The sequence below is a fragment of the Methylobacterium sp. J-092 genome (genome assembly GCF_022829325.1).
Lineage (GTDB): Bacteria > Pseudomonadota > Alphaproteobacteria > Rhizobiales > Beijerinckiaceae > Methylobacterium.
On the sequence record NZ_JAKSXU010000200.1, the window covers coordinates 1 to 57,295 of the forward strand.

The window sequence follows — 57,295 nt, forward strand, 5'->3', positions numbered from 1 at the left end:
TTCTTTCCCTACATCGCGCTATGCCGATCCGTGGTCTTGGTCGGGGTTGTGTGGCGAATCAGGCTTCCTACACACGCCACGCCCAGCCGCCGCTAAGCCATACCGTACACTCCTCCCCTCCAGGACGCTTGGCCGACGACCGGGCTGGGGCGGGGTTCGGGGACTATCCAGCCGTCGCGCACAAGACATCCACCGATGGCGGCGGCGCGTACCTCCCTCCCCCGCAGAGGGGGGAGGGAGAAGCGCGCGTGCCTTGCCGCGCGTTATCGTATGGTCGAGGCCGGACGAGCGGGGCGGATCTGCGCGCAATGAGGAGCCTTCGGGAATGAGCGGCGCGGAGGATCCACCGGCGCGGGCGGCCCCGCAAGCCGGAAGCGCCGTCGCGATCGCAAGCTTCGGCATGCGGCTGCCGACCCTGCAAGATCGCGGCGCCCGCTACGGCGTGTTCTTCGCCACCTATCTCTACCAGGGGCTGGTCGCCGGATTCTCGCTGACCGCGCTCGCCAACCATCTCGCGGCGCAGGGCGTGTCGAGCGCCGAGGTCGGCGTCCACTTCGCCATCGCCGGCCTGCCCTGGACGGTGCAGCCGATCCTGTGGGGGCCGCTGGTCGACCGGGCGAGCGGGTTCGCGATGGGGCGGCGCCGGGCCTGGAGCGTGCTCGCGATCCTCGGCTGCCACGCGGCGCTCGCCGGGCTGCTGCTGGTGCCGGACGCCCGCGCGCTCGGCGCTCTGGGGGGCGTCTTCCTCGTGCACAGCACCTTCGCTGCCCTGCTCGACACCGCCTGCGACCGGATGGTGATGGACCATGTCCCGCCGGGCGAGCTCGGGCGGATGAGCGCCTGCACGCGGGCCGGCTTCGTCGCCGGCACCAGCCTCGGCGCCGGCCTGTTCGGCTGGCTGCTCGCCGCCTACGGGTTCGGGTTCAGCACCGCCTGCCTGCTCGCGACCGCCATCCTCGCCGGCCTGCCGATCCTGCTGGTGCGCGAGGCGCCGGGCGACGCCCTGCTCTCGCCGGCGCGGCGGCCGAGCGCGGGGGGCGGGCGGAAGGTCCCGTTCGCGCGGTTCCTGCGCCGGCTGGCCCTGGGCCTGCGCCGGCCGAACGCCCTCCGGCTCGTCGCCCTGTGCTTCTCGGTCGACGGGGGGCTCGCCCTGTTCGAGCTGCCGTTCTCGGTCGATCTCGTCCAGGCGCAGGGCTGGGATGCCGCCGAGCTGTCGCGGCTCCAGGCCGGCCTCGCCTTCGCCGGCGGAACCCTGGGAGCGCTCGGCATCGGCCTGTGGTGCGACCGCGCCGGGCCGTTGCCGGCCCTGCGCACCCTGTTCGCGGCGAGTGCCGCCGCGTTCTTCGCCACCGCGTGCCTGATCGCGGGCGGCTTCGCCGCATCGGCCGGCCCGCTGATCCTCGGCTTCACCAACGTCCTGCCCGGCCTGCTGATCGTCGCCCTGGTGCCGGCGCTGATGCAGGCGAGCCGAGGCCGGGCCGGCGCGGCGACGCAGTTCGAGGTGTTCATGGCGGTGATGAACCTCGGCTCCGTCGCGGGCGGGGCGGCCTCGGGCGTGCTGGCGCCGGTGCTGCCGCTGTCGGGGGTCGCCCTCCTTGCCGGGCTGGTCCTCGTCGGGGCGGCGGCGCTGGTCCGGCGCCCGGACCTGATCCTGCCGCGGCAACGGCCCGGCGATGCACGATCGCTGTGAATCGCGACGCTTCGGCTCGGTCTCCAAGTGATCCCGGCCGGGGGGAAATCGGTTAGAAGCCCGATCGCCCCCTGCGGAAGTCTCGAGCCCGATGCCGAAGCCCCAGCCTGCCGCCTCGAAGTCTGCCGCCCCGAAATCGGCCGGCGTCGAATCCGTCCCGCCGGAGGCCGTCACGCTCACCGCCGAGGCGGCGCGGGCGCGCCACGCCGCGCTCTCCGCCGAGATCGCCGAGGCCGACCGGCTCTACCACCAGGAGGACGCGCCCGAGATCTCGGACGCCGCCTACGACGCCCTGCGCCGGGAACTGGAGACGCTGGAAGCGCAGGTCCCCGACCTTGCCGGCACCGGCATCGCCAGCGCGTCGGTGGGCGCGAAGCCCTCCGAGAAGTTCGCTAAGGTGCGCCATGCGGTGCCGATGCTTTCCCTCGGCAACGCCTTCGCCGACGCGGAGGTCGAGGAGTTCGTCGCCCGCGTGCGCCGCTTCCTCAACCGCCCGGAGGAACCGCTCGCTTTCACGGCCGAGCCGAAGATCGACGGTCTTTCGCTGTCGCTGCGCTACGAGGACGGGCGCCTCGTCACCGCCGCCACCCGCGGCGACGGGGAGACCGGCGAGAACGTCACGGCCAATGCCCGCACGGTCGAGGACATCCCCCAGGCGCTCGCCGGCAGCGGCTGGCCGGCGGTCTGCGAGGTGCGCGGCGAGGTCTACCTCTCGCACGCGGATTTCGCCGCGATCAACGCCCGCCAGGAGGCGGCGGGCAAGCCGCTTTTCGCCAACCCGCGCAACGCCGCCGCCGGCTCGCTGCGCCAGCTCGATCCGTCGATCACCGCCGCGCGGCCGCTGAAGTTCTTCGCCTACGCCTGGGGCGAGGTGGTGCCGCCGTTCGAGGGAACGCAATCGGGGGTGATGGACCGGTTCCGCGCGTGGGGCCTGCCGGTGAACCCGCTGACCGTCACCTGCACGGATGCGGCCGGCATGATCGCGCATTACCGGCGGATCGAGGCCGACCGGCCGACGCTGGGCTACGACATCGACGGCGTCGTCTACAAGGTCGACGACCTCGCCCTGCAGAAGCGGCTCGGCTTCGTGTCGCGGAGCCCGCGCTGGGCCCTGGCCCACAAGTTCGCGGCGCAGGAGGCGTTCACGGTGGTCGAGGGCATCGACATCAACGTCGGCCGCACCGGCTCGCTCAACCCGCTCGCGCGCCTGCGCCCGGTGACGGTCGGCGGCGTCGTGGTCTCGAACGCGACGCTGCACAACGAGGGCTACGTCAAGGGCGTCGGCGGCGACGGCGAGCCGATCCGCGACGGCCGCGACATCCGCGTCGGCGACACCGTGGTGGTGCTGCGGGCCGGCGACGTGATCCCGAAGGTGATGGACGTGGTGCTGGAGAAGCGCCCGGCCGACGCGAAGCCCTTCGACTTTCCCGAGACCTGCCCGGCCTGCGGCAGCAAGGCGGTCCGCGAGATCAACCCGCGCACCGGCAAGCCCGACGCGGTGCGACGCTGCACCGGCGGGCTGATCTGCCCGGCCCAAGGGGTCGAGCGGCTGAAGCACTTCGTCTCGCGCAACGGCTTCGACCTCGAAGGCTTCGGGCAGACCTACATCGAGGTGCTGTTCGAGGCCGGGCTCGTGACACAACCGGCCGACCTGTTCACCCTCGAATTCGAGCCGCTGAAGGCGGCGATCGTCGCGCGGCGCGAGGCCCTGTCGGCGGAGCGCCGGGCGGAGGGGGCGCCGGCGCCGAAGAAGCCGACCAAGAAGAAGGGCGAGGAGGAGGACAAGGCGATCCACAACCTGCTCGCGGCGGTCGCCGAGCGCCGCAGCTTGCCGATGAACCGCTTCCTGTTCGCCCTCGGCATTCCGGACATCGGCGAATCGACCGCCAAGGCCCTGGCCAAGCGGTTCTCGGACTTTTCGGAGCTGAAGACGGCGCTGCGGGCGGCGGCCGACGCGCAGGCCGGGCCGGACTGGATCGAGCTCTCAGCGGTGCCGCGGATCGGGCCGACCACCCGCGACCGGCTGCTCGAGGCCGGCCTGCCGGGCGAAGCGGCACATTCGGCTGACGCGGAACCTCCGGCGGAAGCGGGCGATGCCGAGGAGGGCGAAGCCGCGCCGGCGGACGCCGGCAGGATCCGGTTCAGCACCAGCCAGCGCGCCAGCCTGATCGCCCATTACGGCAGCCTGGACGCCGCCCGGGCGGCGATCGCGCGCGCGGCCGAGCAGCGACCCGGGGACGCCTACCGGGTCTTCGCCGACGACGGCGAGATCGGCCCGGTGGCGACCGACTCGCTGATCGCGTTCTTCTCCGAGCCGCACAACGACGCCGCCGTCTCGGCGCTGCTCGCCGAGGTGACGGTGGCGCCGATGGAGGCGGCCGCGCGCACGGCGGCGTTCTCGGGCAAGACCGTGGTCTTCACCGGAACGCTGGAGAAGATGACCCGCAACGAGGCCAAGGCCACCGCGGAACGTCTCGGGGCGAAGGTCTCGGGCTCGGTCTCGGCGAAGACCGACCTCGTCGTCGCCGGCCCCGGCGCCGGCTCGAAGCTGAAGGATGCCGAGAAGCACGGGGTGCGCGTCGTCTCGGAAGACGAATGGCTCGCGATGGTCGCAGGCGCTTGAAGCGCGAGTCCGCGGGTCATAGACCTGGGTCATGACACCCCCGCGGCCGTCCCGTTCAGGCACATGACCGTCGTCGCCCTCGATTTCGAGACCGCCAACGAGCAGCGCGACAGCGCCTGCGCGATCGGGCTCGCCTGGATCGAGGGGGGCCGCGTGGTCCGGCGCGCGTCCCGGCTGATCCGGCCGCCGGAGCTGCGGTTCTCGCCCGGCAACATCCGCGTCCACGGGATCGTCCCGGCCGACGTGCGCGACAAGCCGAATTTCGGCGAGGCGGTCGCCGAGTTCCTGCCCGACCTCGCCGGCGGGCTGATCCTCGCCCACAACGCGAGCTTCGACATCGGCGTGCTGCGGGCCTCGCTCCAGGCCTGCGGGCTGCCGGCGCCCCCCTTGCGCTACCTCTGCACGGTGCAGGTCGCCCGCCGCGTGTTCCCGGACCCGGAGGGCTGCGGCCTCGGCAAGGTCGCCCGCCGCCTCGGCATCCGGTTCGAGCACCACGACGCCGGCGAGGACGCCTATGCCTGCGCCGAGATCGCGCTCGCGGCCGTCCGGCAGACGGAGGCCGCGGACGTGCCCGACCTGTCGCGGGTGCTGTCGCTGCCGGCGACGCGGATCGACGGGAGCGCCGCGATCCCGCGGGCGGGCGCCGGCGCGATCAGCGGCCGCATCCTGCGGGCGCTCAAGCCGGCCGAGCCGGACGCGCTGCGCTTCGCCATGCGCGGCAGCACCGGCAACCGCTACGAGGTCTCGCTGGAGGACCGCAGGAGCGGCTTGATGCTGCGCTGCACCTGCATGGCCGGCCGCCACGGAGTGCGCTGCCGCCACGTGAAGGCGCTCGTCGTCGGCGACATCACCGACCTACTGTCGAACAACCACGCCGACGTCGAGGTGCTGCGGCGCCGGCTGGCCGCGGTGGGGTGAGACGGGACGCCGTCTTGGATCCAAACGCCCACGATGCCGTGAGCTCCCTCCCCCTGAAGTGGGGGAGGGAAAGGGCGATCACGCCGCCTTCTTCGCCGCCTCGCCGTAGAACGTGCCGCCGCTCTCGGCCATGGCGCGCAGGTTGTCGGGCACCGCGAAGCGCGGGCCGTGCTTGGCCTCAAGCCCCTCGGCCAGGGCGACGAAGTCCTTCGCGCCCATGAAGTCGATGTAGGACAGGGCGCCGCCGGTGAACGGGGCGAAGCCGAAGCCGAGGATCGAGCCGACGTCGGCCTCGCGCGGATCGGTGATGACGCCCTCGCCCACCGTGCGCGCGGCCTCCAGCGCCTGGACCACGAGGAGCCGGTGCTTCAGCTCGGCGATGTCGAGGGTGTCCGGGTCGAGGTGGGTCGGCTGCAGGTCCTTCAGCCCGGGCCACAGACGCTTCGGGGCGCCCTCCGGGTAGTCGTAGAAGCCCTTCCGGTTCTTGCGCCCGAGCCGCCCCTGGTTCTCGACGAGCTCGACGAGCAGCGCCTTCTGCGCCGGGTCGACCGCGTCCGGGCCGAGCTGCGCCTCCGTCGCCTTGGCGATCGTCAGGCCGAGGTCGAGGGCGACCTCGTCGTTGAGCGAGAGCGGGCCGACCGGCATGCCGGCCATCTTGCCGGCGTTCTCGATCATCGCGGGCGGCACGCCCTCGTTGAGCATCTTGTGCCCTTCCAGGATGTAGGCGCCGACGCAGCGGTTGGCGAAGAAGCCACGGGCGTCGTTCACGACGATCGGCGTCTTCTTCACCGTGCGGACGTAGTCCAGCGCGGTGGCGAGCGCCCGGTCGCCGGTGGCCTCGCCCTTGATGATCTCGACGAGCATCATCTTCTCGACCGGCGAGAAGAAGTGGATGCCGACGAAGGCTTCCGGGCGCGAGGACGCCTTGGCGAGGCCGGAGATCGGCAGCGTCGAGGTGTTGGAGGCGAAGATCGTGTCGGGGCCGATCACCGCCTCGACCTTGGCGATCACCTCGGCCTTCACCTTCGGGTCCTCGAACACCGCCTCGATGACGAGGTCGCAATCGGCGAGATCCGCGTAGTCGGCCGACGCCTGGATGCGGGCGAGCAGCGCGTCGCGGTCGGCGGTCTTGGCGCGGCCCTTGTTGATCTGCCCGGTGATCAGCGCGTGGGCGTAGGCCTTGCCCTTCTCGGCCGCCTCGGTCGACTGGTCGACGAGCACCACCTCGAGGCCGGCATTGGCGGTGACGTAGGCGACGCCGGCGCCCATGAAGCCGGCGCCGACCACGCCGACCTTGCGCAGGCTGGTGGCGGGCACGTCCTTCGGGCGGCGCGCGCCCTTGTTCAGCTCGCCCATCGAGATGAACAGCGTGCGGATCATCGCCGCCGCCTCCTTGGTGCGCAGGATCATCGCGAAGTAGCGGCTCTCGACCTTGAGGCCGAGGTCCATCGGCAGCTGCAGGCCCTCGTAGACCGAGGCCAGGATCGCCTTCGCCGCCGGGTAGTTGTCGTGCGTCTCGCGCCGGTAGATCGCGTTGGCCGGGGGCCAGATCATCATGCCGGCCGGCGAATACACCTTGCCCGACGGGGCCTTGAACTTCGGCACGTCCCAGGGCGCCACCGCCGAGCCGCCGGCGAGGATCCAGGCCTTGGCCTTGGCCACGATCTCGTCCTTGCCCGCGACCTCGTGGACGAGGCCCATGCTCCTGGCCATCGCCGGGCGGATCTGCTCGCCCTTGAACAGCATCTGCAGGGCGTCGCCGGTCTGCATCAGCCGCGCCACGCGCTGGGTGCCGCCGCCGCCGGGAAACAGCCCGACCTTGATCTCGGGCAGGCCGACCCGGGTCTTCGGGTCGTCCGAGACCACGCGGTGATGGCAGGACAGCGCCAGCTCGAACGCGCCGCCGAGGCAGAGCCCGCTCACCGCCGCCGCGAAGGGCTTGCCGCAGGTCTCGAGCTTGCGGAACACCAGCGAGAGCCGACGCGACGCCTCGAAGAAGTGGCGCATGGCGGGCTCCTCGCCCTGCTCGCGCTTGAGCTTCTCGTATTCGAGCCCGAGGCCCTGCAGCATCGTGAGGTCGGCGCCGCCCGAGAAGTTGTCCTTGCCCGAGGTGATGACGCAGCCCTTCACGGCCGGATCGGCGACGACCGCGTCGACGATCGCCTCGATCTCGTCGATCACGGCCTGCGTGATGACGTTCATCGAGCGGCCGGGGCAATCCCAGACGGCCAGGGCGACGCCGTCGGCATCGGTCTCGAAGCGAAAGTTCTGGAGATTCATCGCTGATCCTCGGATGACCGAACGCATGTAGTCCGGCGCGTTAACAGTGTGGAGATACTTGCTCTTCAGAAGGCTTGAGGGGGTCGAGCAACGGAAACTAGCCCATGATCGTCGATGCCGAGCGTGCCGATGCCAGACCAGCCGACGCCGCGCCGGCCGACGGGAAGGCGACCGCCGGGAAGTGCCGGGCCTGCCGCAACGGCGAGGAACTCGGCTTCACCTTCACCATGGCGTTCCAGCCGATCCTGGACACGGTCGACGGCCGCGTCTGGGGCTACGAGGCCCTGGTCCGCGGGCCGGAAGGACAGTCGGCGGCCTCGATCCTCGACCGCGTGACCGACGAGACGCGCTACCGCTTCGACCAGGCCGCCCGGGTCAAGGCGATCGAGCTCGCCGGGCGCCTGTTCCCGAAGGACGACCGGACGCGCCTGTCGATCAACTTCATGCCCAACGCCGTGTACGAGCCGGCAGCCTGCATCCGCGCCTCGCTCGAGGCCGCGCGCCGGGTCGGCTTCGAGCACCGCCGGATCATGTTCGAGTTCACCGAGAACGAGCGCTTCCGCGACATCGCCCACGTGAAGCGCATCATCGCCGAGTACCGGCGCCAGGGCTTCCTCACCGCGCTGGACGATTTCGGCGCCGGCTATGCCGGGCTGAGCCTGCTGGCGAACTTCCGCACCGACCTGATCAAGATCGACATGGACCTGCTGCGCGGCATCGACGCCGATGCCGGGCGCGGCGCGATCGTGGCGGGCCTCGTCGCCATCGCGCGCGGCCTCGACGTCTCGGTGCTGGCCGAGGGCGTCGAGACGCAAGCCGAGTTCGACGCCCTGCGCGACCTCGGGATCACGCTGTTCCAGGGCTATCACTTCGCCAAGCCCCGGTTCGAAGGCCTGCCGGAGGTGGCGGGCTTTCCCGGGTCGGAGCGATCCGCGCAGGCCGCCTGAGCTGGGCTGGGGGGCCATGCCCGGATCGCTCCGCCGCCGACGTCAGCGCGCCGGGGCCGGCGCGGGCGCCGGGGCGGGTGCCGGAGTCGGCGCAGGCATCGGAGCCCCGGCCTTCGGCGTGTTGTCGCCGGCCGCCGCGATCGCCAGCATGTTGAGCAGCTTCGTCACCGAAGCCTGCGAGATCGCCGTCACCGACGAGGACGGGTCGGCGTTGATGGCCTGGAACTTGAGGTAGGTCTTGTCCTCGTAGATCTCGTTGAGGTGCTTGAGCTCGGTCAGCGTGAACTTGGTCGCGTATTCCTTCGACAGGCCCTCGACCATGATGCCGCTCTGCTTGTCGAACTCGGCCATCAGCTCCTTGCGGACGGCGTCCGACTTGTCGTCCGGCATCGCGGCGACGGTCTTCTCGAGCGCGGCGTCGAAGCCGGTCTTCAGGTTCTTGATCAGCGTCTTGCTGACGAGCGTCTTGGCCTCGGCGACCTTGTCGGCCGCCTCGTCCGCGCGGGCGGCGATGGGCAGGGCGAGCGCGGTCGTCAGGCACAGGGTGGCGAGAAGGCGGGTCATCGTTTCTCCCAAAGGTTCGTGTCGTCCCCGCCGTTTCCCGGCACGGGTCGGGGCCGGCTCTAGCAGCGTTCGCGCCGAATAGGGAACGCGCCGGCCGGTTCGAGACCGCGTCAGACCCGCTCGATGATCGTCGCCGTGCCCATGCCGGCGCCGATGCACAGGGTCACCAGGGCGCGCTCCTTGCCGGTGCGCTCCAGCTCGTCGAGCACGGTGCCCAGGATCATCGCGCCGGTGGCGCCGAGCGGATGGCCCATGGCGATGGCGCCGCCGTTGACGTTGACCTTGGCCGGATCGAGGTCGAACGCCTGCTGGAAGCGCAGGACCACGGCGGCGAAGGCCTCGTTGACCTCGAACAGGTCGATGTCGGAGAGCTGCATCCCGGCCCGCGCCAGCACCTTCCTCGTCACGTCGACCGGGCCTGTCAGCATCAGCGCCGGATCGGAGCCGATGTTGGCGAAGGCGCGGATACGTGCACGCGGCTTCAGGCCCGCGGCGACGCCCGCCTCTCGCGAGCCGATCAGCACCGCGGCGGCGCCGTCGACGATGCCCGACGAGTTGCCGGCATGGTGGACGTGGTCGACCGCCTCGACGTCCGGATGCGCGTCGACCGCCACCGCGTCGAAGCCGCCCATCTGGCCCATCTGCACGAACGAGGCCTTCAGCTGCCCGAGCGACTGCATGTCGGTCGCGGGCCGCATGTGCTCGTCGCGGTCGAGCAGGGTGATGCCGTTCACGTCGCGCACCGGCACGACCGAATCCTTGAACAGGCCGTCGGCCCAGGACCTGCCCGAGCGGGTCTGGGACTGCACGGCGTAGGCGTCGCAATCGTCGCGCGAGAACCCGTACTTGGTGGCGATCAGGTCGGCGGAGACGCCCTGGGGCATGAAGTAGGACTTGATCGCGATCGCCGGGTCGACCGGCCAGGCGCCGCCCGAGGCGCCGAGGCCGACGCGGCTCATCGACTCGACGCCCCCGCCCACCGTCATGTCGTGCTGGCCGGCCATGACCTGGGCGGCGGCGAAGTTGATCGCATCGAGGCCCGAGGCGCAGAAGCGGTTGATCTGCACGCCCGGCACGTGGTTGCCGTAGTCGGCGACCAGCGCCGCGGCGCGGGCGATGTCGCCGCCGGCCTCGCCGACCGGGTCGACGCAGCCGAGCACCACGTCGTCGACCTTTCGGGTGTCGAGGCCGTTGCGGTCCTTGAGCGCGCGCAACGCCGTCTCGGCCAGGCGGAGCGCCGTGACCTCGTGCAGCGACCCGTCCGGCTTGCCGCGGCCGCGGGGGGTGCGGACGTGGTCGTAGATGAAGGCCTCGGTCATGGCGTTTCCCTTGATTTTTCCTGCTTGCGCAGCCGCACCGCGAACCCTCTCCCCTCTGCGGGAGAGGGTGGCCCGCGAAGCGGGTCGGGAGAGGGGAGCGCGTTGTCCGGAGAGGTCGCTCCCCTCTCCCGACCCTCGCTGACGCGAGGCCCACCCTCCCCCGTTCCAGGGGGGGAGGGAAGAACTCCCTCAGAACGCCTCGGCCGGCAAGGCCATGGTCGTGTCCGCGCCGGCCTTGACCCGCCCGAAGCGCATCGCGGTCTCGGGCAGCACCCGCTCCATGTAGAACCGGCCGATGGCGAGCTTGGCCTCCATGCGCTCCGGCCGCTCGGCCTTCTTGGCGTTCGCCGCCTTGGCGATCTTGCCCCACATGTAGCCCATCGCGACGAGGCCGAGGAGGTGCATGTAGTCGGTGGCGCCGGCGCCGGCGTTGTCCGGCTTCGAGAACGCGTTCTGCATGAACCACATGGTGGCGCCCTGCAGGTCGTTGAGCCCGGCCTGGAGCGGCCCGGTGAAGGGTTTCAGCGCCTCGTCCTCGCCGTTGTCCTTGATGAAGGCCTGGACCTCGCCGAGGAAGGTCATCATCGCGCGACCGCCGTCCTTGGGCAGCTTGCGCCCGATCAGGTCCATCGCCTGGATGCCGTTGGCGCCCTCGTAGATCATCGCGATGCGGGCATCGCGCACGAACTGCGACATGCCCCATTCCTCGATGTAGCCGTGGCCGCCGAACATCTGCTGCGCCTCGACCGCGTTGGCGAAGCCCCGGTCGGTGAGCACGCCCTTGACCACGGGGGTGAGCAGGCCGAGCAGGTCGTCAGCGGTCTGGCGCTCCTTCGCGTCCTCGGAGCGATGCGAGATGTCGGATTGCAGCGCGGTCCAGAGCATCAGCGCGCGCGCCGAATCGTTGAAGGCGCGGATGCCCATCAGCGTGCGGCGCACGTCGGGGTGGACGATGATCGGGTCGGCGGCCCTGTCCGGTGCCTTCGCGCCGGTGAGCGAGCGGCCCTGCAGCCGGTCCTTCGCGTAGGCCACGGCGTTCTGGTAGGCGACCTCGGATTGGCCGAGGCCCTGCACGCCGACGGCGAGCCGCGCCTCGTTCATCATCACGAACATCGCGTTGAGGCCGCGGTTCTCCTGGCCGACGAGCCAGCCGGTGGCGCCGTCGTAGTTCATCACGCAGGTCGAGTTGCCGTGGATGCCCATCTTGTGCTCGATCGAGCCGCAGGACACGCCGTTGCGCGCGCCGACCGAGCCGTCCGCGTTCACCAGGAACTTCGGCACCACGAAGAGCGAGATCCCCTTGGTGCCGGCCGGCGCGCCCTCGATCCGGGCGATGACGAGATGGACGATGTTCTCCGACAGGTCGTGCTCGCCCGCCGAGATGAAGATCTTGGTGCCGGTCAGCGCGTAGGAGCCGTCGCCGTTCGGCACGGCCTTGGTCTTCAGGAGGCCGAGATCGGTGCCGCAATGGGGCTCGGTGAGGTTCATGGTGCCGGTCCAGGCGCCTTCGACCATCTTCGGCAGGTAGGTGCTCTTCTGCTCGTCCGAGCCGTGAACCAGCAAAGCCGCCATCGCCCCCTGCGTCAGGCCCGGATACATCCCGAGCGCGAGGTTGGCGCCGGAGGCGAATTCCTGGATCGCGGTGTTCAGCGTGTGCGGCAGCCCCTGGCCGCCGTATTCCTCCGGCACCGACAGGCCCATCCAGCCGCCCTGGGCGTAGGCGTCGTAGGCCGCCTTGAAGCCCTTGGGCGTCGTCACCGAGCCGTCGGCCCGGCGGAGGCAGCCTTCGAGGTCGCCGACGCGGTTGAGCGGGGCCAGCACCTCGTCGGCGAGCTTGGCGCCCTCGTTCAGCACCGCCTCGACCATGTCCGGCGTAGCCTCGGAGAAGCCCGCAAGGTTGGCGTGGTTGTGGAAGCCGAGCACGTCGTTCAGGAGGAACAGGGTGTCCTCGACCGGGGCGCGATAGCTCGGCATGTGTCGATCCTCCAAGGGGGCGGAGGCCCTGCCCGGTCCGTCGCGGAGCGGTGGGTCTCTCGATAGTTCATATATAAACTATCCCGCCGTCCGGGGGCAAGAGGGGTGCGGCCGGGTTCCGCGGTTTAGACTGATGCAACCCATGTTCGACCTCTTAACCCGGTGTTTACCAAGAAAGTTAATGGTCCTGGACAACCGATCCGAGGACCGCGTTCCGGACACGTCGCAAGCGTGCGCGAACGTGGCCGGGGCCCGGTGCCGAACGCCGCCGAACGCAGGCCCGATGATGACCCGAACCGCGACGCCGAGCTTCGACAACTTCGATCCCGACGTGCTCGATGCTGCCCGCGACGTGGCCCGCCGCGCCGGCGTTCCGCTGGAAACGTGGATCGCCTCCGTCGTGCCGGACAAGGCGAAGGCGGGCTCGGTCAAGGCGGCGTCGAAATCCAGCACGAAGGTGCCGCGCCGCCCCGCCTCGGATCTCGGGACGTCCCGGCCGGCCGCACCGGCCGCGCCGGCTCCCGCCGCCGCGACGATGCCCGACGCCGCCCCGGACGGCGCTCTCGGCGCGACCATCCAGGCCCTGCTCGCGCGCATCGACGGGCTCGACCGCACCCTCGCCGAGGAGCGGCTGTCGGTGGAGGACGCCGCCCAGCGCCGGATCGCCGACATCGAATCCCGCATCGGCGCGGCGATCGGCGCCAGCGCCGCCCCGGTCCAGCAGGTCGCCGAGCGCCTCGGCGACATCGAGCGCCGGATGTCGGCGTTGGGCGAGCAGCTCGCGGCGACCCGGCCCCCGGGCCGGCGCGGCCGCCCGGCGGCCGCCGAGATCCAGGATGCGGTGCAGGACATCCGCCAGCGCCAGCGCGAGCTCGGCGAGAACGCCGGCGCCAGCGTGGTCGCGACCATGCGCGAGGACATCGCCCGCCGCCTCGACGCGACGGTCGAGGACACCGCGCTGCCGGACACCGCGGTGTCCGAGCTGCGCCGCGAGACGAACCGGCTTCGCGAATCGATCGGCCATCTCGCCACGCGGCGCGACCTCGGCGCCCTCGAGCAGGCGGTGATCTCGCTGGCCAGCGGCGTCGAGCGCGCCGGAGCGCCGGCGGACCTCGCCGCCATCGCCGAGCCGATCGAGCTGATCCGCGCGCAGGTCGAGCGGCTGGCCGACGACGTGGCCGAGAACGTCCACACCCGCGTGGCCGGCGAGGTCGAGCGCCTCGCCTCCCGGCTCGATGCCGTCGTCGCCACCGGGCACGGCAGCGCCGTCGATCACGACGCGCTCAAGCACCTGTTCGACGAGATCGAGGAGATCCGCCGCCTGATCGCGGCGCTCGCCGGGCCGGAGCGGATCCAGAGCCTCGCCGCCGGCGTCCAGGCGATCAGCGCGCAGATCGCCCAGCTCCAGAAGGCCGCGACCGCGGGCAGCGACACCGCCCTGCGCCCTCTGCTGGAGGAGATCCGCAGCGGCCTCAACGCCAGCGTTCCCGCCCCGGCGGCGCTGGTCGACCAGATCGACGCGATCGCCTCGAAGCTCGACGCGATGCAGGCAGGCGCACACGGCGCCGACGCGGCCAGCTCTCAGGCGATCCTCGGGCGGATCGACGCGCTGTCGGACAAGGTCGACCGCGTCAGCACCCAGCCGGTGGGCGACCTGATCGGGCGCCTGGAAGGCCTCGGCGAGAGCCTGCGCATGCCGGCGATGCCGGGCGGCGACGTCGCCTCGATCCACGCCATGCTGCGCAACCTCGCGGAGAAGGTCGACCGCGTCGGCGCGCGCTCCGGCGACGACGGCCTCGACGCCCTGGAAAAGCAGGTGGTGTCGATCGCCGACCGGCTCGACGCCCGCAGCGGCGACCCGACGCTCGCAAGCCTGGAGCGGTCCATGGGCGACCTGCTCAAGCAGGTCTCCGCGCTCCGCGACGAGGCGCCGATCGAGGCCGCCGTGGCCCGTGCCACCCGCAGCGCCGTAGCCGATTCGATCGGCGGCCGCGGGAACGCCGAGACGAGCGAGTTCGGGCTGCTGCGCGCCGGCCTCGCGGACATGCAGGCCCGGCAGGCGGCGTCCGACCAGCGCCTCGCCACGACGCTCGAAGGGGTGCAGACCGCCCTTGAGCGCCTGACCGGGCGCCTCGATGCGCCCCCGGCCGCCGCGCCGGCCCGCGCCCCGATCGGCAACCGCGCGGTGCCGCTGGAGGAGCGCCTGCTCGCCTCGACCACCGTCGAGGCGCCGCGCCCCCGCACCGCCCGGCGCCCGGAGCTTCCGAGCGCCGCCGCGACGGGCCCCGAGACGGCCCGGGCCGGCGACGAGCTGCTGGAGCCCGGCGCGGCGCGTCCGTCCAAGGACGCCGCCCCCCGGGAGCGCCAGACCCGCGACCGGGCCGAGCCCGCCGAGGCGGACGGCGCGACCGACATCAAGACCAACTTCATCGCCGCCGCCCGCCGGGCCGCCCAGGCCGCCCAGGCCGAGGTCGCCTCCGAGGCCGACCTCTCGGCCGGCCGCCGCGAGCCGCGCCCCGCCGCCCGCCGGCCGATGCCGGTCGCGGACGCGGCCGGCGACGGACCGGTCGCGCGCCTGCGCGCCGAGATCAACCGCCGGCGCCGGCCGCTGCTGCTCGGCCTCGCGGCGATCGTGCTCGCGCTCGGCGCCCTGCAGGCGATCAGCATGCGCCCGACCGCGAACGGCGACACGGCGCGCGCGCCCCAGCCGCCGACCGTGCTGGCCGACACCAACGCGTCCGCCGCGCCCAAGGGCGACCCGAAGGCCGAGCCTCGCGCGGACAAGGCCGAGCCGGCGATGCCGGCCGAGGCTCGCCCTGCCCCGGCCGACCCGCAGACCACGCAGGCGCTTGCCACCGCCGCCCCCGCGGAGGCGAAGGCGGCGCAGGCCCGGAGCGCGGTGCCGCAGGTGTCGAGCATGGCCTCGCTCGCGGGCGACCTCGCCACCCTGCCCGCCGGCCTGTCGAAGCTCCGCCAGGCGGCGCAGGACGGCGACGGCACCGCGGTCTGGGAACTGGCCGGGCGCGCCGCGGACGGGCGCGGCCTGCCGCGCGACCTGTCGCTGGCGGCCAAGCTCTACGAGAAGCTCGCCGGCGCCGGCTACGCGCCGGCCCAGTACAAGTACGCCGGTCATTACGAGAAGGGCGCCGGCCTCGTGCGCGACCTCGACAAGGCCAAGATGTGGTACGGCCGCGCCGCCGAGCAGGGCCATGCCCGCTCGATGCACAACCTCGCGGTGATCTACGCCGAGAACCCGAGCGCGACCGGCAAGCCGGACTACGCCTCGGCCGCCTCGTGGTTCAGGCAGGGGGCCGAGTACGGGGTGCGCGACAGCCAGTACAACCTCGCGGTGCTCTACGCCCGCGGCCTCGGCCTGACCCAGGACCTCGCGCAATCCTACGCCTGGTTCGCCGCCGCCGCCGCGCAGGGCGACGAGGATGCCGGCAAGAAGCGCGACGACGTGGCGACCAAGCTGAGCCCGGCCGACCTCGCCGCGGCGCGCAGCATCGCCGCGAACTTCAAGCCGCACCGGCTCGACCGCGCGGTCAACGAACCCCCGGTCGCCAAGGACGCCGCCGGGCCGATGACCCTGCTCGGCGCCCCCGCCCCGATCGCTCCCGCCCTCGGCCAGACCGCCCGCAAGGGGGTCTGAGCGCGAGCGCACGGGTGGCCCGGACCGGCGTTCCGGGCGGCGGAAGCTTGACCATGATGCCGCAGTGCGGGAACCCTCCGCGGCGGCGTTCGTAGGATACGTGATTCGATATGCGACCGCCGATCCGCAGCGGGCAGCCCGGAGGTCGGATGGCGCGCGTCTCCCCCGTACCGACCGGCGCCGTCCTCCTTGGCGTCGCGGGACTGATTCCGTTCGTCGGCTTCGCCGCGCTCGCCGTCAGCGGCAGCGACGGCGGCCTCGGCACGATCGGCCTGTCGCCGCGCACCATCCTCTCGGCCTACGGCGCGGTGATCGCGTCCTTCCTCGGCGGCATCCGCTGGGGCGCGGCGGCGGCGCGCAACGCCGGCAACGCCGACTACCTCATCGCCATCGTCCCGTCGCTTCTAGCCTGGGCCGCGCTCGCGGCCCCCGCCCCGTGGGACCTGCGGACCCTCGGCATCCTGGTGCTCGCCTGGGGCGTGGTCGACCAGGACCTCGCCCGGCGCGGCCTCGTCCCGGTCTGGCTCGGTCGCCTGCGCCTGGTGCTTTCGGGTGTCGCCGGCGCCGCCCTCCTGGTCGCGGCCTGATCGTCGCGCGGGTCGCCGACCGTCGACGACCCATTCCCCCGGCGATCGGCCTGCGCGGGACCCGGCCCGGGCCTCAGAACGGCAGCTTCATGCCGGGCGGCAGCGGCAGGCCCTTGGTGAGCTCGGCCATGCGCTCCTGCGCCGCCTGCTCGGCCTTGCCGCGCGCGTCGTTGACCGCAGCGAGGATCAGGTCCTCGAGGATCTCGCGCTCGTCGGCGACCATCAGGCTCGGGTCGATGGCGACGGCCTTGACGAGGCCCTTGGCGGTCATCGTCACGCGCACGGAGCCGCCGCCGGAGGCCCCCGAGACCTCGACCGTGTCGAGCTCGGCCTGGAGGCCGGCCATCTTCTCCTGCATGGCCTGAGCCTGCTTCATGATGCCCATGATGTCGCGCATGCGGATCGGTCTCTCGTTCGTGGGGTGAAGCGTGATCTGGGAAGCCGGGCGGGCGGATGCCAGCGTCAGGCGTCGTCGGCCTCGCCGTCCTCGGTCGCGGCCTCGTCGAGGCCTGCCGGGGCTTCGAGGTCTGCGGAGGCCGCCTCGGGGGCGTTGTCGCGCACGTCGACGATCTGCGCGCCGGGGAAACGCGCCAGCACCTCGCGCACCAAGGGGTGCGAGGCGGCGTTCTCGCGGCGGCTCTCGATCGCGGCACGGGCCTGCGCGTCGAGCGTCGGCGCGCCCGCCGCCCGCGAGGGCGTGACGATCCAGCGGCGGCCGGTCCACTGCTCGAGCGCCTTGGCGAGGTCGGCATGCAGGGAGGGGCGCCCGCCGTCCGCCTGACGGAACTCGATGCGGCCGTCCTCGAAGCGCACGAGATGCGCCTCGCGCTCCAGCGCCGACTTCAAAAGGATGTCGCGGCGGGCGTCGGCGAGCGCCACCACGTCCTCGAACCGGGACAGGCGCGGGCCGGCCGGCTCGGCGGGCCGGCCCTGCACCACGGGCGCGGGCGCGGCCGGTGCCGGGACCAGGACCGGACGCGGCGGCGGAAGCGGCCGGGCCTCCGGCAGGGGCCGCGCTTCGGCAGGCGGCGGTGCGGCGGCCGGCTCGGGCGCCGGAGGCGGCACCGAGACGGGGGCCGGCGGAGGCGGCGCGATCGCGCGGGGCGCCGGGGCGGTGAGGGCTGGTCGAGCCGGTGCGTCGCCCTCCTGCGCACCGGCGGCGAGCGATTCGGCCCTGAGTTGTCGCAACGCCTCGTCCGGCGTCGGCAGGTCGGCGGCGTAGGCGAGCCGCACCAGGGCCATCTCGGCCGCGGCGAGCGGGCGGGCCGCACTCTGCACCTCGGGTATCGCCTTCAGCAGGATCTGCCAGGCCCGCGACAGCGCCCGCACGGGCAGGCGGCCGGCGAAATCGCCGCCGCGCCGCCGCTCGATCTCGCTCAGCGTCGGGTCGGCGGCCGCCGCCTCCGGCGCGAGCTTCAGCCGGGTGACGAGGTGGGTGAAGGCGGCGAGATCCGATAGCACGACCGACGGGTCGGCACCGGACTCGTACTGGCTGCGCAGCTCGGCGAAGGCGGCGGGCACGTCGCCGCGCATCACCGCCTCGAACAGGTCGAGGATGCGGGCCCGGTCGGCGAGCCCGAGCATGTCGCGCACGCCCGCGGCGGTGACGGCGCCGGCGCCGTGGGCGATGGCCTGGTCGAGCAGCGAGAGCGCGTCGCGCACCGAGCCCTCCGCCGCGCGCACGATCGCGGCCACCGCCTCGTCCTCGGCGCCGACGCCTTCGGCCGCGCAGATCTTCTGGAGATGGGCGGAGAGCACGTCGGCCTCGACCCGGCGCAGGTCGAACCGCTGGCAGCGCGACAGGATGGTGATCGGGACCTTGCGGATCTCGGTCGTCGCGAACACGAACTTCGCGTGCGGCGGCGGTTCCTCCAGCGTCTTCAGGAACGCGTTGAACGCGTTGCCCGAGAGCATGTGGACCTCGTCGATGATGTAGACCTTGTAGCGCGCCGAGACCGGCGAATAGCGCACGCCGTCGATGATCGCGCGCACGTCCTCGATGCCGGTATGCGAGGCGGCGTCCATCTCCAGCACGTCCATGTGCCGCGATTCCATGATCGCCTGGCAATGGACCCCGAGCCCCGGCATCGCGATGGTCGGGCCGGTGTCGGGCGCGCCGACCGGCGCGTAGTTCAGGCCGCGGGCGAGGATGCGGGCGGTGGTCGTCTTGCCGACGCCGCGCACGCCGGTCAGCATCCAGGCTTGCGGGATGCGCCCGGCCGCGAACGCGTTGCCGAGCGTTCGCACCATCGCGCCCTGGCCGATCAGGTCGTCGAAATCCTTGGGACGGTATTTGCGCGCCAGCACGCGGTACGGCGTCTGCGCGAGGGCAGGCGCCGGAAACCCGGGCAGGCCCGGCTCGTCGTCAGGCGTGCCGGTGCTCGCGTCCATGCGCTCTTCGGGGGTGCGTCTTCGCTCTTCGCGGTCGTGCCTTGGCCGCCGCTGCGGGCCGATCGACCCGCGGTTCCTGCGGTGGAACGAGGTGGGAGGCTGGACGAAGACCCGCTCGGTCTCGTTAGGGCTGCTTCCTTCCGGACCTGACCCGGTTGGCGAGTGAAACGTCCCTCGCCAACCTCCCGCGGCCTATATGGCGGGAGCTTCCGGCGATGGCAAGCGGGCGGGGCGCCGGGTCCCCGGCTGCAACCCCCGGCGTCGACGGCCGGGCCGGACGCGGCGCAATCAGGCCTGCGCGCCCGCCGGATCGCCGCTCCGCGTCATCGCGGAGGCCGCGAGCACGAGGGCGAAGCCGAACAGGAACACCTGGTTGATCGACAGCTCCTCGAACATCAGCGAGGGCACCATGAACAGCACCGTGTAGAACGGGAGCGGGCCGAACCGCTGGGGGGCGAGGACGATCCGGACCGTTCCGGCCAGGAAGGCGAGCACGACGAGGACGCCGCTCTGGAGCGCGAGGGTGACGACGGCGTTGTGCGGCGTGCCGACGCCGGCCATCATCAGCAGCTGGTTCTCCTTGGAGACGTTGCCGAGGCCGAACGGATGGGCGGCGGCAAGCTGCAGCCCGGCCGCGGTCGAATCGAGACGCTCGAGGATGTTGCTGTCGGCGTGGCTGTCCGCGACGAACCGCTTCTCGATCGCCGACTGGAGCTGCTCGGGGACGGGGGCATAGCCGGTGGCGCTGAACAGCATGACGAGCCCGCAGATGGCGGCGGCCCCCAGCAGCACGGCGTAGACGCTGACGCTCTTCCGGAGGATCAGCCCGAGTACGATCGCCGGCAGGAAGAGCCCGGCGCGGTTGTTGGTCAGCGGGAAGCTGACAAGCAGCGCGGCGAAATACGCGATGTAGATCGCGCTGCGGCCGGTGCGGTGCCAGAGGTAGGCCGCAGCGGCGCCGGCGAACGCGAAGACGTGCCCGGTCTCGTTGCCGGCGGCCCACAGGCCGCCGAGCTTGTCCTTCATGAACAGGACGAGTTCCGGCTCAAGGCCGTCGGTCGGCACCGCGAGCCCGACGCCGATGAGGTCGATGCCGGCCGAGGCTGCGACCAGGACCAGGAGCGACCCGGCGAAACCTCCGAGCGTGCCGGCCGCGAAGCTGTCGGCGCCCGCCGGATCGCGGAGCAGGATCACGAGCTGCGTCGCCTGGACGAAGTACAGAAGCAGCACCAGGGTCAGGTACAGGTCGCCCTGCTGGACGTCGGCCTTCGCCAGCAGCGAGGCGACGAGCAGCATGACGACCACCCCGATCGGCAGGGCCCGCGCCAGGAGCGTGGACAGGATGCGCGGGCGGAGCAGGAAGTACGGGATCGTCAGGAAGGGCAGCGCGTCGGACAGGCGCATGAACGGCAGCCCGAAGGTCGAGATCAGCACGTTGAACTGCAGCGCGAAGCCGACGCCGAGGATCACGAGCCGGTCGAGACGGCTCAGGGACGCGCCTCCGGACACTGCAACCGCACGCTGCGGCTCGGCCGGGACGATTCCTCCCTTGGCGATCCGCATGCACGCCTCCTCGAAGACCGGCACCCTCGGCGACCGGAGAGGGCCGACCTTGCACGGGATACGTTTGGAAAGGCTTGCGACGGCGGACGAAGAGAAGGGCTGATCCCGGCTGGCCGGCGGGCGCTGCGGATTGCACGTCGCCGCTCCGTTGCCCCCCGCCCCTTCTACCCCATGTCCCGTCGCAGCATCCCCGAGTGCGTTCGGAAACCGGAGGACGGATGGACAGTTCGAAGGGCCACGGCCGCTACGGCTACAGCGCGCTGCCGGACCGGCCGCTCTACGACTGGCCTGATGGCCGGCGCCTGGCGGTCTACGTCGCGCTTAACCTCGAGACCTTCGATTTCGGATCGGGGCTCGGCGCCGAGCTCGCCCCCGGCGGGCCGCAGCCCGACGTGCTGAACTACGCCTGGCGCGACTGGGGCAACCGGGTCGGGGCGTGGCGGATCAAGGCGATGCTCGACGCGCTCGCGCTGCCGGCGAGCGTCCTGGTCAACAGCCGCCTCTATGCGGATTGCCCCGGCCTGATCGAGGCCTTCCGCGCCCGCGGCGACGAGATCGTCGGGCACGGCCGCACCAACGCCGAGCGCCAGGGCAGCCTCGACGAGGCGGGCGAGCGCGCGCTGATCGCCGAGGCGACGGCGCTGCTGACCGAGCACGAGGGCCGCCCGCCCGCCGGCTGGCTCGGCCCGTGGATCTCGCAGTCGACGGCGACGCCCGACCTCCTGGCCGAGGCGGGCTACCGCTACCTGCTGGACTGGGCACACGACGACCAGCCGACGTGGTTCGGGACCCGCGACGGCGGCCGCATCCTCTCGCTGCCCTATCCGCAGGAGCTGAACGACATCCCGGCGATCGTCGCCCGCAAGGAGACCGGGCGGCAATTCGCCGACGCGATCTCCGACGCCTTCGACGAGATGCTGGAGCAGTCGCGCCACGCGCCGCTGGTGATGGGGATCGCGCTCCACCCCTACATCGTCGGCCAGCCGCAGCGCCTGCGCCCCCTGCGCGCGGTGCTGGCTCGCATCGCCGCTCACCGCGACACGGTCTGGCTCACCACCGCGGGCGCGATCGCCGAGCACGCGGTGCAGGTGATGGGCTGAGGCGGTCCCGTCGCGACGGGACCAGCACGGAGGACGGCGCCGCCTGACGTGAGGGCCTGGAGGCTCGCCGCGAGTGGTGAACCGGGGTCGGCGTCTCAACCGAACGCGGATGGTCCGCGCATAACCCGACGCACCGGTCATCGCGGCGGGGTCGGGTCCGGAACGGCCAGCAACCCGATCAGCACCAGGGCCGGCACGAGCACGCACCAGAAGGACAGGGCGGCGACCCCGAACGCGCCGGCCAGGGCACCTGCCGCGAAGGCCAGCACCGCGGACAGCGTGCGCCGCAGGCGGGCGCCGGCCTGCGCGCCGAGCTTGGTCCCGCACAGGTGATCGGTGATGTCGATGACGGCCTGCGTGACGTTCACGGTCATCACCGTCGTCGCGGCGAGGTGGCCGATCACCAGGCGCCCGATGCCGTTCTGGATGCCCATCGCGGCGACCCCGAGCATGCCGATGCCGATCGCCCGCGCGCCGTCCGGCGAGCCGAGCGGCGACAGGGCCGCGCCGAAGATCGCGAAGGCGATCAGGACGGCCGCCTCGAGGGCCAGCAAGGGGCGCAGCGGCGACGTCCCGCGCCGCTCCAACGCCAGGGCGATCAGGCGCGTGAGCGCGACGGCCAGGATGAAGGTCGGCAGGGCGAGCAGCTTGGCGAGGACGCCGGTCGAGGTCGAGACCAGCTCCGCGCCGATCAGGACGAAGTTGCCGGTGACGTGGGCGGTGAACAGGCCGGTCAGGGCGATGAAGGCGGCGGCGTCCACGAAGCCGGCGACGAAGGCGAGCCCGACGCCGATCACGGCGTCCCTGAGCGATGGGGTGAACACGATGCCTTGCTCTCCTGCCCGTCCGAGCCGGTCGCCGCTCACCATCCGCCGAGCGCCCGGGGCGCGGACCTTCCAGGCGTCCGGGCCGGACCGCAAGCGGGCGCTCGCCGGGCCGAGCCCAGGCCGCGACACCGCCTCGCCGCGGCCGCGCTTGCGATCCGCGCGCCCACGCCCGATGGTCCGCCCGTCGCGGGCCGCGGGGCGGCCCCTGGGGATGCGTTCATGAGCCGCCAAGCGGGCGAGGCCTTCGTCGTCGATCCCGGAACCGAGGACGCGCAGCGCCGCGCCGCCGACCCGCGCGCCTCGGCCTGGGTCTCGGCCAATGCCGGGGCCGGCAAGACTAAGGTGCTCACCGACCGGGTGGTGCGCCTGCTGCTCGACGGGGCCGCGCCGTCGCGCATCCTGTGCCTGACCTTCACCAAGGCCGCCGCCGCCAACATGTCGATCCGGATCTTCCGGACGCTGGGGCGGTGGGTGACCCTCGGCGACGCGGCGCTGTCGGCCGAGCTCGCCGCGCTCACGGGGCGCACCGCCTCGCCGACCGACCTCGATGCGGCGCGGCGCCTGTTCGCCCGCGCGGTCGAGACGCCGGGCGGGCTGAAGATCGAGACGCTGCACGCCCTGTGCGAGCGGCTGCTGCACATGTTCCCGTTCGAGGCCAACGTGCCCGCCCGGTTCGCGGTGCTGGACGAGAACCTGTCGCGCGAGATGTTCGCCAACGAGACCGACCAAGTGCTGGCCGCCGCAATCGGCGGCGACGCGCGGCTCGGCCACGCCCTCGACCTCGTGACGCCGGAGGCGACGGGCGATGCGCTGCGCAAGGCGATCCGGCAGGCCATGGCCGCGCGCACGGTGCTGGCCGCGCGGGGCGGGCTGACGCGGCAATTCGCCCGGCTCGGCACCGCCCTCGGCCTCGCCGCGGGCCAGACCGACGCGTCGCTGGTGGAGACGATCCTGAACGGCGGGATCTCCGACAAGCCGGCCTTCGCCGAGCGCCTGCGCACCGGCAAGGCGACCGACGAGAAGCTCGCCGACGGCCTGCTCGCGGCCGAGGCCGCCGACGGCCGGCCGGAGGCGCTCGACCTCTATCGCGCGGTGTTCTTCACCGCCAAGGACGAGCCGAAGGCCGACAAGAGCCTGGGCACCAAGGCGGTCCCCGAGGACGTGCGCGCGGCGCTGATCGACGAGCGCGACCGGCTCGCGCCGCTGTTCGACGCCCTGCGCAGCGCCCGGGCGCTCGCCCGCACCGAGGCGCTGTTCACCCTCGCCGCCGAGATCCACCGCCGGATCGAGGCGCAGAAGGCCAAGCTCGGGGCGCTGGATTTCGACGACCTGATCCACAAGACCCTCGACCTGCTCGCGCGGGTCGACGCCGCCTGGGTGCTGTACAAGCTCGACCGCGGCGTCGACCACGTGCTCGTGGACGAGGCGCAGGACACCAACCCGCAGCAATGGCAGATCCTCGACCGGATCACCGCCGAGTTCGCCACCGGCGCCGGCGCGCGCGAGACCCTGCGCACCCGCTTCGCCGTCGGCGACCCCAAGCAGTCGATCTACAGCTTCCAGGGCGCCGAGCCGCGCGAGTTCGCGACGATGCACGGCAAGTGGAAGGGCGAGGCGCGCTCGGCCAAGCTCCGGTTCGAGGACGTCGACCTGAAGCTGTCGTTCCGCTCGACCCTCGGCGTGTTGCGGGCGGTCGACGCCACCTTCCACCTGCCCGAGCACTACGACGGCCTCGGCTTCGACGATGCGGCGGTCGGCACCGTCCACACCACGGCGCGGGCCGGCGCGCCCGGCACCGTCGAGCTGTGGCCGATCGCCGAGCCGGTGGAGGAGGTCGAGCCCGACGCCTGGGCCGCGCCCGTGGACGCGCCGGAGGCCAACGCGCCGGCGATCGTCACCGCGCGCCGGATCGCCCGCGCGGTGCGGACCTGGGTCACTGCGGGCGACACCAGCGGCCGGGTCTGGCGGCCGGGCGAGGTGCTGGTGCTGGTGCGCAAGCGCGGGCCGGCCTTCGAGGAGGTGATCCGCGCGCTGAAGGGCGCCGGCGTGCCGGTCGCCGGCCAGGACCGGCTCGACGTCGGCGCGCACATCGCGGTGGCCGACCTCGTCTCGATCGGCCGCGCCGGGCTGCTGCCCGCCGACGACCTGACGCTGGCCTGCGCGCTGAAGACGCCGCTGGTCGGGCTCACCGACGAGGATCTCGTCCGCATCGCCGCCGGCCGCGACCGGTCCGAGACGCTGGAGGACGCGCTCGCCCGGCATGCGGACGCGGGCGACCCGGCCGCGATCGTCGGGCGCGAGGCGCTGGCCGGCTGGATCGCGGCCGCCGGCGCGCAGGGGCCGTTCGGGTTCTACGCCGCCCTGCTCGGGCCGGGCGAGGGCCGGGCCCGCCTCGTCGCGCGCCTCGGCGGCGAGGCGGGCGACGCGATCGACGTGTTCCTGCTCGGCGCGGCGCAGGCCGAGGCGGGCGCGGACGCACCCTCGCTCGCCGGCTTCCTGGCGCGCTACTGCGCCGGCGGCCGGGGCGAGGCCGGCCACACGGTCAAGCGCGACATGGAATCCGGCCGCGACGAGGTCCGGGTGATGACCGTGCACGGCGCCAAGGGCCTGGAGGCTCCGGTGGTGGTGATGATCGACGGCTGCGAGGCGCCGGGCGGCAACGACCCGCCGCTGCTGGCGATGCCGGGCGACGTCCCGCCGGTCTGGTCGAGCGCGAAGCCCTACGATTCCGAGGCGATCGGCGCGGCGCGAGAGACCCTGCACGCGCGGGCGCGGGAGGAGCACAACCGCCTGCTCTACGTGGCGATGACGCGGGCCGCCGACCGGCTCGTGGTCGCGCCGTTCCGCGGCCAGACGCCGGTGGGCCCGACCGCCTGGTGCGAGATGATCCGCACCGGGATGGTGCAGGCCTTCGGCGAGGGCGAGGCGGTGGAGACCGCCTACGGGCCGGCCACCCTGTGGCGGGACGGATCTGGGCCGGAGACCGGGACCGCGCCGGCCGAGGCGGCGCCCGAGCCCGGCGCTCTGCCGTCCTGGCTGCGCGAGCCGGTCGCGGCCGAGGCGGCCCCGGCGCCGCCGATCAGCCCGTCCGGCGCGATGCGCGCGGCCGACGGCGAGCGCCAGATCCCGCCGCGGCAGGCCGATACCGAGGCGCGCCGGCGCGGCAAGCTGATCCACGCCCTGCTGGAGCACCTGCCGCGCCTCGACCCGGCCGCCCGCGAGAGCGCCGCGACCGCCTTCGTGGTCGCCCGCGCGCCGTCCTTCTCGCGCCCGAAGCGCGCGGCGATCGTGCAGGCGGCCCTGAACCTCATCGCGACGCCGGACCTCGCGCCGCTCTTCGCCCGCGAGGCGCGGGCCGAGGTCAGCCTGTCGGGGCGGGTCGTGGTCGCGGGCATCGAGAGGCCGGTCTTCGGCCGCATCGACCGCCTCGCGGTCGCCGACGGCACGGTGCGGCTCGCCGACTTCAAGACCGGGCGCCCGCCCGCCGAGGGCGCGCCGCCGCCGCGGCCCGAGACCGCGCAGATCGCCCTCTACGCCCGCCTGCTCGCGCGGATCTACCCGGACCACGCGATCCGCCCGATGCTGGTCTGGACCTCGGGACCGGTGATCCGGCTCCTGAGCGAGGCGGAGATCGCGGAGGCGCTGGCCGGGCTCGGGCTGGCCGCAGCGTGACGCGGCCGCACGCGGCAGGGTCCTGAGCGGCCGGGTCCTGAGCGCCCGGGTCCGCGCCTGCGGCGGGGTCCCCCTGCGGAAATGGCGGTTGCGTCTGGGGCCGAGAACCAGCATCAGGCGTCTCGTATTTCGGGCCGTTCGGATCGCCGCCGCCAGGTGGAGCGATCCGAAGCGCCGTCGCCTGTCGACGCCGTCCGTTATCGTCCAGGCACAGGGAACCCGACATCATGAAGACGCGCGCAGCCGTGGCGTGGGAGGCGAAGAAGCCGCTCACGATCGAGACCATCGACATCGAGGGGCCGAAGGCCGGCGAGGTCCTCGTCGAGGTGATGGCCACCGGCATCTGCCACACCGACGCCTACACCCTCTCGGGCCTCGACTCGGAGGGCAAGTTCCCGGCGATCCTCGGCCACGAAGGCGCGGGCATCGTCCGCGAAATCGGCGCCGGCGTTACCGACCTGAAGGTCGGCGACCATGTGATCCCGCTCTACACGCCCGAATGCCGCGGCTGTAAGTCCTGCCTGTCGCAGCGCACCAACCTCTGCACCGCGATCCGCGCGACGCAGGGCCAGGGCGTGATGCCCGACGGCACCAGCCGCTTCTCCTGCGTCTCCACCGGCGGCAGCCCGGGCGGGTCCGACACCCTGTTCCACTACATGGGCTGCTCGACCTTCTCGAACTTCACCGTGCTGCCGGCGATCGCGCTGGCGAAGATCCGCGAGGACGCCCCCTTCGACAAGGTCTGCTACATCGGCTGCGGCGTCACCACCGGCATCGGCGCGGTGATCTACACCGCGAAGGTCTGGCCCGGCGCCAACGTCGTGGTGTTCGGCCTCGGCGGCATCGGCCTCAACGTGCTCCAGGCCGCGCGGATGGTGGGGGCCGACAAGATCATCGGCGTCGACATCAATCCCGACAAGCAGGAGATGGCGCGCAAGTTCGGGATGACGCACTTCATCAACCCGAAGGAGGTCGGCAACGATCACGTCGTCGCGGCGATCCTCGACGCCACCGGCGGCGGCGCCGACTTCTCGTTCGACTGCACCGGCAACGTCAACGTGATGCGCCAGGCGCTCGAGTGCTGCCACCGCGGCTGGGGCGAGTCGATCGTCATCGGCGTGGCGGAGGCCGGCAAGGAGATCTCGACCCGCCCGTTCCAGCTCGTCACCGGCCGCGTCTGGAAGGGCTCGGCCTTCGGCGGGGCGCGGGGCCGCACCGACGTGCCGAAGATCGTCGACTGGTACATGGAGGGCAAGATCAACATCGACGACCTGATCACCCACACCATGCCGCTCGACGAGATCAACCACGGCTTCGACCTGATGCACGAGGGCAAGTCGATCCGCTCGGTGGTGCTGTACTAGGACCGACACTCGGACCGACGCGCGCTTCCCTCCCTCCTCTGCGGGGGAGGGAGGAGCCTGTATCGACCCATCGGCCGGTAACGGCCCCAGAGCCCCCAGGAGATCACCCCATGGAAACCGTCTCGAAGGCCCTCTCGCACGGTGGCGTCCAGGGCGTGTACAAGCATGACGCGACGACCACCGGCTGCCCGATGACCTTCGCGGTCTTCGTGCCGCCCCAGGCCAAGGACGGCCCGGTGCCGGTGCTGTGGTACCTCTCGGGGCTGACCTGCACCCACGCCAACGTCATGGACAAGGGCGAGTACCGGCAGGCCGCCGCCCGCCACGGCGTGATCGTCGTCGCGCCCGACACCTCGCCCCGCGGCGAGGGCATTCCCGACGAGGCCGGCAACTGGCAGTTCGGCTCCGGCGCGGGCTTCTACCTCGACGCAACGCAGGCACCCTATTCCGCGAACTACCGGATGTGGAGCTACGTCACCGAGGAGCTTCCGGCGCTGGTCGCGAAGAACTTCCCCGCCGACATGAGCCGCCAGGGCATCTTCGGCCACTCGATGGGCGGGCACGGCGCGCTCACCATCGCGCTGACCTATCCCGACCGCTTCAAGTCCTGCTCGGCCTTCGCGCCGATCGCCCAGCCCTCCACGGCGGGCTGGTCGAAGCCGGCCTTCGAGAAGTATCTCGGCACGGACTCGGCAGCCTGGCGCGCCCACGACGCCACCGCGCTGATCGAGGACGGGCACCGCTTCCCCGAGTTCCTCGTCGACCAGGGCACCGCCGACAGCTTCCTTCAGGACGGGCTGCGGCCGTGGCTGCTGGAAGAGGCCTGCAAGAAGGCCGGCATCGCGCTGACCCTCAACATGCGCGAGGGCTACGACCACTCCTACTTCTTCATCTCCAGCTTCATGGACGACCACATCGCCTGGGCCGCCGCCCGGCTGAAGTGACAAAAAACCCTCCCGCGATCGGGCGATCGCGGGAGGGTTTTTGCTTTCGGCGTCGTCACGACGGCTCACGCCGCGACGGCACGCGTCGAACGATGATCGCGGTCGTCCCATCCATGAGGCCTTCGGCGGACGTCGGGCCTCGACGTGCAGGACGAGAGGGATGGACCGCGTCGCGGTGTCCCCCCGGCGGCCGGCCTGAAATCAGCGCAGGGCCGTGACCTGCACGGGCGCCGCGTCCGCGACCTGCGACGGGGCCTGATCCGCCAAGTAGATCCGGCCGCCGACGAACAGAAGCGCCAGAGCCCAGAACACCAGGGCCGCACGGCGCGTCTCGCGGTAGCTGCCGGCTGCGCCGACGGCCTTCGCATCGACGCAGGCGCGCGGCATCTCCATCGGCTCGCCGAAGGGATCGTAGGCGGTCGTGCGCTGGTCGAGCTGGGCGGTCATGACGGGAGATGTCGCGCTTGGCCGCCGCCGGATCAATGGTTGCGTCTTCCGAAGATTCCTTGACAAAGAGAGGCTTCTTCTCCGTCGGATCGCCGGTGTGGAAGTTCGTTCCTCAACGCATCCCCGGGTGCGGAATTCGCCGAGCGAGAGGCCGCGTGACCGCAGACTCGAAGCCGATGACCCCGCCCGCGCACGCTGCGCCCACGGTCGCCGCCGGCCCGTTCGCGCTGCTGCCGGGCATCCTCGTCTGCGTCGCGATCACCGGGATCGCGATGGGCGTGCAGGCGGTCGAGGAGCGCGCGCTCGACCATCCGTATATCGAGGCGCTGGTGATCGCGATCCTGCTCGGCATCGCGCTCCGCAGCGCGTGGGTGCCGGGGGCGCGCTTCCGCAGCGGCATCGCCTTCAGCGCCAAGCAGCTGCTCGAGCTCGCCGTGACGCTGCTCGGCGCCTCCCTGAGCCTCGGGGCGATCGTCGCCTCCGGCCCGGCGCTGCTCACCGGCATCGTCGGCACGGTGATCCTGACGATCGCGGCGAGCTACGGCATCTGCCGCCTGCTGGCGCTGCCGGCGCGGATGGCGATCCTCGTCGCCTGCGGCAACGCGATCTGCGGCAACTCGGCGATCGCCGCCGTCGCCCCGGTGATCGGGGCCGACAACAAGGACATCGCCGCCGCGATCGCCTTCACCGCCGTGCTCGGCGTGCTGATGGTGCTCGGCCTGCCGCTGTTCGTGCCGTTGGCCCACCTGTCCGACAACCAGTACGGCGTGCTCGCCGGGCTCACCGTCTACGCGGTGCCGCAGGTGCTGGCCGCCACCGTGCCGGTGAGCCTCGTCAGCACCCAGGTCGGCACCCTGGTCAAGCTGGTGCGCGTGCTGATGCTCGGCCCGGTGGTGCTCGCCTTCTCGCTGATCGCCCGCCGGCTGCCGGCCGAGGGCGGCGCGGCGGCCCGGCCCGGGCGCCTGAGCCTGACCAAGCTCGTGCCGTGGTTCATCGTCGGCTTCCTGGTGCTGGCGAGCCTGCGCTCCCTCGGCCTGATCCCCGACGCGGCCGCGCTTCCGCTGACGAGGCTCGCCGGCATTCTCACCATCGTCTCGATGGCCGCGCTCGGCCTGGGCGTCGACGTGCGCATCCTCGCGCGCGTCGGCGGACGCGTCACCGCCGCCGTCACCGGCTCGCTCCTCGTGCTCATCGGCATCAGCCTCGTGCTGATCCGGGCCCTCGGCATCGCCTGAGCGGCTGCGACGCCACCGCCGAGTCGGTCTATCGTCCGCGTTCCTCGGCCCGACGCCGTCACGAAGGATCAAACCCCATGCGCCTCGATGCCTCCGAACGCGGCGTCTTTCCGATCGCCCCGACGCCGTTCCACCCGGACGGCCGCATCGACCACGACTCGATCGACCGGCTGACCGACTTCTACGCCGCGAACGGCGCCACCGGCCTCACCGTGCTCGGAGTGATGGGCGAGGCGCCCAAGCTCGACCCGGGCGAGGCGCTCGACGTCGCCCGACGCTTTATCGTGCGGGCGAAGGGCCTGCCGGTGATCGTCGGCGTCTCGGCGCCGGGCTTCGCCGCGATGGCGTCGCTGGCCCGCAGCGCGATGGATGCGGGCGCGGCCGGGGTGATGATCGCGCCGCCCAGTTCCCTGCGCACGGACGACCAGATCGTCGCCTACTACGCGCAGGCCGCCGAGGCGATCGGCGCCGACGTGCCGTTCGTGATCCAGGACTATCCCCTCACCTTCACCGTGGTGATGACGCCGGGCGTGATCCGCCGGATCGTCAACGACAACCCGGCCTGCCGGATGCTCAAGCACGAGGACTGGCCCGGGCTCGAGAAGATCTCAACTTTGCGCGGCTTCGAGGCGGAGGGCTCGATGCAACACATTTCGATCCTGTGCGGCAACGGCGGCCTGTTCCTCGATTTCGAGACCGAGCGCGGCGCCGACGGGGCGATGACCGGCTACGCCTTCCCCGACATGCTCGCCGACGTGGTCCGCCTGTCGGCCGCCGGCGAGCGCGACGCCGCCCACGACCTGTTCGACGCCCATCTGCCGCTGCTGCGCTACGAGCAGCAGCCCGGCATCGGGCTGGCGGTGCGCAAGTACGTCATGGCGCGCCGCGGGCTGGTCGCCTCCGCCGCCCAGCGCAAGCCCGGCGGCACGCTGGGCCCGAAGGCGGTCGCCGAGGTCGAGTACCTGCTCGGCCGGCTCGCCCGCCGCGATCCCCGCGCGGCGCTGGCGCCGGTCTGAAGCCTCGGTTCGCCGACGGATCGATTCGGAGGCTGCTCTCGCGCCTTTCCCTCCCCCACTGCGGGGGAGGGAGACGCGTGCATCCGCTCCGATCGACCGGAGGCGACCGGATCAGCCCTCGCCATCTCCCCCGAGCGACCATTCGCCGACGCGGGCGAGGTGGTCGTAGTCACCGTAGGACTTGGCGTACTTCGCGTAGGGCCGCGAGGTGTAGGCGGCCTGCCCGGTCATGAAACGGGCGACGAGCCCCCTCAGGCGGGTGGCGTGCTCCTCGACGATCTCCGCCACGGTGCGCGGATCGCCCTTCGGCGGCTTCACGGCCAGCGGCACGAACGGCTTCCGCCCGCCCGAGGCGTGGACGTAGAGCAGGTCCGGCGTCGCGTTCGTCGCCGGAAACCCGTCGAACGCGCCGTGCATCAGCATCGCCGCCTCCAGGGTGAGCTGCGGTGAGAAGCCGGCAAAGATCTCGCGGGCCGAGGGCGGCGCGCCGGTCTTGAAGTCGACGATGCAGGCGCCGTCCGCCCCGCGCTCGATCCGGTCGGCGCGCGCCCGGAGCGTGAAGGTCTCAGGTCCCAGCGGGATCGCCCACCGTCCGAAGATCTCGGGCTCGACCCGCGCGAGGGTCGCCCGCCGCGCGATCTCCCAGGGGAGGTAGACCGCGGCCATGCGCTCGTAGCGCGGCCACCACTCGGCGTAGAGCTCGGGGTAGGTGTCGGCGGTGCCGGCGAAGGCCTCGACCGCGATCTGGTTGAGCCGTTCCCAGGCGATTGCGGGATCGGGCAGCGCATCGGGATAGCGCTCGGCGAATCGGCCGAAGATCGCGTGGATCATGGTGCCGCGGTCCCCCGCGCCGGGCCGCTCGGCCACCGCCTCGAGCGGATCGAGCCCGAGCACGTGGCGGGCGAAGACGGCGTAGGGGTCGCGCACCAGCGTCTCGATCTCGGTGACGCTGAGGCTGCGCGGGAACAGGGCCGGGTCGGGCTTGGGCTTCGGCTGGGTCAGCCGCGGCTGCGCGGGCGCCGTGTCGAGCACGCGCGCATAGCCGGCAAAGCGCCGGCCGGCGTCGAGGGTGGCCGCCCAGGCCGCCTCACCGGCGAAGGCGCGGATGCGCTGGAGGAAGCGCGACGGCACGGTCGGCGAGCCCTCGCGCTTGGCCGCGCGGGTGATCACCGCGTCGCGGCAGCCGAGGGCCTGGACGAAGTCGTGCGCCGCCTGGCCAAGCTGGCGCTCGGGCGGGTTGAGGCCGATGCGTTCGCGCATCGGCCGGTTGAGGAAGGAATCCGTGGTGGTCTTGCCGGGCCAGACGCCCTCGTCGAGCCCGGCGAGCACGACGCGGTCGTAGTGCATCAGGCGCGATCCGAGCGGATCGAGGATGCTCAGGCGCGGATGCGGCGCCGGCCCGGCGCAGGGCACGGTGCGGTCGGCGGCGAGCGTGGTGAGAAAGGCGGGGTAGTCGTCGAAGCTCCCCGGCAGCAGCGCCGCGTCGGCCTCGGCGCGGTGGCCGACGAGGTTCCGCACGTCGTCGAACAGCGTGTCGAGGCAGTTCAGCGAGGCATCGACGATCGGCTCGGCCACCTCCGCCGGCCGCGCCAGCAGCGCCTCGCACACCTCGGCATGGAGGCGCGCCGCCTCGACGAGATCGCAGGCGGCCGCCTCGGCGCCGCAGGGGCCGGCGAACGCGGCGAGCGGTGCGAACGCGGCCTCGAGCTGATCGAGGATCGTCGCCGCCAGGTCCCAATCGCGGTCGCCGAGGCGCTGCTTGGCCCGGGGCTGGTGCCTGTGCGGGGCGGCGCGTTGGACGGCGAGCGCATCCTTGAGCCCCTGGAAGCTGCCGGCCGGCGCCGGGCCGCGCAGCACGCCGATCTCCAGGGCCGCCGCGCCGCGCACGACGTCGCCGCGCGGGAGGCCGAGGCCGACCAGCGGATGGGCCAGGAGCGCGATGATCCGCGCCGGGATCGCGTCGCCCTGCTCTCGGTGGAGGTCGACGGCGAGTTCCGCCGAGAGGCGCGCCATCCGGCCCGCCGCGCTGCGGCTGAGAGCGAGACCGGCGCCGTCCTCGGCGACGATGTCCCAGCGGGCGAGCTCGGCGGCGACCCGCATGGCGAGCGCCCGGTCGGGCGTGATCAGCGCGGCGGTCCGGCCCGGCGCGGCGAGCGCCTCGCGCAGGGCGACGGCGGCCATCAGCGCCTCGTCGCGCTCGTCGGCCGCCTCGGCGACGGCGAGCCCCGCCAGACCCTGCCGGCCGAGGGTCTCGCGCGCCGTCCCGTCGAGGCGCGCCCAGGCATCCGTGGTCTCGGCCGGGCGCAGGGCCTGCGACAGCAGCGCGGCGCGGGCGGTCGCCTCGGGATCGTGGCCGCCGAGGTCGACGACCGCGTCCCGCGCGACGCCGAGGCAGCCGGGGCCGAGCAGCCGATGCAGCACGGCCTGCGGGTGGCCGTGGGCGATCTCGCGCTCGAAGCCGGCGCCGGTCTCGATCGCGTCCCAGCCGGCCGCGTCGAGATCCAGGTCGAGGCCGGGGAGCACCACCGCGCCGTGCGGCAGGCCCGCCACCGCGGCGATGAGCTTGGCGGTGGCCGGCACCGAGCCGGTCGAGCCGGCGATCACCACCGGGTCGCGCGGACGCTCGCGGGTGAGGCGGGCGGCCTCCGCCAGCACGAGGTCGCGCGCCCGCGAGACCGGATCGGTGAGGCCGCGCTCCGCCAGGATCCGCGGCCAGTTCTCGGCGGCGATCCGGACGAAATCGAGGGTCAGGCCGAAATAGCGCGAGTACTCGGCCTCGACGGCACCCGCGATCTCGGACCAGGGCAGGCCCTCGACGGTCAGCGCGTCCATCAGCCCTTCGAGGTCGGCGGCGAGCGCCACCGCGTCGGCGGGCGAGGCCGGCACCAGGAACGGCACCTCCTCGTCGATCGGCAGCAGCGAGCGGTCGACCGCCTGCGCCCAGGACTGCACCAGCCGGGCGAGGATCAGCCGGCGCTCGAGCTTCTGCATCTCCGGGTCGAGGCCGACGGCGGCGTTCGCGACCAGCGGCATCGCGGCGAGATCCAGCTCGGCCTCGTCCGCCTCGCCGAGCGGGATCATCCGCGGCAGCAAGGCCGCCTCGCCCAGCCGCGCCGCCAGGCGCTTGGCCAGCTCCTTCGCCACGCCCGGCGTCGGCAGGTAGATCGTGACGGCGGCGAGCGCGAGCGGGTCGCGCCCGAGATCGCCGACGAGGCGCCCGTCGAGCAGCGCATCGACCAGCGTCGGCAGGAACGGCGCGCCGCGGGTGATGGTGAAGACGTGGGCGTGTGGGTCGGTCGGGTCGATCTGGGTCAACCGAGGATCCGTTCGCGCTCGTGCGTGAAGTTGAGCACCTTCCTGCCCGACATCGCGCTGGTGCGGTAGAGGTGGAGGTCGTCGGTGATCAGGGTGACGTCCGGCTCCCGCGCGTTCGGGATCGAGACGTCGTTGAGGGGCAGCCTGTCGAAGTCGACGGAACCGACGGCATCCGCGCTCGGCGCATACGTCTCCGTCGCCGCCTCCGCGTAGGAAGGGAACGCCTCGAGAACCGGGGCAGGCGGGCCTGGTCGAATTGTCGGATCTGGCACGCGGTCTCGGCAAGAACGTTCGGCGTGGCGACGAAGATCGCCGCATTCCCGATCCGGAGTTTCAGCAGCACGAAGTCGTCGATCGTGTGGATGCGCGCGCCGATGCGCGGCGATGCATGATCGGGAGGCGGTCCCGACGAAGAGCAGCAGAAGCAGGTTCGTGTCGACGAGCAGGCGTCCGGCACTCAAGGTTCGACCCGGCGGTCGGTGACGGAGACGACGCGGCCGTCATCGTCCTTGAGGTGCACCACCTTGTAGGATCGTTTCGGATCGAGATCGCGCCCGAGAGCGGTCACGAGCGGCTTGGACGCGTCCCAGGGCCGCGAAAACCCGACGGTGATGAGCCGCTGGTCCAGCGCGTCGTCGAACCGGATCTCCTCGAGACCGATGTTCGTCGGCTGCTCGGCATCGAAGACCGCGGCGACGTATTCCTTCGCCTTGGAAACCGCTTCCTTCACGTCCACCGGGACCTCCGCAGCGACCAGGGCCATCCTCGATGCGAGCAATCTAGAGGTTCCGCATCCGTTCCTCAAACGGAATCGCGGCTCACCCCTCCTGCGCGCTCACCCGCACGCGCTCCTCGGCGGCGCGGATCGCGTCGGGCGTGCCGACGTGGAGCCATTGGCCGTCGAGCCGCAGCCCGGACAGGCGGCCCGCCGCGATCGCCCGGTCGAACAGCAGGTTGAGCGAGAACGCGCCGTCCGGCGTGTCGGCGAACAGCTCCGGCTTCACGATGGCGACGCCCGCGTAGATGAAGGGGGCCACCCGGCGCTCGCCGCGCCGCTCCAGCCGGCCGTCGGCGTCCATGACGAAGTCGCCCGAGCCCTCGTAGCCGAGGCTCGTGGTGGTCGGCGCCACCAGGAGCAGGATGTCCATCCGCGCCGCGTCCCAGGCCTCGATGAGCCGGGCGAGGTTCGGGGTCGGGCCCTCCAGCCAAAACGAATCCGAATTGAACACCACGAAGGGGTTCGCGCCGACCAGGGCGAGCGCCTTCTTCACGCCGCCGCCGGTCTCGAGCAGGGTCTCGCGCTCGTCGGACACGACGATCTTCGGAAGGCCGACGCGCTTGGCCAGGTGCCCCTCGATCAGGTCCGGCAGGTAGTGGACGTTGACCACCGCGGTCTCGATCCCGCCCTCCGCCGCCCGGTCGAGGGCGTGGTCGATCAGCGCCTTGCCCGCGACCTCCACCAGGGGCTTCGGCACCGTGGCGGTGACCGGGCGCATGCGCTTGCCCAGGCCCGCGGCGAGGACGAAGGCGCGGGTGATCGCGGCTTGCGCGGTCGGCGGCGAGGCGGGGGTGTCGCTCATGCACGGGGCTCGCGAAGGAGAGGTCGGACGGCGGTTCAGGCGGGCTCGGCCGGCGGCTCGGCGCGTCCGAGCAACCCCGGAAGGTGCCGCAGGTGCCAGTCCCGCAGGGACGCCAGCGCCGGGTGGGCGAGGTTGCGGGCGAGGTAGCCCTCGATCCGCGGGATGTGGGCGAGGTAGGCCGGCTTTCCGTCGCGCAGGTTCAGCCGGGCGAAGATGCCGAGGATCTTGGTGGCGCGCTGCGCCGCCAGGATGGCGTAGGCGGTGGCGAAGCCCTGCACGTCGAAGGCCGGATCGCGGGCACGGCGCTCGCGGGCGTAGAGGCCGAGCAATCTGAGCTCGAACTCGGCGTTGGCGTCGACCCGGGCGTCCTGCAGCAGCGAGGCGACGTCGTAGGCCGGGTGGCCGAGCACCGCGTCCTGGAAGTCGATCACGCCGATGCGCTCCAGCCCGTCGCGCTCGGGGAGCCAGATCAGGTTGGGGGAATGGTAGTCGCGCAGCGTCCAGGTCGGGCGGGCGGGCACGGCGCCCTCCAGCACCTCGGCCCAGAGCGCGCCGAACGCGTCCCGCGCCTCGGGCGGGAGCGTGACGCCGCGCAGCGCCGGGGCATACCAGTCCGGCAGCAGCTCGGTCTCGAACAACAGCGCCTCGGCATCGTAGGCCGGGATCACGTGGTCGATGCCGTCCGCCACCGGCAGCACGCCCGGCAGCTCGACCGCGTGGAGCTTGGCGAGCAGGCGCGTCGCCTCGGCGTAGCGCTCGGGCCGCGGGCCGGCGGCGTCGACCACCGGCTCGGTGCCGAGGTCCTCGAGGATCAGCAGCCCGGTGTCGAGGTCCTCGCCGTAGATGCGCGGCGCCGAGAAGCCGAGCGCCCGCAGGCCCCGGTCGATCGCGACGAAGGCGTGGACGCTCTCGGCGAGCTTGACGATGGCGCTGTAGGGCTTTCCGTCGCGCACCGGCGGCCCGTCGGCGCGCGGCGGCGAGATCATCAGCACCGCCGAGCGGCCGTCGGGATGCGTCAGGCGCTCGTAGGCGCGCGACGACGCGTCGCCCTGCATCAGGGTGCGGGTCGCCTCGTCCCAGCCGCTGCGGGCGAGAAGGGCGCGGACCGCGCGCGCCCGGTCGAGGCGGGCGCGCATGCCCTCGGTGCCGGAGATGCGGGCGAAGCGCGAGCCCTCGCCGAACTCGGGCCGCAGCGACAGGTCGATCGACAGGACCGGCCCCTCGCGGGGCGGAAGCCGCTCGGGCCACTCGACCAGGGTGATCGCGGCCTCGGTCATCTCGTCGAAGCCGAGCTCGACCAGCTCGTCGGCGCTGCGCAGCCGGTAGAGGTCGGCATGGACGATCGCGCCGAGGCGACCCTCGTAGGGCTGGATCAGCGTGAAGGTCGGGCTCGGGACCTCGAGGCTCGGATCGCCGGCAAGCTCGCGGATCAGCGCGCGCGCCAGCGTGGTCTTGCCGCCGCCGAGGCCGCCCGAGAGCGCGACGAGATCGCCCGGCATCAGGAACTCGGCCAGGAACAACCCGAGATCCTCGGTCGCGCCCTCCTCCGGCAGGACGATCTCCCAGGCCGGCGGCTGCGCGTCCGCGGGGGGCGTGCCCGGCGAGGGGGCTGCGCCCGAGACGGCACCCTGCCGGTCGTGATCGGGATCGTCCTCGCCCAAAACCGTCAACCTCCGAGCGCCGATGCGCGGCGCGGCCTTGCAACCGCACCGGTCTATCGGAGGATCCTTAACCGAACTTCGCGAAAACGCGCATCCCCGCACGGGGCGGCACCGGCCGCGACCGGCGCGGCGCGGTCGAAGCCGGTCGTCGCGATGAGATCGGCCGGGCGTGCAGGACAGCTCGGCCCATCCGCGGCCGGTCACGCCGCGGCGATCTGCGGCGCGTCGCCGCCGGCGGCCTTCCAGCTCCGGATCAGGGCGAGGGTGTCGGCCAGCGGCACCGGGCAGCCATAAAGGTACCCCTGGCCGTAGGCGCAGCCCATCTCGGCGAGCGCCGCCGCCTCGGCCGGCGCCTCGATGCCCTCGGCCACCACGGGGATGCCGAGCTCGTCGGCGAGCACGAGGATGGTCTGGATGATCTTGCGGTTGCACGGGGTGGTCAGCATCGCCCGGACGAAGGCGCGGTCTACCTTCAGGGTCGTGATCGGCAGCTTCGACAGGTAGCTCAGCGACGAGTAGCCGGTGCCGAAATCGTCGATGGCGATGCCCATGCCCGCCTCGCGGCACACGCTGAGGGCCTCGGTGGCGCCTGCGGGATCGCGCATCACCGTGCTCTCGGTGATCTCCAGCTTCAGCGTCGCGGGGGCGATGCCGGTGGAGCGCAGCATCTCGGCGACCATCGCCGGGAAGCTCGCGCGGGCGAGGTCGTAACCGGTGACGTTGATCGAGAGGAACAGCGGCCCGTCGGCGGCGCCCGGGTTCTGCAGGGCCGCCATCATGATCTCCGGCATGATCCGGCCGACCTCGGAGACGACCCATTCGGTGATCTCGACGATCAGCCCGCTCGATTCGGCCACGGGGATGAACGTCATCGGCGGCACCAGGCCCTGCTCGGGGTGGCGCCAGCGGATCAGCGCCTCGAAGCCGGCCAGCGTTTCGGTGCCGAGCCGCACGATCGGCTGGAGGAACAGCTCGAACTCGTTGCGGTCGAGCGCCCGGCGCAGGGCGCGCTCCATCATCACCACGGAGATCGCGGCCTGGAAATCCGCCTTGAGCGCCGGCGAGGGCTCGACGGCGACGGGGCGCGCCGTCACGGCCGGGGCATGCGGCTTCAGCAGCGCGATCGCGTCGCGATAGCGGGCCATGACCACGCCGAGGCACAGGCGCAGGATCGGGTCCGCCTGCAGGAGGCGATTCTCGATCTGCGCCTCGGAGATCGGGACGAGGACGCAGTCCTCGATCGCCCGCGCCGAGGTGGGGCGCGGGCCCGAATCGAGGATCGCCATCTCGCCGAAGATCTCGCCGGGGCCGCGCTCGGCGAGCGGTTGCTCGATGCCGTCGCGGCGCAGGAAGATCGCGGCCCGTCCGGCGACGATCAGGTAGGCCACGGTTCCGGGCTCGCCTTCCTCGAAGATCGCGCTGCCGGCGGGCAGCGTGATCGTAGCGTTGGGATCGTTCATCGTCCGGTCCATGTCCCACCGAAACCTCAGGTGGCCTGGAGCGAACTTTGCCCGACGGACATTAATCAACCTACAATTCGTTCGATCCCAAGCCGCGCAATACATACCGCCGCGAACGAATGCTGCGGCCGCGAAAAACGATCGATGACGTTGCGGCGTATACAACCACTGGATGGTCAGGCGAATACTATCTTCGATAGAAATCCGCATCGCCGGCCATCACCGGCGGCCTTCGGCGGCGCGATCACGCGACGAAGCGCCAGACGTGGCTCTGCTTGATCTCGGCATCCTCCAGCGCCCGCGTCACCGGCACGGCGTAGCTGACGATCGCCTCGAGGCGGGCGCGCGGCAGGTAGCTGCGGCCGGGATCGCCGATGAGCACCGTGGTGCCGGCCGCGTGCAGGCGCTTGAGCCAGTCGCCGACCGCGCCGGCGAGGTCGCGCTCGTAGAAGATGTCGGCGGCGAGCACGAGGTCGACGTCGGGCACCGTGCCGATCAGGTCGGCGGAGGAGGTGGCGATGCGCCCGGAGACGCCGTTGGCGGCGGCGTTCAGCGGGATCGCCGCGATCGCGAAGGCATCGAGGTCGCTGGCGAGCACCGAGGCGGCGCCGGATCGCGCCGCCGCGATCGCCACGAGGCCGGAGCCGGAGGCGAAGTCGAGCACGCGCCGGCCGGCGGCGATTTCCGGGTTGTCGAGGAGGTAGCGGGCGAGGGCTTGCCCGCCGGCCCAGGCGAAGGCCCAGAACGGCGGCGGCAGGCCGATCTCGGCGAGCTCGTCCTCGGTCTTCTGCCACAGCTCCGTCGCCTCGTCGGCGACGTGGAGCACGATCTCCGGCGCATGCGCCACCGGCAGCAGGCGGGTGTTCGCGCGGATGAAGGCGGCGGCGTTCTCCGGCGTGATCATGGCCCGAGCAGCTCGCGATAGAGGCCGCACACGGCCTGCACCACCGCGTGCTCCGAGAACCCGTCCTCGACGATGCGCCTGCGGGCCGCCGCGCCGAGGGCGGCCACGCGATCCGGATCGCCCGCGAGCCGGACCAGGGCGGCGGCCAGCGCCGGCGCGTCGCCGGGGGGGACGACGAGGCCCTCGATGCCGTCGCGCACCAGGGCGCGGCAGCCCGGCACGTCGGTGGTGAGCAGCGCCCGGCCGCAGGCGGCGGCCTCCAGCAGGGTGCGCGGCAGGCCCTCGCCGCCGCGGGAGGGCAGGCAGCCGACATGGGCGCCGGCGAAGGCCGCGGCCGCGTCCCGCGTCGGCCCGAGCCAGGCGACCCCGTCGCGGGACCAGTCGCGCAGCGTCGCCTCGGGGATCGCCCGGCGGTTCGAGGGATCGGGCGCGCCGTGCAGCGCAAGCTCGACCGCAGCGCCCTGCGCGCGGGCGAGCCGCACCGCCTCGACGGCGACGTCGATCCCCTTCGACCACAGCATCCGCGCCACGATCGCGACCCGGAGCGGCGGATGCGGCGGCAGCGGCCGCGGCACGAACGCGTCCGGGTCGACGCCGGCGCCGCCGACGATCGTCACCGCGGTGTCGGCCGGGTCGAGGCCGAGGGCGGCGGCGTCGTCCGGGTTCTCGAACAGGAAGCGGGTGCGCTTCGAGGCCAGCGGCCCGCGGATCAGGTGGCGCAGGGCGGTCCGCGAGAGGCGTCCGGCCGCGTCGGCGCGCGCGCCGATCAGCCCGAGGCCGGTGAGTGCGTAGACGCGCGCCGGGATGCCGGCCATCGCCGCCGCCGTGCCGCCGACCAGGATCCCGCGCAGCGCGATGCAGTGGACGATGTCGGGCTTCCAGGCCTTCAGGATCGCGGCGAGCTGCCCCGCGGCGTAGCCGGCGGCCATCGGGTTGAGGCTGGAGCGCTCCGCCTCCAAAGCGATCACCCGGGCGCCCGTCGCCTCGACCACCGCGCGGTGGTCGCGCACCCGCGTCACCACGGCGACCGACAGGCCCATCGCCACCGCCGCCCGCGCCATCGGCAGGAAATGCGAGGCGAAGAACCAGTCCTCGGTGACGACGAAGGCGAGGCGCCGCATCGGCGCGGCGGGGGCGGAAGGGGCGGCGTCCATCGCACGAGCCTCTAACACGGGCGCGCATCCATGTACGGCGGATACGCAGGCGCCGGAACACGGCCGCGCGGCGACCGGTTGAGGGCAGGCTTTCGCAAGCGAGGAGCAGCGCTCATGGCATCGGATCTCGTGTCCTCCGACGAGACCGCCGGCACCGTCGTCGACCCGCGCGACGCGGCCGCCGAGGCCGGGCTCGCCTACGTCGACGACACGATGCCGGGCCTGACCCGGAAGAAGACCGCCAAGGGCTTCCGCTTCGTCGACGCCAAGGGCGCGCCCGTCCGCGACAAGGCGCAGGTCCAGCGGATCAAGTCCCTGGCGATCCCGCCGGCCTACACCGACGTGTGGATCTGCCCGCGCAAGAACGGCCACATCCAGGCCACCGGGCGCGATGCCAAGGGGCGCAAGCAGTACCGCTACCATCCCGATTTCCGCGCGGCGCGGGACTCGACGAAGTTCAGCCACATCATGGCCTTCGCCGACGCGCTGCCGGGCATCCGCACGCGGATCGACGCGGACATGCGGCGCAGGGGCCTGTCGCGCGAGAAGGTGCTCGCCACCGTGGTGCACCTCCTCGAGACGACGCTGATCCGCGTCGGCAACGACGACTACGCCAAGGCCAACAAGAGCTACGGCCTGACGACGCTGCGCGACCCGCACGTGACGGTCGAGGGCGCGGCGATGACCTTCCGCTTCAAGGGCAAGAGCGGCAAGACCTGGAACCTGTCGGTGAAGGACCGGCGCGTGGCCAGGATCGTCAAGGCCTGCCAGGACCTGCCGGGCCAGGAGCTGTTCCAGTACATCGACGAGGCCGGCGAGCAGCGCGACGTGACCTCGTCGGACGTCAACGCGTACCTGCGCGAGATCTCGGGGCAGGACATCACGGCGAAGGACTTCCGCACCTGGGCCGGCACGGTGCTGGCGGCGCTGGCGCTTCGCGAGTTCGAGACCTTCGACGGCGAGGCCGGCGCCAAGAAGAACGTCCGCGCGGCGATCGAGAACGTGTCGGCCCGGCTCGGCAACACGCCGACCATCTGCCGCAAGTGCTACATCCACCCGCAGATCATCGACTGCTACCTCGAAGGCGCCCTGCTGCTCCAGGTGAAGGACGCGGTCGAGAGCGAGCTGGTCGAGGATCTCGGCCGCCTGCGCCCGGAGGAGGCGGCGGTGCTGAGCCTGCTGCAGACCCGGCTCGCCGGAGACGCGCCCTCGACCGGCACGGCGAAGGCCGCGCGCCGGACGGCTCGGGCCGGCAAGGCGGCGAAGGCGAACACGCCGCGCAAGCCCGCGGCGAAGGCCGCCAAGGGCGCGGAGGCCGCGCGCGCCTGAACGCGCGCCCGCCCGGGTCGCGGCGCGCTCAATGGCGCGCCGGACCCTCGCCCGTGCTGGCCCGCGCCGATTCGGCCCCGCGACGGCCCTGCTCGGTGTCGAGCACCGGCGCGAGGCCGAGCTGACGGGCGAGCGAGACCAGATCTTTCAACCGTCCGGTCTGGGTCTTGCGGCGCAGGTTGAGGCGGTGGGTCTCCACCGTGCGGACCGACAGCATCAGGCGGCGCGCGACCTCCTTGTTGCTGAAGCCGGCGCTGAGGAAGCGCAGGACCTCGGCCTCGCGCGGCGTCAGCCCGAGGCTGTCGGCCGGCTCCGCGGACGGGGCCGTGCCCGCCTCGACCTCGCTCCGGGCGATCAGCCGCGGGGCGCCCTCGGCCAGGGCCAGCACGGCGTTGCAGAGGTCCCGCGGCGTGGCGGAGCGGGCCACGAAGGCGTCCGCCCCGGCCTCCCGCAGCGCGTCGACGTCGGCCGCGTTCAGCGCCTGGAACGCCACCAGCGTCCGCAGCGCCGGCAGGCGCGCCTTGAGGTCCACGAGGTGGCTGAGCCCGACTTGCAGCCGGGTCTCGTCCAGGAAGATCAGCGCGACGGTGTTGGCCGGGTCGACCTGGTCGAGGTCGGCCTCGCCGATCGTATGGAGCGCCGGCATGTGCTCCAGCGTCGCGCGGAAGGCGGGATTCAGCTCCTGGGGCTCGTCGAACACCAGGACGTCTACGGCCGTACTCATACCGCGCACCCTTCTTTCCCGGCATGGCACAATTCGGCCGGGGTCGGAAGAAGTGTTTCAAGACTCGTTCCAGACGAATCCTGCGGTCTTTCGCAGTCGACTTGTGTCGAAATCAGATACGGCGCCAGGCTTATACTTAACGCGTGTCTCGCGCAGGCACAGCGCGATCAACCTTAACGTCCCTCCGTCTCCGCGACGACCGAGCGACGCAGGGCGGCGGGTCCCCGTGCCGGCGAAGCGGACCGGGCTTCAGCCGGCGCGGGCGAGGATGAGGTCGTTCTCGGCCGAGACGACGCGGTCGCGCCCGGAGGTCTTGGCCTCGTAGAGGGCGATGTCGGCGCGCTTGGTCAGCGCGGTGACGCTGTCGCCCTCGCACCAGGTGCTGACGCCGAAGCTGCACGTCATGCGCACGGGGCCGCGCGATCCGCGGATGCGGAGGTCCCTCACCTGCAGGCGGAGGCGCCCGGCGACGGCCTCGGCCTCCGCGAGGGAAAGTCCGGGCAGCACCACCGCGAACTCCTCGCCGCCGAGGCGCCCGACGATCCCCTGGGCGCCCAGAAGCTCGGCCACGGCCTTGATCGCGGCATCGCCGACATCGTGGCCGTGCTCGTCGTTGATGCGCTTGAAATGGTCGATGTCGGCGAGCACGGCCGAGAGCGCCCCGTGGTTGCCGGCGCGCTCGGTCGCTGCGCCGACCCGGGCGAAGAAGGCGCGGCGGTTGAGCAGGCCGGTGAGCGGGTCGGTCTCGGCGAGCCGGATCAGCTCGTTCTGCATCGTGGTCAGGCGCTCGGCCGCGCGCAGGCGCGCATGCAGCTCCTCGGCGCTCGGCGGCTTCTCGATGAAGTCGTCAGCGCCGCTGTCCAAGGCCTCGGCGAGGTTCCGCGCGTTGCGCGCCGACGACATCGTGACGACGTAGAGGGGGCGGCGCGCCTCGGCGAGGAGCCGGGCCGACCAGCACAGCTCCAGTCCCGTCACCGGCCGGACCTCGAGGCTGGTGATCAGCACCCGGACGCTCGGGGTCTCCTCCAGGAAATCGCGGGCGGCGGCCGAGTCCGTGAAGGCGCTCACGACGTGCCCGCGCGGTTCCAGCAGCCCGGTGATGATCTTGAGGACGACGCGGCTCGAATCGACGATGACGATGTGCATGGCGCGCGATACCGATGGAAACGGGTTCTGATGCAACCAGGCCTTAAAAACCTTAAGATGCAGTCTCGGCTCGCGCACACGTGGATGATCGGCGACGGAATCGTACGAACGCCGGTCGGCGCCGACGCGGCGCCGAGGACGAGCGGGAACCCCGATTGCGGGTGCGGGAGGCGAGCGTGACCGCGACAGGAAGGTCGGAGGGGGCGGAGGCGGCGCCGTACCCGCGCACGCCGGACGGGCGCTACTTCGTCGTCGGGGAGCGGCTCTGGCGCTGCACCGACCCGCACCTGCCGGAAGCGGCCCGGCAACGCCACGTCGACGCGCTGATGGATGCGCGCCGCGCCGTCGGGGCGGCCAAGCGGGCCGAACGGAAGGGCGATCCCCAGGCTCCGGCGCTGCTGCGGTCGGCGCGCGGCGCCGTGCAGGCCGCCAAGGAAGCCCTCGGCGAGCGCGGGCCGGTCTGGTGGACGGATGGAGCCGCGGACCAGGGCGGGCGCCATCCGCGCAACACGCCCTATGCCGCATGGTACGCGGCGCTCACCGAGCCCGAACACCGCTGACGCTCAGCGCCGCGGCACGGAGACCGTGACGACCGAGACGCCGTTCCCGGACTGGACCTGCCCGCCCGAGGTCCAGGCGCCATCGCGTCCACGCGACAGGATGCGCGGCCCCTGCCCGCGGCGGGAGGCCGGGCGAAGGCCGGGGTTGATCACGGTCACGCTCGGCGCCCCCACCGGTGTCTCGCGCAGGCCCGAGATCGTCGGGATGCCGTAGGTGCCGTAGCTCCAGGGGGCCGGGACGATGCGGTTCGGCGAGGGCACGCTGCTGAAGGGCGCACCGATATACGCACCGCGCACCGCCTCGTCGGCGAAGCCGTACCCGACCGGACCGCCATAGGCCGAGCCGTAGCCGTAGGGTGCGACGCGCACGGTCTCGGCGTGCGCGGCCCCGACGCCGAGCGACAGGGCGGCGGCGAGCGCGAACCGGGCGGCGATCCGCGAGCGGGACGGATGGTGACGGGTCATGGATCGCAACTCCGGTCGGGACGCTGACATGCGGGGCAAACCCCGGTCTCGCCGATCTCGTTCCGGTCGGCCCGCCCAAGCCACGGGCGAAGACTGCTTAAACCGCGCGGCGAGCGCTGTTGCCCACAGAATTGCGCGCGGCGCCGAAGTCGATCCCGCTCAACGGCAAGTGGTGATACGGCGGACGATCCAGCCTTCGCCCTCGACCCAGAGACGACGGCGGATCCGGCTGCAGGTGCCGCCGTCGTCCTCGCCCTCGGTGGCCGAGACCGGACGGACGGGGGGCGTCACCTCGGCGACCTTGGTCACGGTCGCGGTGGCGGGGGCCGCCGACGCCGTCGTGGGGGCGGCGAAGCCGAGGAGCGCGACGAGCGCGAGGACGGGAGCAACGGACGTCGTCGACATGGATCTGGGTCTCGCCTGGGCAGCTTGGCCGGCGCGTTGGCACCGGAGCGGAGACGCTTCGTGCGTGTCCGAACGGGTAATCCGCGACCCTTCGTTTCGGTTGCAACGCCTGCGCGGATCTCGCGACGAATGCTCCGATTCGGCACGGATGAAGCGCGGATCCCGAACCGCGCCGTGCGCCCTCAGTCCAGCTGCTGGATCAGCCCGTCGCGGATCGTGACCCGGCGGTCCATGCGGGCGGCGAGCTCCATGTTGTGGGTGGCGATGAGGGCGGCGAGGCCGGAAGCGCGCACCAGCGAGAGCAGGATCGAGAAGACGTGCCCCGCGGTCGAGGGGTCGAGGTTGCCGGTGGGCTCGTCGGCGAGCAGCAGGCGCGGGCCGTTGGCGACGGCGCGCGCGATCGCGACGCGCTGCTGCTCGCCGCCGGACAGCTCCGCCGGCCGGTGGACGAGGCGGTCCTTGAGGCCGAGGAAGCTCAAGAGCTCGGTGGCGCGCGCCTTCGCCTCGCCGCGCCCGAGCCCGCGGATGAGCTGGGGCATCACCACGTTCTCCAGCGCCGAGAACTCCGGCAGCAGGTGATGGAACTGGTAGACGAAGCCCATCTCCTCGCGGCGGAAGCGCGTGCGCTCGGCATCCTTCATCGCAGCGGTCGGCTGGCCGCCGACGTAGACCTCGCCGCCGTCCGGCCGCTCCAGCAAACCGGCGAGGTGCAGCAGGGTCGACTTGCCGGCGCCCGACGGCGCGACCAGCGCGACCAGCTCGCCCGGCCAGATCGCGAGGTCGGCCCCGCGCAGGATGTCGAGCGACCGGTCGCCCTGCGCATAGCGCCGCTCGACGCGGGAAAAGAACAGGGCCGGCACCGGCGGGATGCCGGCGCTCTCGGAGGTGCCGCTCATGGAAGTGCCGCTCAGCCGTAGCGCAGCGCCTGCACCGGATCGAGCCGGGCCGCGCGCCAGGAGGGATAGACCGTCGCGGCGAGCGCGAGCAGGAACGAGGTCAGCACCACGACGGTGATCTCGGTGGGGTTCATCTCGGCCGGGATCTCGGCGAGGAACCGCACCGTCGGGTCCCAGGCGCCGGGAAACAGCACGCGCTGGATCGGCTTGATGTTCAGCGTGATCAGGATGCCGAGCCCGAGGCCCGACAGGGTGCCGACGAGGCCGATCAGCGCGCCGTTGATCAGGAAGACGCGCATCACCGTGCCGGGGGTCGCGCCCATGGTGCGCAGGATGGCGATGTCGCTCGACTTGTCGCGCACCAGCAGGATCAGGCCGGAGACGATGTTCAAGGTCGCCACGACGACGATGAGGCTCAGGATCAGGAACATCACGTTGCGCTCGACCTCGAGCGCCCCGAAGAAGGTTCGGTTGCGCTGGCGCCAATCGGTGAGCAGCACCGGCCGCTCGGCCGCCAGCTCCAGCGGCTCGCGCATGGCGGCGACCGCATCGGGGTTGTCGATGTAGATCTCGATCAGGCTGACGTCGCCCTCGCGGTTGAAGAACGCCTGCGATTCCGCGAGCGGCATGAACACGAAGGTCGAGTCGAACTCGGTCATGCCGATCTCGAAGATCGCCTTGACCGTGTAGCTCTTGGTCCGCGGCGCGGTGCCGAAGGCCGTGGTCGCGCCCTTCGGCGTCGAGAGCGTGATGGTGTCGCCGGCCTGGATCGCCAGGCTGTCGGCGAGCCGGCGGCCGATCAGCACCCCCGAGCCGTCATCGAAGCCCTCCAGCGTGCCGCCGCGGAGCGACTTGGCGATGCCGCCGATCGCCCCAAGGTCGTCGCCGCGCACGCCGCGGACCAGCACGCCGCTGCCGCCGTAGGGCGACGAGGCGAAGGCCTGGCCCTCGACCAGCGGGATCGCGGCCCGCACGCCCGCCACCTTCGACAGGCGCTCGGACAGGTCGGCGAAATCGGTGAAGGTCCGGTCGATCGGGGTGACGAAGATGTGGCCGTTGATGCCGACGATCTTCGACAGCAGCTCGGTCCGGAAGCCGTTCATCACCGAGAGCACGATGATCAGCGTCGCGACGCCGAGCGCGATGCCGAGCACCGAGAAGAACGCCACCACCGAGACGCCGCCGCCGCGGCGGCGCGCGCGCAGGTAGCGTCCGGCGATGATCCACTCGAAGGCCGCGAACGGCGCGGTCGCCCCGCGCAGCCATGCCGGCTTCCGCGTGCTCGCCTCGGTGCCGGCTTCGACCGCCATCGGAGCCTCAGGCACGCCGGATGCGGGTGATCAGGTCCACCGGCGCCAGGGTCTCGCGCTCGCCGCCGGCGCGGCACTTCAGCTCGACCTTGCCCTCGGCCAGGCTCTTGGGACCGACCACCACCTGCCAGGGCAGGCCGATCAGGTCCGCGGTGGCGAACTTCGCGCCCGGCCGCTCGTCGCGATCGTCGTAGAGCACGCTGAGGCCGGCGGCCTCGAGCGTCCCCTGGATCTCGGCGCAGGCGGCGTCGGTCGCGGCGTCGCCGGTCTTCAGGTTGATCAGCGCGACGTCGAACGGCGCGACCGCATCCGGCCAGATGATGCCGGCCTCGTCGTGCGACGCCTCGATGATCGCGGCAACCAGGCGGCTCGGGCCGATGCCGTAGGAGCCCATGTGGACCGGGCGCTCGATCCCGTCCGGGCCGGCGACCTTGGCGCCCATCGGCTCGGAATACTTCGTGCCGAAGTAGAAGATGTGCCCGACCTCGATGCCGCGGGCCGACATGCGGTTCTCCTCCGGCACCTCGGCGAAGGCGTCGGCCTCGTGCATCTCGTCGGTGGCGGCGTAGTGCGAGGTCCAGGCGTCGACGAGGCCCTGCAGGCCGGCGACGTCCTCGAAATCCACGGTCGCGGGCGGGATCTCGAAGTCGAGATAGGCGCGGTCGCAGAACACCTCGCTCTCGCCGGTCTGGGCGAGGATGATGAACTCGTGGCTGAGGTCGCCGCCGATCGGCCCGGTATCGGCCCGCATCGGGATCGCCTTGAGGCCGAGGCCCGCGAAGGTGCGCAGGTAGGCCACGAACATCCGGTTGTAGGCGTGGCGGGCGCCGGCCTGGTCGAAGTCGAAGGAATAGGCGTCCTTCATCAGGAACTCGCGCGAGCGCATCGTGCCGAAGCGCGGGCGCACCTCGTCGCGGAACTTCCAGGAGATCTGGTAGAGGTTCTTCGGCAGGTCCTTGTAGGAGCGCACGCTCGCCCGGAAGATCCCGGTCACGACCTCCTCGGCGGTGGGGCCGTACAGCATCTCGCGGTCGTGCCGGTCCTTGATGCGCAGCATCTCCTTGCCGTAGGCGTCGTAGCGGCCCGATTCCCGCCACGGCTCGGCGGACTGGATCGTCGGCAGCAGCAGCTCGACCGCCCCGGCCCGGTCCTGCTCGGTGCGGATCACGTCGCAGACCTTGTTCAGCACCCGCAGGCCGAGCGGCAGCCACGCGTAGATGCCGGCCGATTCCTGGCGCACGAGGCCGGCGCGCAGCATCAACCGGTGCGAGACGATCTCGGCTTCCTTGGGCGTCTCGCGCAAGGTCGGCAGGAAGTAGCGGGACAGACGCATGAGGCTTCTTTGACGGATCCGGCGGTCGGTTCGGGTCTGGCGGCGCGCGCGGACGCCGATCCCGTTGCCGGGGGCACACAACACATTGCAACCGGAAAACACAAGCGGCTTGGGTCTTCGGGGCCGGCCGGAGCCCGGTTTCGTCGCTTCGCCGCCCGCCGACGGCCCCGGAGACGGTTCCCTGCAATTTCTCGGCGAAAAAACGCAGATTTGTTCCTTCGACCCGGTGACAGGACGAAATGTTGTTCCTATAAGCAGCCCGCGATGGTTGCGTAGCCCCTCAGAGGGAACGCAAAGGTCCGGGTCTCGGGAGGAAAATCGACCGCCACGCAGTCAATGCGTAGGACAACCAAAGGTCGAACCAGATTGACTGCTTGAAAAGCAAGGCCTCGGGCCTTGCTTTTTTGTTTCGTACGCCCGTGAACGCTCAGGCCGGCAGCGGCCCGGTGGCCGGCACGTCTCGAGCGGTGCGCAGGTTGGCCAGCCCGTAGCCCGCCACGCAGAGGTAGCACAGCACCGGCACCCCGAGGGCGGTCCCGAGCCCGGCATGGTCGGCGAGGGTTCCGGTGATCACCGGCACGATCGCTCCGCCGACGATCGCCACGCAGACGATCCCCGACCCCTGCGCCGTGCGATCGCCCAGGCCCTCGATCGCCATCGCGAAGATCGTCGGGAACAGGATCGCGTTGGCGAGGCCGACCGCGAGCAGGGTCCAGGCGGCGACCGACCCGTGGGACAAGGCCGACACCGTGACGAGGAGGCCGGCCGCGACGGCGCAGGCCGCGAGCGCCGCGCCGGCCCGGACATGGCGCAGCGCGAGGCTGCCGACGATGCGCCCGGCCAGCGCGCCGCCCCAGTAGACGCTGAGCAGATGGCCGGCGGTGGCCGGATCCGCCCCGAGGACGCGCGGCTCCTCGAGGTAGCTGACCATCAGCGTGCCGATCGAGACTTCCGCCCCGACGTAGAGGAACAAGGCCAGGGCGCCGAGGGCGAGGCGCGGCCGGGCGAGCAGATCGAGGCCGAAGCCCGCGACCGCCGCCGTCGGCGTCTCCCGGACGCTGCCGCGAAGCGACCAGAACAGGATCGCCAGCGCGAAGAGGCCGGCCGCGATGGCGAGGAACGGCCCCTGCAGCACCGCCGCCTCGGCCTGCCGCGCGGCGGCGAGCATGGCGGGCGAGGCTGTCGCCGCATCGGCCGGCGCCGGAGCGTCGCGGCCGAGGATCGCCCAGGCGCCGACCGCCGGGCCGACGGTGGTGCCGAGCGCGTTGAAGGTCTGCGCCAGCGTCAGCCGGCTCGACGCCCGCTCGGGCGCACCGAGCCGCGCGACCAGCGGGTTCGCCGCGACCTGCAGCACCGCGATGCCGGACGCCATCACGAACAGGGCGAGGAGGAACAGCGGGAACACGCCGGCCCGCGCGGCGGGCGCGAACAGCACGCAGCCGGCCGTCATCACCAGGAGCCCGAGCACCAGCCCGCGCATGTAGCCGATGCGGGAGACGAGGAGACCGGCCGGCAGGGAGACCACCGCGTAGGCGATGAAGAACGCGAACTGCGTCAGCGTCGCCTCGGCGTAGCTCAGCGCGAACAGGCTCTTGAGCTTCGGGGTGACGATGTCGACGAGAACGGTGGCGAGCCCCCAGGTGAAGAACAGCGCCAGGACGATCGGCAGGAGCCGCCGTGCCGCCGCACCGGCGGCGGCCTCGCCCTCCGGCGTTGCGCCCGGCGCCAGCATGCGATCCTCCGTCGTCCTGGGATGACGGGCGGTCGAGCGCCGCGCCACGGCGAAGCTTTCGCCAGGCGTCGACGGGCTGTCAACGCGACATCCGGGAGCGGAAGGCGCCTAGAGGCCCGTCAGGGGAAACGCGGCGAGCGCGACCAGGAAGGCCGCGCCGGCGGCGAGCGTCGTCCAGATCGCCTTCTCGCGGAGCCGCGGCGCGGCCGGCGCGCCCGGATCCTGGCCCGGCACCACGCGGGCCGGGTCGGTCTCGGCCTGGTTGCGGATCGGCAGGATCGCGAACAGCAGCGTCCACCACACCACGAAGTACAGCGCGCTCGCGCCGAACACCGTGAGACGGAACTGCAGAACCGCCACCGCGACGAAGGCGGCCACCAGAACCAGCACGACGCCGAGCGTCCGCGGCGTCGTGCGCGCCACGGCCTTCAGGAGCGCGTTCACCCGGATCAGACCTGCTCCAGCTCGGTCAGCGTCCCGAGGAAGTCCTTCGGGTGCAGGAACAGCACCGGCTTGCCGTGCGCGCCGATGCGGGGCTCGCCGGTGCCGAGCACGCGGGCGCCCTCGGCCTTGAGCCGGTCGCGGGCGGCGATGATGTCGTCGACCTCGTAGCAGACGTGGTGGACGCCGCCGCCCGGGTTGCGCTCGACGAAGCTGGCGATCGGCGAGTCCGCGCCGAGCGGCTCCATCAGCTCGATCTTGCTGTTGGGCAATTCGACGAACACGACGGTGACGCCGTGCTCGGGCTGCGGCAGCGGCGCGGTCAGCGTCGCGCCCAGCGTCTCGCGATAGACCTTGCAGGCGGCGTCGAGATCGCGCACCGCGATGGCGACGTGGTTGAGCCGGCCGATCATTGGTTTCTCCCTAACTGTCTTCCGCGAGAGGACGCTGCGCCCCATTTCGAGGTCTCCATCGACCTAACGATCCGGAGCCCCCTGGCAACCCGAACCCGCCGTTCACGGGCTCCGTCGGCGAGCCCGGAACCCAGAGCCGCCGCGGCGTGCCGGTGACGACGCAGCCGGCGGTTCTGGATCCCGGGCTCCACTTCGCGGCCCCGGGATGACGGGGTTGGAGCGGATACGCGCCGGTCCGAGCCGAGACTCGAGAGCCGGATCGCCGCTGCGAATGCGGGTCGAATGCGCGGAGCGACGTTTTCGCAGGCGCCCTCCCCTCGCAACGGGGGGAGGGTAAAGATCAGACTTCGACCACCTGCACGTGGCAGGCGGGCTTCTTGCCCCAGACCTCGTTGACGGCCGAGCGCACGGCGCGGTCGACCGCCTTCTCGACGGCCTCCGAGTCGCGGCGCTTGCCCTTCGACATGCCCGACAGGGTACGCGACACCGAATCGACCACGGTGTCGATCAGCGGCGCGCCGCCGCGGCCGCGGTTGGGCAGGCCGATGATGTCGACCGCCGGCTCGCCCAACACCTCGCCGCTCTCGTCGATGGCGATCGCCACCGAGACGAGGCCGGCCTGGGCGAGCTTGCGCCGCTCGGGGATCGCGCGGTCCTTCCCGTCGATCAGGACGTTGCCGTCCTTGAACAGGCGGCCCGACTTCACGTGGTCGATGATCTCCGGCTTGCCGGGGCTCAGGCGGATCAGGGTGCCGTTGCGGGCCTTGACCACGTTGTCGACGCCGTGGGCGCGGGCGAAGCGCGCGTGCTCGTCGAGGTGAAGCGCCTCGCCGTGGACGGGGATCGCCGTCTGCGGCCGGGTCCAGGCGTACATCTCGGCCATCTCGTCGCGGCGCGGGTGGCCGGAGACGTGGACCAGCTCGGTCCGGTCGGTGATGACCTCGACACCCTGCTCGATCAGGTCGTTGATGATCGCGCCGACGTCGCGCTCGTTGCCGGGGATGGCGCGCGAGGAGAAGATCACCTGGTCGCCGGCGGCGAGCGCGATGTCCGGATGGTCCTTGCGGGAGACGCGGGCGAGCGCCGCCCGGGGCTCGCCCTGCGAGCCGGTGAGCAGCGCCACGACCTTGTCGCGCGGCAGGTCGCGCCACGAATCGGCGCGGCGGAACTCCTGCAGCCCGTCGAGGAAACCGCATTCGCGGGCGACGTCGATAACCCGATCCATGGCGCGGCCGACCGCGACCACCTCGCGCCCGCAGGCCTTGGCGGCTTCGGCCACCGCGCGGATGCGGGCGACGTTCGAGGCGAAGGTCGTCACCGCCACGCGCTGGGGCGCGGCCGCGATCAGCTTGGCCAGGGTCGAGGCGACCTCGGCCTCGCTCGGCGAGAAGCCCTCGCGGACGACGTTGGTCGAATCGCAGACCAGCGCCAGGATGCCCTCGTCGCCCATGGCGCGGAAGGCCTCGGCCGAGGTCACGTCGCCGAGGATCGGCGTCGGGTCGATCTTCCAGTCGCCGGTGTGCAGCACGAGGCCGGCCGAGGTGCGGATCGCCACCGCATTCGATTCCGGGATCGAGTGCGAGACCGGCACGTAGTCGATCTCGAACGGCCCGAGCGTCACGCGCCGGCCCGGCTTGATCTCGCGCAGGTCGACCTTCGGCGCGCCCGGCTCCGACAGGCGCCGGGTCTCGAGCAGGCTCTTGGCGAAGCGGGTCGCGTAGACCGGCACCTTGAGGCGCGGCCACAGCTCGCTGATCGCGCCGATATGGTCCTCGTGCGCGTGGGTGATGAAGATCCCGAGAAGGTCCTTCTTGCGCTCCTCGATGTAGGAGAGGTCCGGGAACATGAGGTCGACGCCGGGCATCGCCTCCTCGCTCGCGAACCCCATCCCGCAATCGACCATGATCCACTTGCGGCCCTTCTCCGGCCCGAAGCCGTAGAGCGCCGCGTTCATCCCGATCTCGCCCACGCCGCCGAGCGGCAGGAAGACAAGCTCGTCCTGTCCCGTTGTCATAAATCCAGAATCCATCTCATGCCGCCGTCGCGGCCGTCCCAAAATGCACCTCGCCCGCCGTCACGGTCCGCCGCGTTCCATCGGGGGCGAGGATCACGAGCCGCCCCCCCTCGTCGATGTCTTCGAAATCGCCGACCAGGGTCTCCGTCCCGCTGCGGACCGCGATGCGCGATCCGAGGCCGGAGGCCCGTGCGAGCCAACGCTCGCGAATCTCAGGAAATCCCCGTCCGCGATCCCAGATACGGGCCGCCACGGCAAGCTTATTCGTCAGATCCGCCAACACCATGCCGGCATCAAGTGGGTATCCGAGCCCCGCCAGAGAGGTGGCGGAGGCCGAAAACGCCTCCGGGACGTCTGCGACATTGACGCCGAACCCGATCGCCACCGCCCGCCGGCCGCCCCGCAGCGTCTCCGCCTCGAGCAGGATGCCGGCGAGCTTGGCCCCGCCCGCGAGTACGTCGTTCGGCCATTTGAGGCCGAACGTCCCGGCCGAGTCGGGGCCGCAGGCCGCGTCCAGGGCCTCTACCAGCGCGATGCCGGCGACGAAGCCGAGGCCGGCGACCCGCTCCGGCTCGACACCGGCCACCGGCCAGAGCACGCTCGCGGTCAGGTTCCCCGGGATCGAGGCCCAGACGTTGCCGCGCCGGCCGCGGCCGGCCTCCTGGGCACGCGCCGCGATCCAGAGCGGCCCGGTCGCGCCGGCGCGGGCCTGGTCGAGCGCCTCGGTGTTGGTCGAGCCGAGGCGGTCGTGGACGTGAAGGCGGTGCCCGGCCGCCCGCGCACCCTCGCCGAGACGGAAGTCCAAGGCCTAGAACAGCGACTTGGCTGCCGCGCCCGCCGCCCCGACGAACGGTGCCGGCAGCAGCCAGAACAGGATCACGACGACGCTCGACAGGGCGAGAACGATGCGCAGGCCCGGCGCCATCGCCTCGTAGGGCGCCTTGGCCTCGTCGAAATACATGATCTTGACCACGCGGATGTAGTAGTACGCCCCGACCACGCTGGTGACCACGCCGATGACGGCCAGCGCCACGAGGTTGGCCTGGATCGCGGCGGCGAAGACGTAGAATTTGCCGAAGAACCCCGCGAGCGGCGGGATGCCGGCCAGCGAGAACATCATCATCGCGAGGCAGAACGCGATCCACGGATGGGTGCGCGACAGGCCCGACAGGTCCTCGATCGTCTCGAACATCTCGTTCCGGCGGCGGAGCGAGAGGATGATCGCGAAGGCGCCGAGCGTCATCGCGAGGTAGATGATCATGTAGACCACCACGCCGCGGATGCCCTCCTCGGTGCCGGCGGCCAGCCCGATCAGCGCGTAGCCGACGTTGCCGATCGACGAGTAGGCCATCAGGCGCTTGAGGCTGCGCTGGCCGATCGCCGCGAACGAGCCCAGCGTCATCGAGGCGATGGCGATGAACACGATGATCTGCTGCCAGATCGCGGTCACGTCGGGGAAGGCGCCGATGAAGACGCGGACCGTCATCGCCATCGCCGCCATCTTCGGGGCGGAGGCGAAGAACGCCGTCACCGGGGTCGGCGAGCCCTCGTAGACGTCGGGCGTCCACATGTGGAACGGCACCGCCGCCAGCTTGAACGAGACGCCGGCCGCGACGAACACGATGCCGAGCACGATGCCGAAGCCGGCATCCTCGTGCAGCGCCGAGACGATGCCCGGGAACGACACCGTGCCGGTGAAGCCGTAGACCAGCGAGGCGCCGTAGAGCAGCATGCCCGAGGAGAGCGCGCCGAGGACGAAGTACTTGAGGCCGGCCTCGGTGGATTTCAGGTCGTCGCGGTGGAACGCGGCGATGACGTAGGCGGCGAGCGACTGTAGCTCGAGCCCGAGATAGAGCGCGATCAGGTCGTTGGCCGAGACCATGATCAGCATGCCGATCGTGCACAGCACGATCAGGATCGGGAACTCGAACCGGTCGATGCGCTCGCGCTGGAAGTAGTCGCGCGAGAGCAGGATCGTCGCGGCCGAGCCCAGCAGCACCAGGGCCTTCATCACCTTCGAGAAGCCGTCCTGGATGAAGCTGCCGGACAGCGTGGTCACCTTGGTACCGGCCGGCTGCGACATTACCACGAAGAGGGCCACCAAGAGCAGCGCGAGGGCGCCGACGTTGACGGTCTCGACGGAGCGCTCGCCGCGGAAGGCGCCGTAGAGGATCAGCACCATCACGCCGATGCCGAGGATCAGCTCGGGCAGCAGCGGGGTGAGCGAGGGCAGGACGGTCTGCACGGTCTGGACGGTCGGCATCTCTGGCCCTGCCTTCAGCGCGCGAGGGGCAGCGCGGCGGCCGCGGTCTGCGTGTTCGAGAGGGCGGCCTTCATGCTCGTCATCAGCGCCTCGGTGGAGGGGGCGAAGACGTCGAGGATCGGGGCCGGGTGGACGCCGTAGTAGATCGTCAGCGCGACGAGCGGCGCGAGGATCAGCTTCTCGCGGTTGTCGAGGTCCAGGATGCCCTGGAGGTTGGGCTTCTCGAGCTTGCCGTAGATCACGCGGGCGTAGAGCCACAGGGCGTAGCCGGCCGACAGGATGATGCCGAAGACCGAGAAGAACGCCACCGTCGGGTTGGCCTTGAACGCCCCCATCATCGCCAGGAACTCGCCGACGAAGCCGGAGGTGCCGGGCAGGCCGACATTGGCCATGGTGAACACCATCATCGCCACCGCGTAGAGCGGCATCCGCTTCACGAGGCCGCCATAGGCGGCGATCTCGCGGGTGTGCATCCGGTCGTAGACCACGCCGACGCCGAGGAAGAGCGCGCCGGAGACGATGCCGTGGGAGATCATCAGGAACAGCGCGCCCTGGATGCCCTGCTCGTTGAGGGTGAACAGGCCGAGGGTGACGAAGCCCATATGCGCCACGGAGGAGTAGGCGATCAGCTTCTTGATGTCGGTCTGCATCAGCGCGGTGAGCGAGGTGAAGATGATCGCGATCACCGACAGCGCGAAGACGAGCGGCGCGAAGGTGTGGCTCGCATCCGGCAGCATCGGCAGCGAGATCCGGATGAAGCCGTAGCCGCCCATCTTGAGCAGGATGCCGGCCAGGATCACCGAGCCGGCGGTGGGCGCCTCGACGTGCGCGTCGGGGAGCCAAGTGTGGACCGGCCACATCGGCATCTTCACCGCGAAGCTCGCGAAGAAGGCCAGCCACAGCCACCATTGCATGCCCACGGGGAAGCGGGTCTGGAGCAGGGTCGGGATGTCGGTCGTGCCGGCCTGCCAGTACATCGCCATGATGGCGAGCAGCATCAGCACCGAGCCAAGCAGCGTGTAAAGGAAGAACTTGAAGCTGGCGTAGATGCGCCGCTTGCCGCCCCAGATGCCGATG

Annotated in this window: 45 protein-coding genes and 1 other RNA gene (1 of these 46 cut by a window edge); 14 read left to right on the forward strand and 32 right to left on the reverse strand. The window is 72.0% G+C overall.

Annotated features, from left to right (window positions below; all coding sequences use genetic code 11):
• The first annotated feature begins 325 nt into the window (after positions 1-325).
• The 3 genes from MKK60_RS24095 to MKK60_RS24105 all read left to right on the forward strand — a co-directional run bounded on the left by MKK60_RS24095 (position 326) and on the right by MKK60_RS24105 (position 5,231).
• Positions 326-1,690, forward strand: a complete 1,365-nt coding sequence (locus MKK60_RS24095; RefSeq protein ID WP_243988850.1) for an MFS transporter — start codon at positions 326-328, stop codon at positions 1,688-1,690.
• 91 nt (positions 1,691-1,781) lie between these two features.
• Positions 1,782-4,313: an NAD-dependent DNA ligase LigA gene (gene ligA, locus MKK60_RS24100; RefSeq protein WP_243988851.1), complete on the forward strand. Its 2,532-nt coding sequence runs from the start codon at positions 1,782-1,784 to the stop codon at positions 4,311-4,313.
• 63 nt (positions 4,314-4,376) lie between these two features.
• Positions 4,377-5,231 carry a 3'-5' exonuclease gene (locus tag MKK60_RS24105; protein WP_243988852.1) on the forward strand — a complete coding sequence of 285 codons (855 nt, stop codon included), beginning with the start codon at positions 4,377-4,379 and terminating at the stop codon, positions 5,229-5,231.
• Positions 5,232-5,309: 78 nt separating this feature from the next.
• Here MKK60_RS24105 and MKK60_RS24110 read toward each other — a convergent pair whose 3' ends face one another.
• On the reverse strand, positions 5,310-7,511 hold the full coding sequence (locus tag MKK60_RS24110) for a 3-hydroxyacyl-CoA dehydrogenase NAD-binding domain-containing protein (protein ID WP_243988853.1): 2,202 nt from the start codon (positions 7,509-7,511) through the stop codon (positions 5,310-5,312).
• A gap of 227 nt (positions 7,512-7,738) precedes the next feature.
• Between MKK60_RS24110 and MKK60_RS24115 the strand changes: the two genes are divergently transcribed.
• Entirely contained in the window at positions 7,739-8,458 is a 720-nt protein-coding gene (locus MKK60_RS24115; protein ID WP_243931746.1) for an EAL domain-containing protein, read from the forward strand.
• A gap of 42 nt (positions 8,459-8,500) precedes the next feature.
• Here MKK60_RS24115 and MKK60_RS24120 read toward each other — a convergent pair whose 3' ends face one another.
• The 3 genes from MKK60_RS24120 to MKK60_RS24130 form a co-directional block, all read right to left on the reverse strand.
• Complete coding sequence (locus tag MKK60_RS24120) at positions 8,501-9,022, reverse strand: hypothetical protein (protein ID WP_243988854.1); 522 nt, start codon at positions 9,020-9,022, stop codon at positions 8,501-8,503.
• A gap of 110 nt (positions 9,023-9,132) precedes the next feature.
• Entirely contained in the window at positions 9,133-10,341 is a 1,209-nt protein-coding gene (locus MKK60_RS24125; RefSeq protein WP_147728814.1) for an acetyl-CoA C-acetyltransferase, read from the reverse strand.
• Between the two features lie 189 nt (positions 10,342-10,530).
• A complete protein-coding gene (locus tag MKK60_RS24130; RefSeq protein ID WP_147844357.1) occupies positions 10,531-12,315 on the reverse strand; it encodes an acyl-CoA dehydrogenase C-terminal domain-containing protein in 1,785 nt (594 codons plus the stop codon).
• 286 nt (positions 12,316-12,601) lie between these two features.
• Between MKK60_RS24130 and MKK60_RS24135 the strand changes: the two genes are divergently transcribed.
• Positions 12,602-15,967 (forward strand): hypothetical protein, encoded by a 3,366-nt coding sequence (locus MKK60_RS24135; protein WP_243988908.1) that lies wholly within the window; start codon positions 12,602-12,604, stop codon positions 15,965-15,967.
• Positions 15,968-16,116: 149 nt separating this feature from the next.
• On the forward strand, positions 16,117-16,554 hold the full coding sequence (locus tag MKK60_RS24140) for a DUF3429 domain-containing protein (protein WP_147729576.1): 438 nt from the start codon (positions 16,117-16,119) through the stop codon (positions 16,552-16,554).
• Positions 16,555-16,627: 73 nt separating this feature from the next.
• On the opposite strand, the gene MKK60_RS24145 is transcribed toward MKK60_RS24140, so the two are convergent.
• The 4 genes from MKK60_RS24145 to MKK60_RS24160 all read right to left on the reverse strand — a co-directional run bounded on the left by MKK60_RS24145 (position 16,628) and on the right by MKK60_RS24160 (position 20,508).
• Complete coding sequence (locus MKK60_RS24145; RefSeq protein ID WP_147729577.1) at positions 16,628-16,951, reverse strand: YbaB/EbfC family nucleoid-associated protein; 324 nt, start codon at positions 16,949-16,951, stop codon at positions 16,628-16,630.
• A gap of 65 nt (positions 16,952-17,016) precedes the next feature.
• Entirely contained in the window at positions 17,017-18,945 is a 1,929-nt protein-coding gene (locus MKK60_RS24150; protein ID WP_243988855.1) for a DNA polymerase III subunit gamma/tau, read from the reverse strand.
• A gap of 89 nt (positions 18,946-19,034) precedes the next feature.
• Positions 19,035-19,133: signal recognition particle sRNA small type (ffs, locus tag MKK60_RS24155), an RNA gene on the reverse strand.
• Positions 19,134-19,233: 100 nt separating this feature from the next.
• On the reverse strand, positions 19,234-20,508 hold the full coding sequence (locus MKK60_RS24160) for an O-antigen ligase family protein (protein ID WP_243988856.1): 1,275 nt from the start codon (positions 20,506-20,508) through the stop codon (positions 19,234-19,236).
• Positions 20,509-20,726: 218 nt separating this feature from the next.
• On the opposite strand from MKK60_RS24160, the gene MKK60_RS24165 reads away from it, so the two are divergent.
• Positions 20,727-21,608, forward strand: coding sequence for a polysaccharide deacetylase family protein (locus MKK60_RS24165; protein ID WP_243988857.1), 882 nt, complete (start codon positions 20,727-20,729; stop codon positions 21,606-21,608).
• 137 nt (positions 21,609-21,745) lie between these two features.
• Here the strand turns inward: MKK60_RS24165 and MKK60_RS24170 are convergent, their stop codons facing one another.
• A complete protein-coding gene (locus tag MKK60_RS24170) occupies positions 21,746-22,432 on the reverse strand; it encodes a YoaK family protein (protein ID WP_243932591.1) in 687 nt (228 codons plus the stop codon).
• 222 nt (positions 22,433-22,654) lie between these two features.
• Between MKK60_RS24170 and addA the strand changes: the two genes are divergently transcribed.
• The 3 genes from addA to fghA all read left to right on the forward strand — a co-directional run bounded on the left by addA (position 22,655) and on the right by fghA (position 28,415).
• A complete protein-coding gene (gene addA / locus MKK60_RS24175) occupies positions 22,655-26,107 on the forward strand; it encodes a double-strand break repair helicase AddA (RefSeq protein ID WP_243988858.1) in 3,453 nt (1,150 codons plus the stop codon).
• A 227-nt stretch (positions 26,108-26,334) separates the two neighbouring features.
• Positions 26,335-27,471 (forward strand): S-(hydroxymethyl)glutathione dehydrogenase/class III alcohol dehydrogenase, encoded by a 1,137-nt coding sequence (locus MKK60_RS24180; protein WP_243934096.1) that lies wholly within the window; start codon positions 26,335-26,337, stop codon positions 27,469-27,471.
• Positions 27,472-27,581: 110 nt separating this feature from the next.
• Positions 27,582-28,415: an S-formylglutathione hydrolase gene (fghA, locus tag MKK60_RS24185; RefSeq protein ID WP_243934098.1), complete on the forward strand. Its 834-nt coding sequence runs from the start codon at positions 27,582-27,584 to the stop codon at positions 28,413-28,415.
• Positions 28,416-28,616: 201 nt separating this feature from the next.
• Here the strand turns inward: fghA and MKK60_RS24190 are convergent, their stop codons facing one another.
• On the reverse strand, positions 28,617-28,862 hold the full coding sequence (locus MKK60_RS24190; protein WP_243932594.1) for a hypothetical protein: 246 nt from the start codon (positions 28,860-28,862) through the stop codon (positions 28,617-28,619).
• A gap of 176 nt (positions 28,863-29,038) precedes the next feature.
• Here MKK60_RS24190 and MKK60_RS24195 point away from each other — a divergent pair, with 176 nt between their 5' ends.
• Positions 29,039-30,097, forward strand: coding sequence for a YeiH family protein (locus tag MKK60_RS24195; RefSeq protein WP_243932820.1), 1,059 nt, complete (start codon positions 29,039-29,041; stop codon positions 30,095-30,097).
• A gap of 77 nt (positions 30,098-30,174) precedes the next feature.
• Entirely contained in the window at positions 30,175-31,113 is a 939-nt protein-coding gene (locus MKK60_RS24200; RefSeq protein ID WP_243988859.1) for a dihydrodipicolinate synthase family protein, read from the forward strand.
• Between the two features lie 111 nt (positions 31,114-31,224).
• Here MKK60_RS24200 and addB read toward each other — a convergent pair whose 3' ends face one another.
• From addB to MKK60_RS24240, 8 genes are all read right to left on the reverse strand, one after another.
• On the reverse strand, positions 31,225-34,428 hold the full coding sequence (addB, locus tag MKK60_RS24205; RefSeq protein WP_243988860.1) for a double-strand break repair protein AddB: 3,204 nt from the start codon (positions 34,426-34,428) through the stop codon (positions 31,225-31,227).
• Complete coding sequence (locus tag MKK60_RS24210) at positions 34,425-34,700, reverse strand: hypothetical protein (protein ID WP_243988861.1); 276 nt, start codon at positions 34,698-34,700, stop codon at positions 34,425-34,427. The genes addB and MKK60_RS24210 overlap by 4 nt, the downstream gene beginning before the upstream one ends.
• Before the next feature lie 185 nt (positions 34,701-34,885).
• Positions 34,886-35,206, reverse strand: coding sequence for a hypothetical protein (locus MKK60_RS24215; RefSeq protein ID WP_243988862.1), 321 nt, complete (start codon positions 35,204-35,206; stop codon positions 34,886-34,888).
• A 40-nt stretch (positions 35,207-35,246) separates the two neighbouring features.
• Positions 35,247-36,008, reverse strand: a complete 762-nt coding sequence (locus MKK60_RS24220) for a nucleotidyltransferase family protein (RefSeq protein ID WP_243988863.1) — start codon at positions 36,006-36,008, stop codon at positions 35,247-35,249.
• 35 nt (positions 36,009-36,043) lie between these two features.
• Complete coding sequence (tsaE, locus tag MKK60_RS24225) at positions 36,044-37,669, reverse strand: tRNA (adenosine(37)-N6)-threonylcarbamoyltransferase complex ATPase subunit type 1 TsaE (RefSeq protein ID WP_409567450.1); 1,626 nt, start codon at positions 37,667-37,669, stop codon at positions 36,044-36,046.
• A gap of 200 nt (positions 37,670-37,869) precedes the next feature.
• Entirely contained in the window at positions 37,870-39,129 is a 1,260-nt protein-coding gene (locus MKK60_RS24230) for an EAL domain-containing protein (RefSeq protein WP_243934109.1), read from the reverse strand.
• 244 nt (positions 39,130-39,373) lie between these two features.
• Positions 39,374-40,033 carry a class I SAM-dependent methyltransferase gene (locus tag MKK60_RS24235; RefSeq protein WP_243988864.1) on the reverse strand — a complete coding sequence of 220 codons (660 nt, stop codon included), beginning with the start codon at positions 40,031-40,033 and terminating at the stop codon, positions 39,374-39,376.
• Positions 40,030-41,187 carry a glycosyltransferase gene (locus MKK60_RS24240; protein WP_243988865.1) on the reverse strand — a complete coding sequence of 386 codons (1,158 nt, stop codon included), beginning with the start codon at positions 41,185-41,187 and terminating at the stop codon, positions 40,030-40,032. Before MKK60_RS24240 ends, MKK60_RS24235 begins: the two co-directional genes overlap by 4 nt.
• Before the next feature lie 114 nt (positions 41,188-41,301).
• Between MKK60_RS24240 and MKK60_RS24245 the strand changes: the two genes are divergently transcribed.
• A complete protein-coding gene (locus MKK60_RS24245) occupies positions 41,302-42,516 on the forward strand; it encodes a DNA topoisomerase IB (protein ID WP_243934111.1) in 1,215 nt (404 codons plus the stop codon).
• Between the two features lie 28 nt (positions 42,517-42,544).
• On the opposite strand, the gene MKK60_RS24250 is transcribed toward MKK60_RS24245, so the two are convergent.
• Together MKK60_RS24250 and MKK60_RS24255 are read right to left on the reverse strand one after the other, a co-directional pair.
• A complete protein-coding gene (locus MKK60_RS24250) occupies positions 42,545-43,240 on the reverse strand; it encodes a response regulator transcription factor (protein ID WP_147727879.1) in 696 nt (231 codons plus the stop codon).
• 249 nt (positions 43,241-43,489) lie between these two features.
• Positions 43,490-44,386, reverse strand: coding sequence for a GGDEF domain-containing protein (locus MKK60_RS24255; RefSeq protein WP_243988866.1), 897 nt, complete (start codon positions 44,384-44,386; stop codon positions 43,490-43,492).
• Between the two features lie 176 nt (positions 44,387-44,562).
• Between MKK60_RS24255 and MKK60_RS24260 the strand changes: the two genes are divergently transcribed.
• Positions 44,563-44,946 carry a hypothetical protein gene (locus MKK60_RS24260; protein ID WP_243988867.1) on the forward strand — a complete coding sequence of 128 codons (384 nt, stop codon included), beginning with the start codon at positions 44,563-44,565 and terminating at the stop codon, positions 44,944-44,946.
• Positions 44,947-44,949: 3 nt separating this feature from the next.
• Here the strand turns inward: MKK60_RS24260 and MKK60_RS24265 are convergent, their stop codons facing one another.
• The 12 genes from MKK60_RS24265 to MKK60_RS24320 form a co-directional block, all read right to left on the reverse strand.
• Entirely contained in the window at positions 44,950-45,411 is a 462-nt protein-coding gene (locus MKK60_RS24265; protein WP_243988868.1) for a hypothetical protein, read from the reverse strand.
• Between the two features lie 159 nt (positions 45,412-45,570).
• Positions 45,571-45,816, reverse strand: coding sequence for a hypothetical protein (locus MKK60_RS24270; RefSeq protein WP_147727875.1), 246 nt, complete (start codon positions 45,814-45,816; stop codon positions 45,571-45,573).
• A 182-nt stretch (positions 45,817-45,998) separates the two neighbouring features.
• Complete coding sequence (locus tag MKK60_RS24275) at positions 45,999-46,712, reverse strand: ABC transporter ATP-binding protein (protein ID WP_147727874.1); 714 nt, start codon at positions 46,710-46,712, stop codon at positions 45,999-46,001.
• An 11-nt stretch (positions 46,713-46,723) separates the two neighbouring features.
• Positions 46,724-48,022: a lipoprotein-releasing ABC transporter permease subunit gene (locus MKK60_RS24280; protein ID WP_147727873.1), complete on the reverse strand. Its 1,299-nt coding sequence runs from the start codon at positions 48,020-48,022 to the stop codon at positions 46,724-46,726.
• A gap of 7 nt (positions 48,023-48,029) precedes the next feature.
• A complete protein-coding gene (gene proS, locus MKK60_RS24285; RefSeq protein WP_243988869.1) occupies positions 48,030-49,355 on the reverse strand; it encodes a proline--tRNA ligase in 1,326 nt (441 codons plus the stop codon).
• Positions 49,356-49,782: 427 nt separating this feature from the next.
• Positions 49,783-51,087: a sugar MFS transporter gene (locus tag MKK60_RS24290; protein ID WP_243988870.1), complete on the reverse strand. Its 1,305-nt coding sequence runs from the start codon at positions 51,085-51,087 to the stop codon at positions 49,783-49,785.
• A gap of 108 nt (positions 51,088-51,195) precedes the next feature.
• Positions 51,196-51,540 (reverse strand): DUF1467 family protein, encoded by a 345-nt coding sequence (locus MKK60_RS24295; protein ID WP_147842749.1) that lies wholly within the window; start codon positions 51,538-51,540, stop codon positions 51,196-51,198.
• Positions 51,537-51,941, reverse strand: a complete 405-nt coding sequence (gene mce, locus MKK60_RS24300) for a methylmalonyl-CoA epimerase (protein ID WP_243988871.1) — start codon at positions 51,939-51,941, stop codon at positions 51,537-51,539. Before mce ends, MKK60_RS24295 begins: the two co-directional genes overlap by 4 nt.
• 340 nt (positions 51,942-52,281) lie before the next feature.
• Positions 52,282-53,955, reverse strand: coding sequence for a ribonuclease J (locus MKK60_RS24305; protein WP_147726101.1), 1,674 nt, complete (start codon positions 53,953-53,955; stop codon positions 52,282-52,284).
• Positions 53,956-53,971: 16 nt separating this feature from the next.
• A complete protein-coding gene (locus MKK60_RS24310) occupies positions 53,972-54,760 on the reverse strand; it encodes a biotin--[acetyl-CoA-carboxylase] ligase (protein WP_243988872.1) in 789 nt (262 codons plus the stop codon).
• A 3-nt stretch (positions 54,761-54,763) separates the two neighbouring features.
• Positions 54,764-56,218, reverse strand: coding sequence for an NADH-quinone oxidoreductase subunit NuoN (nuoN, locus tag MKK60_RS24315; protein WP_243988873.1), 1,455 nt, complete (start codon positions 56,216-56,218; stop codon positions 54,764-54,766).
• A 14-nt stretch (positions 56,219-56,232) separates the two neighbouring features.
• A protein-coding gene (locus MKK60_RS24320; protein ID WP_147842752.1) for an NADH-quinone oxidoreductase subunit M crosses the window boundary here: on the reverse strand, positions 56,233-57,295 show its 3' portion. 458 nt of this gene lie beyond the right edge of the window; 1,063 of the gene's 1,521 nt are visible here — the last part of the coding sequence; its start codon lies beyond the right edge, outside the window; the stop codon is at positions 56,233-56,235.

Excerpts from the sequence above, each read along its gene's own strand:
- MKK60_RS24095 (WP_243988850.1), top strand. The coding sequence starts at position 326 with ATGAGCGGCGCGGAGGATCCACCGGCGCGGGCGGCCCCGCAAGCCGGA.
- ligA (WP_243988851.1), top strand. The coding sequence starts at position 1,782 with ATGCCGAAGCCCCAGCCTGCCGCCTCGAAGTCTGCCGCCCCGAAATCG.
- MKK60_RS24105 (WP_243988852.1), top strand. The coding sequence starts at position 4,377 with ATGACCGTCGTCGCCCTCGATTTCGAGACCGCCAACGAGCAGCGCGAC.
- MKK60_RS24110 (WP_243988853.1), bottom strand. The coding sequence starts at position 7,511 with ATGAATCTCCAGAACTTTCGCTTCGAGACCGATGCCGACGGCGTCGCC.
- MKK60_RS24115 (WP_243931746.1), top strand. The coding sequence starts at position 7,739 with ATGGCGTTCCAGCCGATCCTGGACACGGTCGACGGCCGCGTCTGGGGC.
- MKK60_RS24120 (WP_243988854.1), bottom strand. The coding sequence starts at position 9,022 with ATGACCCGCCTTCTCGCCACCCTGTGCCTGACGACCGCGCTCGCCCTG.
- MKK60_RS24125 (WP_147728814.1), bottom strand. The coding sequence starts at position 10,341 with ATGACCGAGGCCTTCATCTACGACCACGTCCGCACCCCCCGCGGCCGC.
- MKK60_RS24130 (WP_147844357.1), bottom strand. The coding sequence starts at position 12,315 with ATGCCGAGCTATCGCGCCCCGGTCGAGGACACCCTGTTCCTCCTGAAC.
- MKK60_RS24135 (WP_243988908.1), top strand. The coding sequence starts at position 12,602 with ATGACCCGAACCGCGACGCCGAGCTTCGACAACTTCGATCCCGACGTG.
- MKK60_RS24140 (WP_147729576.1), top strand. The coding sequence starts at position 16,117 with ATGGCGCGCGTCTCCCCCGTACCGACCGGCGCCGTCCTCCTTGGCGTC.
- MKK60_RS24145 (WP_147729577.1), bottom strand. The coding sequence starts at position 16,951 with ATGCGCGACATCATGGGCATCATGAAGCAGGCTCAGGCCATGCAGGAG.
- MKK60_RS24150 (WP_243988855.1), bottom strand. The coding sequence starts at position 18,945 with ATGGACGCGAGCACCGGCACGCCTGACGACGAGCCGGGCCTGCCCGGG.
- MKK60_RS24160 (WP_243988856.1), bottom strand. The coding sequence starts at position 20,508 with ATGCGGATCGCCAAGGGAGGAATCGTCCCGGCCGAGCCGCAGCGTGCG.
- MKK60_RS24165 (WP_243988857.1), top strand. The coding sequence starts at position 20,727 with ATGGACAGTTCGAAGGGCCACGGCCGCTACGGCTACAGCGCGCTGCCG.
- addA (WP_243988858.1), top strand. The coding sequence starts at position 22,655 with ATGAGCCGCCAAGCGGGCGAGGCCTTCGTCGTCGATCCCGGAACCGAG.
- MKK60_RS24180 (WP_243934096.1), top strand. The coding sequence starts at position 26,335 with ATGAAGACGCGCGCAGCCGTGGCGTGGGAGGCGAAGAAGCCGCTCACG.
- fghA (WP_243934098.1), top strand. The coding sequence starts at position 27,582 with ATGGAAACCGTCTCGAAGGCCCTCTCGCACGGTGGCGTCCAGGGCGTG.
- MKK60_RS24190 (WP_243932594.1), bottom strand. The coding sequence starts at position 28,862 with ATGACCGCCCAGCTCGACCAGCGCACGACCGCCTACGATCCCTTCGGC.
- MKK60_RS24195 (WP_243932820.1), top strand. The coding sequence starts at position 29,039 with ATGACCCCGCCCGCGCACGCTGCGCCCACGGTCGCCGCCGGCCCGTTC.
- MKK60_RS24200 (WP_243988859.1), top strand. The coding sequence starts at position 30,175 with ATGCGCCTCGATGCCTCCGAACGCGGCGTCTTTCCGATCGCCCCGACG.
- MKK60_RS24220 (WP_243988863.1), bottom strand. The coding sequence starts at position 36,008 with ATGAGCGACACCCCCGCCTCGCCGCCGACCGCGCAAGCCGCGATCACC.
- MKK60_RS24230 (WP_243934109.1), bottom strand. The coding sequence starts at position 39,129 with ATGAACGATCCCAACGCTACGATCACGCTGCCCGCCGGCAGCGCGATC.
- MKK60_RS24235 (WP_243988864.1), bottom strand. The coding sequence starts at position 40,033 with ATGATCACGCCGGAGAACGCCGCCGCCTTCATCCGCGCGAACACCCGC.
- MKK60_RS24240 (WP_243988865.1), bottom strand. The coding sequence starts at position 41,187 with ATGGACGCCGCCCCTTCCGCCCCCGCCGCGCCGATGCGGCGCCTCGCC.
- MKK60_RS24245 (WP_243934111.1), top strand. The coding sequence starts at position 41,302 with ATGGCATCGGATCTCGTGTCCTCCGACGAGACCGCCGGCACCGTCGTC.
- MKK60_RS24250 (WP_147727879.1), bottom strand. The coding sequence starts at position 43,240 with ATGAGTACGGCCGTAGACGTCCTGGTGTTCGACGAGCCCCAGGAGCTG.
- MKK60_RS24255 (WP_243988866.1), bottom strand. The coding sequence starts at position 44,386 with ATGCACATCGTCATCGTCGATTCGAGCCGCGTCGTCCTCAAGATCATC.
- MKK60_RS24265 (WP_243988868.1), bottom strand. The coding sequence starts at position 45,411 with ATGACCCGTCACCATCCGTCCCGCTCGCGGATCGCCGCCCGGTTCGCG.
- MKK60_RS24270 (WP_147727875.1), bottom strand. The coding sequence starts at position 45,816 with ATGTCGACGACGTCCGTTGCTCCCGTCCTCGCGCTCGTCGCGCTCCTC.
- MKK60_RS24275 (WP_147727874.1), bottom strand. The coding sequence starts at position 46,712 with ATGAGCGGCACCTCCGAGAGCGCCGGCATCCCGCCGGTGCCGGCCCTG.
- MKK60_RS24280 (WP_147727873.1), bottom strand. The coding sequence starts at position 48,022 with ATGGCGGTCGAAGCCGGCACCGAGGCGAGCACGCGGAAGCCGGCATGG.
- proS (WP_243988869.1), bottom strand. The coding sequence starts at position 49,355 with ATGCGTCTGTCCCGCTACTTCCTGCCGACCTTGCGCGAGACGCCCAAG.
- MKK60_RS24290 (WP_243988870.1), bottom strand. The coding sequence starts at position 51,087 with ATGCTGGCGCCGGGCGCAACGCCGGAGGGCGAGGCCGCCGCCGGTGCG.
- mce (WP_243988871.1), bottom strand. The coding sequence starts at position 51,941 with ATGATCGGCCGGCTCAACCACGTCGCCATCGCGGTGCGCGATCTCGAC.
- MKK60_RS24305 (WP_147726101.1), bottom strand. The coding sequence starts at position 53,955 with ATGACAACGGGACAGGACGAGCTTGTCTTCCTGCCGCTCGGCGGCGTG.
- nuoN (WP_243988873.1), bottom strand. The coding sequence starts at position 56,218 with ATGCCGACCGTCCAGACCGTGCAGACCGTCCTGCCCTCGCTCACCCCG.